The sequence below is a fragment of the Spirochaetales bacterium genome (assembly GCA_016930085.1).
In the GTDB taxonomy this organism is placed as follows: Bacteria; Spirochaetota; Spirochaetia; order SZUA-6; family JAFGRV01; genus JAFGHO01.
Map to the genome: position 1 here is coordinate 57,672 of JAFGHO010000107.1, position 57,671 is coordinate 115,342.

Sequence of the window (57,671 nt, forward strand, 5' to 3'; positions counted from 1 at the left end):
ACGGGCCCCTATTCGCTGGTAACACAGCAGCCGCTGGGAGGCAAAGCGCAATTCGGCGGTCAGCGGCTTGGAGAAATGGAGGTGTGGGCCCTTGAAGCCTACGGTGCCGCGAACACCCTTCAGGAACTTCTTACCATTAAGTCGGATGATATGACGGGGCGTGCCAGGATTTACGAGAGTATTGTCAAGGGAGAGGTTTCCTCTCCGGCCGGCATCCCGGAAAGCTTTAATGTCCTCATCCAGGAATTACGAGGACTCGCGCTGGATATCAAGATTTTCGATTCAAGGGGCAAACAGATTCCTCTCACGGAACGGGACGAGGAATTGATCAATCAGCAGGGCAGTCACTTTTAGGAGGAAAACAAAAGAATGAAAGAAATTCAGGATTTTGATACGATTATGTTAAAACTCGCCTCGCCGGAGCAGATTCGTGCCTGGTCGTACGGTGAGGTGAAAAAACCTGAAACTATCAACTACCGGACACTCAGACCCGAACGTGACGGTCTTTTCTGTGAGAAAATATTCGGCACGACGAAGGAATGGGAATGTTACTGCGGGAAGTTCAAATCCATACGGTACAAGGGTGTCATCTGCGACCGTTGCGGTGTCGAGGTGACCCATTTCAAGGTAAGGCGGGAACGAATGGGACATATCGAACTCGCATCACCGGTCTCACACATCTGGTATTACCGCTCCGTCCCCTCCCGTATGGGACTTCTGTTGGACCTTTCTCTCGCCTCATTGCGTTCGATTCTCTATTACGAGAAATATATCGTCATCGATCCGGGCGACACCGATCTGAAAAAGATGGATGTCCTGACTGAAGAAGATTACCATGAAGCGAAAGAACGGTACGGTATGGCGTTTATGGCGGGAATCGGCGCCGGCGCGATCAAAATCCTCCTTGAATCGCTGGATCTGGACGGGTTGTCCCAAGAGCTTCGCAAGGTAATGGTCGAGAAGGGACTCAAAGTCGACAAACGGCTTCTGAAAAGAATCAGTATCGTCGAGAATTTCAGGGATTCAGGCAACAGACCTGAATGGATGATTCTCGACGTCATCCCCGTTATTCCGCCGGAACTGCGGCCGATGGTACAGCTGGACGGGGGCAGGTTTGCAACGTCGGATTTAAACGATCTCTACAGACGGGTCATCAACAGGAACAACCGACTCAAGCGTCTACAGGCCCTCAACGCCCCTGATATCATAATAAGGAACGAGAAGAGGATGCTTCAGGAGGCGGTTGACGCCCTCTTCGATAATTCGAAAAAGCGTCGCGTTGTCAAAGGGGCCTCGAACAGGCCGCTTAAATCCCTCTCGGATATGCTCCGCGGAAAGCAGGGAAGATTCAGACAGAACCTTCTGGGCAAGCGCGTTGACTATTCGGGAAGGAGTGTTATCGTCGTCGGTCCGGAATTGAAACTGCATCAGTGCGGACTTCCGACAAAGATGGCCCTCGAACTCTATAAACCCTTTATCATGAAAAAACTCGTGGAAAAGGATGTTGTCTATAATATCAAGAAGGCAAAGACCTATGTCGAGCAGGAAACAGCGGAAGTTTATGCGGTACTCGACGAAGTGGTACGGGAACATCCTGTGCTGCTCAACAGGGCGCCGACACTCCACCGGCTGGGTATTCAGGCCTTCGAGCCCGTATTGATCGAAGGGAAGGCGATCAAGTTGCACCCGCTGGTCTGTCATGCATTTAATGCCGATTTTGACGGCGACCAGATGGCCGTTCACGTGCCGCTGACGCAGGCCGCGAGGATGGAGTGCTGGACGCTGATTCTTTCTTCCAGAAACCTGCTGGACCCCGCGAACGGCAATCCAATTACCGTGCCGACGCAGGATATGGTTCTTGGTATTAATTATCTGACGAAAATAAGGAATGGCGCGCAGGGTGAGGGACGGTATTATTCTTCGATCGAAGAAGTCCTCATGGCTGTCGATTCGAGGGATGTCGATTACCAGGCGCTCGTCAAGGTGCAGATAAAAGGAACATATATGGAGACGACACCGGGAAGGATTATTCTGAACGAGGAACTTCCGGAACAGGTCGGTTATATCAATGAAGAGATGAGCGAAAAACAACTTCACACACTCATTTCCGATTGTTATAAACGGTTCGGCTCATATATTACGGTCCAGATGCTCGATGTTATCAAGGAGATGGGGTTCACCTACGCGACAAAGTTCGGGGCGACGATCGGGATGGAAGACATTGTGGTTCCGGAAGCAAAAAAAGAGTTGCTGGCAAAGGCGAATGCCCAGGTGGAAGAGATCCAGCGGCAGTATCTCCAGGGGCATATAACAAATGAAGAACGGTACAACAGGGTCGTCGAGGTGTGGAGTACGACAAACGAGCTTGTCACCAACGAAATGATGGAGAAACTCAAGACGGACAAGGGCGGGTTCAATCCGGTGTATATGATGGCGCATTCGGGCGCGAGGGGGAGCAGAACGCAGATTCGCCAGCTCGCGGGTATGCGCGGTCTTATGGCGAAACCTTCAGGCGACATCATCGAGCTGCCGATCCGTTCGAACTTCAAGGAAGGGCTTTCGGTCATCGAGTTTTTCATCTCGACGAACGGCGCGCGAAAAGGTCTTGCCGATACGGCGCTTAAAACGGCCGATGCCGGATACCTGACGAGAAGACTCGTGGATATCGCACAGGATGTGGTCGTCAATGAATTCGACTGCGGGACAATTAATGGTATAGAACGCGCGGCGATCAAGGACGGTGAGGAAATCGTCGAACAGCTGCGTGACAGAATAGCGGGACGGTTCACACTCGAACGGGTAAAACATCCCATCACGGGTGAAATACTGGTCGATGTCAACCAGGAGATTACCGATGAACTTGCAGAGAAGATCGATGAGGCGGGTATCGAATCGGTGCGGATCAGAACCGGACTCACCTGCGAGGCAAAGCACGGCGTGTGCGTCAAGTGTTACGGGAGAAATCTGGCAACCAATAAAACGGTCGATATCGGTGAGGCGGTCGGTATTATCGCAGCCCAATCGATCGGACAGCCCGGTACACAGTTGACCATGAGGACTTTTCATATCGGTGGCGCCGCAACTAAAATTACCGAAGAAAACCGAGTGTATTTACGGTATCCGGTATATGTCAAACAGATAGACGGAAACAGGGTAAAACTCGAAAACGGGAATATGCTTTTCACCCGGAAAGGCCAGATTATCATCAACCGTATTTTTCAGAATATCGATTTGAAACCGAAAGACAAACTCCTTGTCGAAAACGATCAAAAAGTCATCAGGGATCAGCCGATCATCGAACGGAAAAACAAAAAGATACTTTCTTCCGATATTGCCTATGTGATCGTGAAGGGGAATCAGCTTCTTCTGATCGCACAGGATCATAAAATCGATATAAGAAACGGATCCGCGCTCGTGGTGAAAGAGGGAGATATTGTCGCACCGGAAGAGGCGCTGGCCTTTTTCGATCCGTTCAGCGAACCGATTATTTCCGAGGTCGACGGGCGCGTCAAATTCGAGGATATCATCCTGGGCACGACGCTGAAAGAGGAGATCAATGAGGAGACGGGAAAGACGGACAAAAAGGTCATGGAGTTTACGCTTGAGACCCTCCAGCCGAGGATTGTCGTCTATGACAAGTCCGGTGTCGAGGTCGCGACATATTTTCTTCCGGGCGGGGCATATCTGAATATCGAAGACGGCGATACCATAAAAGCGGGAACAATTCTGGCAAAACTGCTCAAGGAAAGCGTGAAAACACGCGATATTACCGGCGGTCTTCCGCGTGTCGGAGAGCTTTTTGAATCGAGAAGACCAAAGAATCCGGCAGTTCTGGCACGGATCAGCGGAACTGTCCATTTTAAGGGAATCGTCAAGGGTAAACGCAACGTTGTCGTCATCGATCCTTTTGAAAAGGAATACAAACACCTTATACCGATGGGAAAACATCTTCTGGTACGTGACGGTGATAAAGTGAAAGCGGGTGAACCGCTTTGTGAGGGAAATATCGATCCGCATGATATCCTTAATATACTCGGGGAAAACGCCCTTCAGAGTTATCTCGTCAATGAAATCCAGGAAGTCTACCGGCTTCAGGGTGTCAATATCAACGATAAACATATCGGTATCATAATAAGGCAGATGATGAGAAAAGTGGAGATCATCCATGTCGGGGACACGAACTTCATCTATGGACAGCAGGTTGATAAGCACATGTTTCATGAGGAGAACCGAAAGGTCATCAGGGAGGGCGGCCAGCCGGCAATTGCAAGGCCGATGATTCTTGGTATTACAAGGGCATCCCTTAACATCGACAGCTTTATTTCCGCGGCCTCGTTCCAGGAAACGACGAGGGTACTTACCAATGCGGCAATAGAGGGTTCTATCGATCATCTTCGCGGCTTGAAGGAAAACGTCATTATCGGCCACCAGATACCGGCCGGAACGGGAATGAAAATTTACAAGAATGTCAAGCTTTTCGATGAAAACATGGAAGACATCGACATCTCCGTAAATAAAATTCTTGAAGAAAAGAGCAAGGAAAAAGAATTGGGCGCGCTTTCGGAAGAAAGTACCGGATTGACGATATTATAGACCGGCCCGATTTCCTGAGGCAATCCATACACTTGTGAAAGCGTGCGGCGGATGGATCTGAAGATGTAGAGCCGGTTAACGGCGGAGAAAAGGAATCCTTCCCGTTTGAAGACATATAAAATAATCGGAGGTTACCGGTTGTTTTGCGCAGAAAATACCTGAAGGTTTGCGAAATTTAAGGCAAAAAAGGCGATTCCTGTAAAAAAAAAATAATTACCCCCTTGCCATAATATTATAAATATGTTACTTTAAGCCAATGTGATGGAGTCCAGAGGAACTGGATGATGGAAGAGAGCTTCCGTTATTAAAGGGTAGGAGAAAAAGCAAGCTATTGGCAGAAAAAAGGCAATTCTTTTCATTTTTTTGGAGGGAAAGGATTGACTTTTTTTTATGTAATTGCTAATATCATCTGCTCAAAATAGTTTGAAGGGAGAGGTATGCCAACAATAAATCAGCTTGTAAGATTGGGACGAAAAAGGGTCGGTAAAAAGACAAAGTCGCCCGCATTGATGTCCTGTCCGCAGAAACGAGGCGTATGTACAAGGGTGATGACAGTAACGCCCAAAAAACCGAACTCTGCCCTTAGAAAAGTCGCGAGAGTAAGACTCACGCATGGCATCGAAGTGACGGCATATATTCCGGGAATCGGCCATAACCTTCAGGAACACTCGGTTGTCATGATTCGAGGGGGAAGGGTTAAGGACCTGCCGGGTGTGCGGTATCATATTATCAGGGGTACCAAGGATACACTCGGTGTCGACGATCGCAAGAAAGCGCGGTCGAAATACGGAACAAAAAAGCCGAAGGCTTAAGGAGTGTAAGGAGAAAAGAATGCCGAGAAGAAGGATACCGCCGAAAAGACCGATCGCATCAGATCCCAAGTACGGAAGCGATATGATCGCCAAATTCGTCAATCGTATGATACTGAAGGGAAAAAAATCGGTCGGCTATCATATTCTCTATGATGCGCTTGAAGAGATTAGCAGCAAAGTGAATAAAAATCCGCTTGAAATTTTTACACAGGCATTGAATAATGTAAAACCGCTTATCGAGGTGAAATCACGGCGTGTCGGCGGCTCGACATATCAGGTTCCTGTCGAAATTAAAGAGGATAGACAGAATGCCCTTGCAATGAGATGGATTATTTCATATTCACGGCAGCGGCACGGTAAATCGATGAGTGAAAAATTACGTGATGAAATACTTGATGCTTTTAATAATACCGGTTCTTCAGTAAAGAAAAAAGAAGATACACATAAAATGGCGGAAGCGAACAAGGCGTTTGCTCATTACCGCTGGTAAAAGAAAGCTCAAGAAGGACCAGGGGTTCCCTGGCAGGTAAAAAAGGAAATAATAACGGTTTCCATCATGAAAGAGATGCCATAAAAGCCGTTATTTTATTTAAATTAAGGAGGATAAAATGGCAAAAGCTAAATTCGAACGGAAGAAACCCCATATAAACGTAGGGACAATCGGGCATGTCGATCATGGGAAAACGACGCTGACTGCGGCAATTACCATGTATTGTTCCGGAAAGTATGGCGATAAATTGATGAAGTTTGAAGATATAGATAATGCGCCCGAAGAGAAGGCACGGGGTATTACGATAAATACACGTCATGTCGAGTATCAGACGGAACAAAGACATTACGCCCATGTCGATTGTCCGGGACACGCAGACTATATCAAAAATATGATCACCGGTGCCGCCCAGATGGACGGTGCGATTCTCGTCGTTTCGGCACCCGATTCCGTCATGCCGCAGACGCGTGAACATGTTCTTTTGGCACGGCAGGTCGGTGTTCCGGCGATTATTGTCTTTTTGAATAAAATCGATATGGTTGACGATCCGGAACTCATCGATCTTGTTGAAGAAGAAATCAAGGATGTTCTCAATGAATACAAGTTTCCAGCGGATGAAATACCGATTATCAGGGGCTCGGCGGTCGAGGCAATGAACAATCCGGACGATCCTGAAAAAATGAAGTGCATTGAAGCATTACTCAATGCGATGGATTCATATTTTCCGCTTCCGGAACGCGCAATCGACAAGGATTTTCTCATGCAGATAGAGGATGTTTTTTCGATTTCCGGCCGCGGTACCGTTGTCACCGGAAGAATCGAGCGCGGTAAAGTCAAAGTCGGTGAAGAAGTCGAAATCGTCGGTATCAAGGATACAAGAAAAACGGTTGTGACCGGTGTCGAAATGTTCAACAAGATCCTCGATGAAGGCCAGGCCGGAGATAATGTCGGCTGTCTGCTTCGAGGTATTGAAAAGGACGAAGTACAGCGTGGACAGGTTATTGCAAAACCGGGGTCGATCACACCGCATAAAAAGATAAAGACTCAGGTGTACGTTCTGACAAAAGAAGAAGGCGGAAGGCATTCGCCGTTTTTTACCGGATACCGGCCGCAGTTTTATTTCAGAACAACGGACGTAACGGGGACGGTTTCGCTTCCTGAAGGAAAGCAAATGGTAATGCCCGGCGATAATGTCGAACTCAATGTCGAACTGATCTGTACAATCGCAATCGAAAAAGGACTTCGTTTCGCTATCCGCGAGGGTGGAAGAACGGTTGCGGCAGGAGCGGTAACGGAAATTATCGAATAAGGGGATTGATGTTTCGCCGGATTGGAGAACAGATAGCTTTTTTCCGTTCATTCAACCGGGCTGTAAAGTCGGGACGATGGTGCAGGATTGAGATAAAAAAGTCAAAAACATGCATAAGTTGAGGTCCTTATGCTGTACTTGGATGATCGGTGGTCCGGTCGCTGTGTGTCAACAAGGAACCAAACCGTGTTTGTCGGTAAACAACAGCGGATCGTAATCTTCATTCCGGTAGGATGGAGATCACGAGGTGAGATAAATGTATTATTGATTATGCATGATGAATTATATTAAGTATCATCCCGGGGGATGGCATATCTCTTTCGGGATCGATATCAGGAGGAATGATGATAAAAGAAAGGATACGCGTACGCTTGAGAGGTTTCGATGTTGAACTGATAGACCAGAGTTCCAAAGCGATCGTTGATACAGTACTGAAAGCCGGATCAAAAGTATCCGGTCCAATTCCTTTACCGACTCGAATCAATAAGTTTACTGTACTCAGATCCCCTCACGTGAACAAGAAGTCGCGTGAACAGTTCGAGATGCGGACACATAAACGCTTGATCGATATCATCGAACCTACTTCTGCGGTTATGGATGCACTTATGAAGCTCGAGCTTCCTGCAGGTGTAGATGTTGAAATTAAAATGTGAGGAAAAAAATGGTAGGGCTAATCGGAAAGAAAATCGGCATGACTCAGGTATTCGACGAAAGCGGAAACATTATTCCGGTTACCGTCGTCGCCGTACCGCAGAATGTCGTTATCGGTGAGAGGAATACCGAAAAAAACGGATATGATGCAGTGATACTCGGTGCATTCGAACAAAAAGAATCGAGGGTGATTAAGCCGGTGAAGGGGCAGTTCAAAGACGGCCTTACTCCTCAAAAGGTGATGATCGAAATTCGTGATTTTGAGAAAGAGTATGAAATCGGTAAGGCGCTGACCGTTGATGTTTTTCAGGGTATTGATTTTATCGATGTCCGGGGCGTAACAAAAGGTAAAGGATACCAGGGTGTCATGAAGCGGCATGGATTCAGCGGCGGAAGAAAAACGCATGGATCGAAATTTCACCGGGCACAGGGTTCAACGGGAAGTTCCAGTTTTCCCTCCAGAGTATTCAAGGGGTTGAAAATGGCGGGAAGAATGGGCGGTGCTGCAATGAAGGTTCAGAATCTTCGCCTGGTGAAAATCGACACTGAAAAGAACACGCTTTTGATAAAAGGTGCGATTCCGGGCCCTAAAAATGCGACGGTCGTCATTCTCAAAGCGAAAAAGAAGGGTCATATAACTGTCAAAAAAAGCAGTGAAGAAAATAATTGATGATAAGGATAGTTGAATGAAAGCACAGGTTTTTGCCGTTGACGGCAGCCAATCAAAAAAGATCGAACTTTCAGATGATATATTTAACGGTAAAGTAAGTATGGGTTCAATCTATTATGCGATCAGAAACGAGCTGGCCAACAAGAGACTCGGGACCGCCCATACGAAAACGAGAAGTGAAGTTCAGGGCGCGCACAAGAAAATGTACAGGCAGAAAGGCACGGGCCGGGCGCGTGCGGGTACGCGTCGATCTCCGCTTAGGGTCGGCGGCGGTATTGTGTTCGGCCCCCGGAAGCGAAGTTACAAGTATCATATACCAAAGAAGATAAAGCAGCTGGCAATGAGATCGATATTGAGTATGAAAAACGCCGAGAACAAATTGAGGATTATCGAGGATTTCGGAATCGAAAGCGGAAAGACTAAGGATCTGGTTCAATTATTAAGGAAGCATATCACCGAAATGAGAACGGTTTTTGTTCTGAAAGACGATGATATGATGATAAAAAGAGCCGGTTCCAATATACCGTGGCTCAGGATGCTGACCTTTAACAGGTTGAATGCCCATGATCTGTTTTACTGTAAAAATCTGATTTTTCATGAAACGGCAATACGGTCGCTCAATGATATGTACGGCAGAACTGTTACGGAAAAGAAGACTGAAAAAAAGGTTGGGGAAAAAACCGTTGGAAAGGCTACTGAAAAGGTAGAAAAAAAGGCTGAAACAACGGTAGAGAAGAAGACCGTTGAAAAGGTGACGGAAAAGACCGAAAAGAAGGCGGAAAAAACGACTCGGAAAAAGGTTGTCGAAAAGGTTGAGAAAGCGGAAAAGAAGGCAGATAAAAAGACTGATAAAGGAGTGCAGGAATAATGGAATATACGGAAGATATCATTCTGGAACCTGTCGTTACTGAAAAATCGAATGTCCGGCGGGAACAACACAAATATACCTTCAAGGTCGATGCACGGGCGAATAAAAAACAGGTGGTAAAGGCGATCGGAGAGCTTTTTAACGTGAAACCGGTGAAATGCAATATCATAAATATAAAAGGCAAACCCAAAAGGGTAAGATATAAAAGAGGATATACATCTGCATGGAAAAAAGCGATTATCACCCTGCACGAGGGAGAGAAAATCGACATATTCGAAGGTGTATAACCGATCGAGAGTAAGGAGCAAGGGATACAATGGGGATCAAGAAATATAAACCTCATACGGCCGGGATGAGATATAAGACAGGATTGACGTTCGAAGAGGTGACGACGACGCGGCCTGAAAAAAACCTCTCGAAAGGAATGGCGTTCAACGCCGGACGGGATACGAACGGCCGGATAAGCGTTCGGCGAAAAGGCGGCCGTCACAAGAGAAAATATCGGTATATCGATTTTAAACGGGATAAATATTCGGCAGATGAGGCGATGAAATCGATTCCCGGAAAGATCGTGTCAATAGAATATGATCCAAACAGAAGCGCGAATATCGCCCTGGTTCATTACGTCGATGGTGACAAACGGTATATCCTTGCACCAAAAGGTTTGAAAGTCGGTATGGTAATTCAAAGCGGAAATGACGCCCCATTGGAAATAGGGAACGCACTTCCGCTCGAAAAAATCCCGCTCGGGATGAACGTCCATAATATTGAATTACAATACGGAAAGGGCGGACAGCTTTCACGGTCCGCCGGAACAAGTGCGACGATCGCCGCAAAAGAAGGGGATTACGTGACGATCAAGTTGCCGTCGGGCGAAATGAGAATGGTTTTCAGGAAATGCTTTGCGACAATCGGAGAGGTCGGAAACGAAGATCATATGAACGTTTCGCTGGGTAAAGCGGGGAGAAGCAGATGGATGGGGAAGCGGCCGAAGGTGAGAGGTGTCGCCATGAATCCGATTGATCATCCGCATGGCGGTGGAGAAGGGAAATCGTCCGGTGGACGGCATCCGGTGACTCCCTGGGGTGTCCCGACAAAAGGATACAAGACCAGGAAGAAGCGGAAGAATTCCACCAGGTTTATAGTCAAACGAAGAAAGTAGGAGAAAGATTGTGTCAAGATCGATAAAAAAGGGACCGTTTATCGAAAAAAGTCTCTACAGGAAAGTCCTTGATATCAGGAAATCGGGAGACAAGAAAATGATAAAAACATTTTCACGGTGTTCAACGGTCATACCCGAGATGGTGGGGCTTACTATCAGCGTTTATAACGGGAAGACCTGGGTGCCTGTGTATGTGACGGAAAATCTCGTCGGACATAAGCTGGGAGAGTTTTCTCCCACGAGGATTTTTCGAGGGCACGCCGGTTCGGATAAAAAGGCAAAGAAGAAGTAGGGGTTCTGAATGGAGACAAAAAAGGGTTACAAAGCACATTTGAGGTTTATACGGATTTCTCCCTCAAAGGTAAGAAGGATAGCGAACAACATCAGAAAAAAGCCTTATACAGAGGTGTTATCGATACTCGAAAATCTGCCTCACAAGGGCGCGAAATTCCTGAGAAAGGCGATTATGTCCGCCGTCGCGAATGCATTATATCACAATGATAAACTCGATGAAGATACAATTTATATAAAGGAATTACAGGTGAATGACGGTCCGCGTATGAAACGTATCTGGGTGCGCGGACGAGGACGGGCCGACCGGTTGATAAAACGATTGTGTCATATTTCCGTCGTTATCGATGAAATAGGGGAGGTTAAAGGGAAATAGTGGGACAAAAAGTACATCCTTTCAGTATGAGACTGGGTATTATAAGAACCTGGAAATCAAAATGGTATGTGGATCCGAAAGAATATGCGGATACGTTGCATGAGGATCTGACAATACGAAAGATAATCATGGACTTTCCTGAAACAAAAACAGCCGATGTGGCCGACGTCGAGATCGTGCGACATCCGCAGAAAGTGACCATCATTATTCACACCGCCCGTCCCGGGGTTATTATCGGGGTAAAAGGTGCGAACATCGATAAACTCGGAAATGAAATCAAAAAGGTGGTAACGAAGAAAATCCAGATCAAAATCAAGGAGATCAAACGTCCGGAACTCAATGCACAGCTGGTGGCGATGAATGTCGCCAAACAACTCAAGGCGAGGGCATCCTTTAGGAAGGCGATGAAAATGGCGGTGGCCAACGCGATGAAAACCGGTATTCAGGGCATAAAAATAAAGATATCAGGGCGTCTCGGCGGTGCGGAAATGGCGAGAAGCAGTGAATATAAAGAGGGAAGGATTCCCCTTCATACATTCAGGGCGGATATTGATTACGGATTCGCGGAAGCAATCACCACCTTTGGTACCATCGGTGTGAAGGTCTGGATATGCAACGGTGAATTATACGGAAGAGAGAAAAAGGAAGACGCGGGAATATTGTTGAAAAAGACGAAATCACAAGCGGAAGCTAAGGAGTAAGAAAGCATGCTCAGTCCAAAGAGAACGAAATACAGAAAACAGCAGCGCGGCAGAATGAAAGGGAAAGCGACGAGGGGAAACAGTATTGCGTTCGGCGATTTTGCACTTGTCGCACTCGAAAGAAAATGGATTACCAATCGTCAGATTGAAGCGGCACGTATCGCGATTACCCGTCATATAAAGCGCGGCGGAAAAGTGTGGATTCGAATTTTCCCGGATGTTCCATATACAAAGAAACCGGCGGAAACGAGAATGGGAAAAGGCAAAGGGAATCCTGAATACTGGGTGGCAGTGGTCAAACAGGGAACGGTCATGTTCGAAGTCAGCGGTGTCGCGATGGAATTGGCGCAGGCGGCAATGAAACTCGCAAGCAGCAAGTTGCCGATAAAAACCAAAATAATGACGAGAAGGGATTACGTGCAATAATTATGAAAGAATCATATAACGATCTGACATTTAACGAACTCCTGACAAAACGTGAGGAGCTGAAAAAGAAATACAGAGATATACGCTTCAATATGGTGATTGGACATGTGGATAATCCTCTTCAGAAGAGGGTATTACGAAGAAGATTGGCCAGGCTGAACACATTGATAAACGAGTATCAATGCGGTATCAGAAAAGCGAACGTTGCCGGAGAAAGAGGACAGAAGGATGAACAAAGACAAAGCGAATAAAAAGATTTTCACCGGACGGGTAGTCAGTAATAAAATGAATAAGACGATTGTCGTTGCAATTGAAAGGAAAAAGCTTCATCGACTTTATAAAAAGTATGTCACGAGAACGAAGAAGATAAAGGCGCATGACGAGAAAAACGAATGCAATATCGATGATATTGTTCGGGTGATCGAATCAAGGCCTTTGAGTAAGGAAAAATCCTGGCGGTTATTAGAGATCGTTGAAAAGGCAAAATAGAGCGGAAGGCAGGAAGCAGATATGATCCAAACGATGAGCTATTTAAATGTTGCGGATAACAGTGGCGCAAAGCGTGTAGCATGTATAAAGGTACTCGGGGGAACCAGAAGAAAAGTGGCGGACGTCGGTGATATAATCGTGGTCGCCGTAAAAGACGCCTTACCGAATGCGCCGATAAAAAAGGGATCAATTGAAAAGGCAGTGGTCGTGAGAACAAACAAGGAACACAGAAGACCAGATGGAACGTATATTCGCTTCGACGATAATGCATGCGTCATTATCGATGCGAATAAAAATCCGAAGGGAAAGAGAATTTTCGGTCCGGTTGCGCGGGAACTCAGGGACAAGAATTATATGAAAATCGTTTCGCTTGCACCGGAAGTATTATAGAGGGTGATGAGGTAATAAAGGCATGAACGGTGATAAAGGAAAACTCAGGATTAGGAAGAACGATCAGGTGACGATTGTCTCGGGAAAAAGCATCGGGAATTCGGGAAGGGTATTGAAGGTCGATCGGAAAAAAGAAACCGTGATCGTCGAAGGACAGAATATGGTCAAAAAGGCGATGAGACAACGAAAGCAGAATCAGAAAGGCGGTATTGTCGAGATTGAAGCCCCTGTTCATATATCGAATGTGATGATCAATTGCAAGAAATGCGGAAAGACTAAAATCGGCGTTAAAATGGTTGACGATAAAAAGGTGCGGGTATGCAGAAAATGCGGGGAGGAATTGTAATGTCGAAGAAGAATCTGCCAACAGTAAAAAAATATTACGAAGAGACGGTGAAAAAGGAACTCGTCAAAGAGTTCGAGTATAAAACAATCATGCAGGTACCGAAGCTGCAAAAAATTGTCGTGAGCATGGGAATGGGAGACGCCATTCAAAACAAAAAACTTCTCGACTCGGCGGTCGATGAGGTGTCGCAGATTACGGGCCAGCGGGCCGTGAAAACAAAGGCGAGAAAATCAATTGCCGGATTCAAGGTAAGGGCTGGCATGGAAATCGGTGTCATGGTAACCCTTCGCGGAGATATCATGTATGAGTTTTTCGACAGACTGATTAATGTCGCTATTCCGAGAATAAAGGATTTCAGGGGAACTAATCCGAACTCGTTCGACGGACACGGTAATTATTCGATTGGTATCACGGAACAGATTATTTTCCCGGAAATCGATTATGATAAAATCGAACGGATCAATGGTTTGAATATTTCCATCGTTACATCGGCCAAATCCGACAGGGAAGCTAAAAGTCTTCTTGAAAAACTTGGAATGCCGTTCCGAAAGTAATGAAATGAGAGGATGAACATGGCGAGAAAAGCAATGATTTTAAAATCGCAAAAAAAACCCAAGTTCAAAACGAGAAAGGTGAACAGGTGTCGCCTGTGCGGAAGGGTTCGGGGATATATGAGAAAATTTCAGATGTGTCGCATCTGTTTCAGAAAACTTGCCAGCGAAGGATTAATTCCTGGTGTGACGAAATCTAGTTGGTAAGGGGAGAAAACTATGAGTCTTTCAGATCCGGTAGCAGATATGCTAACGAAAATAAGAAACGCAAATGGAGCGAAATTCGAGAAAGTCGATATCGCGACATCACGGATGAAACTCGAAATCACAAAAATACTGAAAAACGAAGGATATATAAAAACCTTCAAAAAGATAAATCAAAGCGGTAAAAACTATATCAGGATATTTCTAAAATATACGGATAAAAACAAGCCCGTGATCAATGATTTGCAGCGGTTATCGAAACCGGGAAGGCGTGTGTTTGTCGGGTATAAAAAAATGCCGCGTATATTTAACGGCTATGGAACGGTCATCATAAGCACATCTGAAGGTGTGATAACAGGTAAAAAAGCCGCGGAAAAAAAAGTCGGCGGCGAGCTTATCTGCAGCGTCTGGTAGGAAGGAGTTTGAGAGGAAACAATGTCAAGAATAGGAAGACTTCCTGTCGAGGTAAAACAGGATAATATAAAGGTGACAATCGAAAACAATACGATCACGCTGGAAAGTTCCGGAGGAAAACTCAGCCAGCGGTATGAAGAAGAAGTAGAAATTACCTATGAAAAACCGTATATCTATATTTCAAGGAAGAATGAAACAAAACGTGCGAAATCAATGCACGGTTTGTACAGAAATCTCATTAGAAATATGATGATCGGCGTCACTGAAGGATTTACACGAGTCCTGCAAATTATTGGTGTGGGATATAAGGCTGAGTTGAAAGGAAATATACTGGTGTTGAATCTCGGTTACGCGAATCCGATCGAATACACGATTCCCGACGGGATAACGTGCCGGGTTGAAGCAAACACCAAATTGGTATTACAGGGGATCGACAAGCAGAAGCTTGGAAAAGCGTGCGCGGAAATCAGGGCTTTCAGGCCGCCTGAACCGTATAAGGGGAAAGGTATCAGATATGAAAACGAATATGTCCGCAAGAAGGTCGGAAAAACAGGAGTCAAGTAGGGTAGTATCATGAAACATGTGAAAGAAAAGATCAGACGTCGGGTCAGACGTAAAATAGGGATACGAAAAAAGATAAAGGGGACCGAACAGTGTCCGAGATTGAGTATCTATAAAAGCAACAAGAACGTCTATTTGCAGGTGATCGACGATATAGCGGGAAATACGCTTGTATCTGCATCGACGTTGGAAAAGGATTTGCGGAAGATAAAGACAACGGTCAAGGAAGCCGGAAAACTTGGAGAAGTGATCGGACAGCGGATGAAAGATAAGAAAATTTCCCGGATCGTATTCGACAGAAACGGGTATAAATATCATGGTGTTGTCAAGGCAATCGCCGATGCAGCAAGAAAAACCGGGATACAGTTTTAGGAGGAAACGTGGTAGAAGAAAGGGTTGAAAAAGAGTTTATTGAGAAACTGGTAAAACTCAATCGCGTCGCGAAAGTCGTGAAAGGCGGACGGCGGTTTTCCTTTTCCGCACTCGTTGTTGTCGGTGATCAAAACGGCCATGTCGGTTATGGATTCGGGAAGGCGAATGATGTCTCTGAAGCGATAAAAAAGAGTCTCGAGAAAGCAAAGAATAGTATTATTTCGATAAACAGGCAGAAATCGACTATTCCGCACAAGGTCATCGGGAAGTTCAAGAGTGCGACTGTTTTATTGAAACCTGCTGCGCCCGGAACCGGAATCATAGCGGGAGGTGCGGTAAGGGCGATCATGGACGCTGCCGGTATCAAGGATATTCTCGCGAAATCGCTCGGTTCAGAGAATGCCATCAATATACTCAAGGCTGTTTTTAATGGTCTCGAATCACTCAAAGACGCGAAAGAAATAGCGGCGATGAGGGGAAAGACTATAAAGGAAATGTGGGGTTAGTGTCATGGCAGTAAAAAAGGGGTCGAAAGCCGGAAAAACATCACAAAGCAAAAAAGGGAAGATGGTACAAATCCGGCTAAAGAAAAGCATCATCGGAAACAAGCCGCAGCAACGAAAAACAGCGCTGGCTTTAGGACTCGGCAGAATAAACAAAGTGGTGCGGAAAGAAGCGACGCCGCAAATAATGGGAATGGTAAAGGTTATAGCTCATCTTGTTGAGGTCGAGGAGTTGTCGTAATGGAGAAGATTGTATTGAGAGCGCCGAAGGGCGCAACGAAAAAAAAGAAAATAATCGGACGAGGCACAGGAAGCGGTCACGGTTCGACGGCCGGGAGGGGTTCCAAGGGACAGAGGTCCCGTGCCGGCGGCGGCGTACGTCCAGGTTTCGAAGGCGGGCAAATGCCGCTGTTCAGAAGAATCGCGCGAAGGGGTTTTTCAAACGACAGATTTAAAAAAACCTATATCGTCATAAAATGCGGCTATCTGGAAGTCTTCGATGATGGGGCCACCGTCACCACGGAAACCTTGATACAGAAAAATATCATATCCAAAAAACAAATGCCGGTAAAACTTCTTGCGGGAGGAACGCTGACCAAAAAGCTCAGCGTCGACCTCGATAAGATAACGAAAGGCGCACGTGAACAGGTTGTCGGTGCCGGGGGTACGATTATCGAAAAAAAGGCGACGCCCGTTAAAGATCCGGCGCTGAAAAAACATAAAAAACCAAAGAAAAAGGTAGAAGAGAATGGCGAGTAATCCAATTATCGATATTTTCAGAATAAAAGATCTTCGCAACAGGATACTTTTCACGATATTTGTGCTTGTCATATTCAGGCTGGGAGCTTTTATCCCCATTCCGGGAATCGACAGGACGGCGGTATTGAATTATTTCGAGGCGGGGGCCGGCGGCTTCGGGGAAATTTTTAATTTCCTTGATTTTTTTGTCGGCGGGGCCTTCAAAAATGTTTCTATTTTCATGCTCGGCGTCATGCCGTATATTACCACATCGATTATCATGAATCTGCTGACGATCATTTTTCCGAAACTGAAGAAGATATCGGAAGAAGAGGGGGGCAAAAAGAAAATACAACGGTATACGCGTTATATAACGATACCTGTCTGTATGATACAGTCGTTTACCGCGACGCGGCTCGCGGTCGAAATCAAGGCCTTGACGATCGATCCGCTCTTTTTTACTTTTGTGGCAATGCTCACCGTCACCACCGGTACCGTTTTTCTCGTCTGGCTTGGCGAACAGATTACGCAGCGGGGGATCGGGAACGGGGTTTCGATTCTTATCTTTGCGGGAATCGTCGCTCGAATGCCGGAGGCGGTGATCACGATGTTTCAGGCGGTCAGGGATCCGAGTTCCGATTTCAATCCCGTTTTTCTCATCATCGTTCTGGCGGTGTTCACCGTGGTTGTCGCGCTTGTCATCTACGAACAGCAGGGACAGAGGAAAATACCGGTGTATTATGCGAAACGGGTCATCGGAAGAAAAATATACGGTTCACAGAACACCTATCTCCCGTTCAAAATCAATCCCTCAGGGGTTATCCCCGTTATTTTCGCGAGTGCGCTTTTGACATTTCCGATCCAGCTTATCCAGGGTCTCGGCAAGAATATTACTTTTTTACAGAACATCGTACGAGCGCTCGCATGGGACAAACTGCCCTATAATCTACTGTACGGACTCCTTATCGTATTTTTTGCATATTTCTATACGCAGGTAACACTGAATCCCTTTGAGATTTCAAAAAATATCAGGGAAAACGGGGGATCGATACCTGGAATCCGGTCTGAAAAAATGGAAGAGTACCTGACGAGAATATTGAACAGGATTATTTTACCCGGTTCACTTTTTCTCGCATTTATAGCGATCATCCCGACAATCGTCTCGATTTTCTTCAAAGTGCCCAGATCGGCGGCCATGTTGATGGGCGGGACGTCGCTTTTGATTATGGTCGGTGTCGATCTCGATACCATGTCGCAGATTGAAGGACATCTTCGTATGCATCATCACGAAGGGCTTGTTAAAAAAGGAAAATTGCGATCGAGAAATCTATAGTGAGGTAATGATATGAAAGTAAGAGCTAGTGTAAAACCGATTTGCGAGAAATGCAAAGTCATACGGCGACGAGGAGTATTGCGAATCATTTGTAAAAATCCGAAACACAAACAAAGGCAGAAATAGGAGGAGAATAACATGGCAAGAATTGCTGGCGTCGACCTGCCTAACAAACATATTGATATCGCACTTACCTATATCTATGGAATCGGCAGGTCGTCGGCGAAACTGATATGCAAGAAGACCGGTATCGATACTGAAAGACGAATCAACGATCTGCCTGCCGACGAAATAAATAACCTGAGAAAGGTTATCGAGAACGAATTCAAAGTGGAAGGCCGTCTCAGAACTGAAATCGCCCTCAATGTCAAACGATTGATCGATATCGGCTGTTACCGCGGGCAACGGCACAGAAAAGGATTACCGGTTCGCGGGCAGCGGACACGCACAAACGCGCGCACGAGAAAGGGAAAACCGAAAACCGTTGCAGGCAAGAGACGGAAATAATTTAGCGGAGGATTACGTATAATGGCAAAGAGAAAAGGCAAGAAAGAAAAAAAGAAAAATATACCTTCAGGGTGTGTCTATATTCAGGCGACATTCAACAATACAATGGTTACCATTACCGATCTGAAGGGCAATGTGATATCATGGGCCTCGGCAGGCGGACTCGGTTTTAAGGGCGCCAAAAAATCAACGCCTTTTGCCGCACAGACAACGGCGGAAAATGCCGCAAGCAAGGCGATCGATCATGGACTGCGTGAAGTGAATGTCTTTGTGAAGGGTCCTGGTGTCGGCAGAGAGTCGGCTATCAGGGCACTCGGGGCGCTCGGACTAAAGGTGAAGTCCATCAAGGATATAACCCCGATACCTCATAATGGATGCCGGCCCCAAAAAAGCAGAAGGGTGTAGCAATAATATAAAGTTATACCAGTAACATAGGTATATGAAAAAACGTAACTAATTAATTCCTGCCGGATCGGTTGAAAGATGGGGCGGGAATATGAGTATATGTGAGATAAGAAGGAGTAAGTGAATGGGAAGATATTTGGGACCTCAGTGCCGCTATTGTCGGACGGAAAAAGTGCAACTTTTTTTAAAAGGAGAACGATGTAAAGGGCCAAATTGTCCGATAACTAAAAAGAGAGGTGCACCGGGAAAGGGAATGCGGGCGCGAATTCGAAAAATATCTGATTACGGGTTACAGCTCAGAGAAAAGCAGAAATTAAAACGAATGTACGGAATGCTGGAAAAACAGTTCAAAATATTCTTTTCAAAAGCAGCCAGAATGAAGGGTGTAACGGGCGAGAATTTAATTCGCTTACTGGAGAGAAAACTGGATAATATTGTCTATCGAATGAGATTTGCTTCGTCACGAAAACAGGCGCGGCAGCTCGTTTCGCACGGCCATGTCAGCGTCAATGGAAAAAAGGTCAATATACCTTCTTTTCTTGTGCGTGAAAACGACAAGATTGAAATAAAGGAAAACAGCAAAAAGCTTGTTTCGGTGAAAGAAAGTCTCAAGGAATATTCGAGATCGGGGGTCGTGCCATGGCTCGAAGTGGACCCGGACAATATGTATGGTGTCGTGAAAAAAATACCCGCGCGCAATGATGTTATAGATCTGGCTGATATAAAAGAACAATTAATTGTCGAGCTTTACTCAAAATAAAGGAGTAACAATGCCCAGGAAAAATTTATTAAAAGGGTTTAAAAGGCCAAAGGGTATAATCTTCGATCACAAGGAAGAGGACAGTTTCTACGGCAAGTTTACCGCATATCCGTTCGAACGGGGATATGGAGTCACCATCGGAAATACCTTGCGGAGAATTCTTCTTTCATCAATTCAGGGATATGCCATCACTGCGATAAGAATCACGTATTACGATGATGACGGTAACCCGACAGTACTCTCGAATGAATTCGAATCGATTCCGGAAGTTGTCGAGGATACACCGGTTATCATCAACAATTTGAAAAAGGTGCAGCTGCAGCTTGCCAATGATCTCGAATCCGAGACGATTCTGGTTGAATTGAAAGGCAAGGGGGATTTCACTGCCGGAGATATTGAAAAAGGGGGAAATGTTAAAGTCATAAACAAGGACCTCCATATTGCCACCCTTGAAGATAAAGCAAACCTCGAGATGGAAATTCAGATAGATCTCGGCAGGGGATATGTCTCGGCGGAGCGAAACGAGAAATATATCGATGTGATCGGAACAATACCGATCGACGCGATTTTTTCACCGTTACGGAAGGTGAAATACAGTGTCGAGAACGCCAGGGTAGGTCAGAGAACCGATTACGATAAACTGATTATCGAAATCTGGACCGACGGGGCTATATCGCCCTCAGACGCACTTGCGGAAGCATCGAAAATAGCAAAAGAACACTTTACTATTTTTATCAATTTTGATGAAGATGATATTCTCAAAGAAGATGACAGGGACGACGAAGAGGAAAGAATAAAGAAATTTCTGGAGACACCGGTCGAAGAACTCGAACTGTCCGTACGCAGCAGTAATTGCCTTAAAAACGCTAATATAAGGACGATAGGAGATTTGACCAAAAAAACGGAAGAAGATCTGGTAAAGACACGTAATTTCGGAAAAAAATCACTGCAGGAGATCAAGGATAAACTGAAAGAATGGCATCTGTCACTCGGGATGATTGATTACAGTGTTCTGAAACAAATAAAGAAGCGAGAACCGGAGAAGGACGAAACATGAAACACAAAATCGGGTTTAACAGATTAGGGAGAAAATCGGCCCATAGAAAAGCACTGCACCGTAATATGGTGAGTTCACTTTTTCGATTCGAAAGGATACGGACGAGTATCACGAAGGCCAAAGCGGTACGTGTGAAAGCGGAAAAACTCATTACAAGGGCAAAAACAGACTCGGTACATAACAGACGAATCGTGGCGAAAATAATTCAGAACGAGTCTATTCTCAACAAGCTGTTCAAGGATATCGCCCCTAGGTTTAGTGAACGACCTGGCGGTTATACACGTATATTGAAACTCGGCAAACGTTCGAGTGACGCGACGGAAATGGTATTTCTGGAACTGGTTGAACGCAAGGAACGGCCGAAACGAAAAAAGAAAAAGAAAAAGGAAGAAATGCCGAAAATCGCATGAGATAGCAGGTGAACGGACGTTCAGCCGCAAAACGAACGGTACGCAATATAAAAAAAATCACGCATAACGCACTGTCTTGTGAGATAAAAGATGAATATATTGGTATACGGAGGCGGAGCCGTCGGACTCGGTATAGCAAGCTGCCTTATCAAAGCCGGCGGTAACGTGGATATTATTGCAAGAGACGAAACCGTAGCACTCCTCAAAAGGCAAGGTCTCAGTCGGGAAGGCATACTGGGGAGGTATCTCGCAACACCGGATAAATTTAATGCATATACGGTAATCGACCGGAGCAAAGCGACGCACTATGATTATATTTGTGTATGTGTAAAATCCTTCGATACTGAAGCAGCAGCTTCAACGCTATACAAAAACAAGGCGATATTAAAACATGGGGCGCGGATCGTGTTATTCCAGAACGGCTGGGGGAATTCGGAAAAATTCTTCCGATTTTTCGGGGAAGAGTGTATTTATAATGCGCGGGTGATTACCGGTTTTAAAAGATTAAGACCGAACACGGTGGCGATTACCGTTCATGCGGATGATGTTCATGTCGGCCATCTCGCGGGGGGTGAAGGCGAACGAAAGAATGTGGAACCGCTTGCCGAAGCGATTTTTTCGGGTGATCTTCCGTGCAGGACTGTTTCGGATATCGCAAAGGATCTTTGGGCAAAGATGCTGTACAATTGTCCTTTGAACCCGCTGGGGGCTGTTTTGAACGTACCGTACGGTATTCTGGGAGAATATGAAGAAACACGACATATCATGAATATGATAATCGCGGAGGTATTCCTCGTCATGCAGGCAGAAGGATACTCGACGCATTGGGACACGAAAGAAGGATTCATCGATGTATTTTATAATAGCCTTATTCCACTCACAAAAGACCACGAATCATCGACACTCCAGGACGTAAAAGCCGGAAAAAGGACAGAGATCGACGGACTTAATGGGGCATGTATAATGTTGGGAAAAAAACATGCCATACCTGTCCCCTCCAATACGATAATGTATAACATGGTCGGCGCCATCGCCGGAATCAGTAAAAAACAACGGTAAAATCTGCGCTTACTTCAACATGCGATGTGTCTTTCACTTTAGCGGCTTTCAGGGCTGAAATATAAACGCTCCCCCCGATGATTGCATTGTCCATGTCCGATTGAGGCAGCTTTCTGAAGGCGTTGAGAACAGCCTGCTGTCTGAGCGTGAAAAGTGTCGTAATCACACTGTCGCCGCCTGATGAAAGTGTTACGGGTCCGGTACCGCCGCCGGTTACCCATTCGACATCGGTTTTGCATTCCATTATGATAAAGGCGTTCCATAGCCCGCCCGCCTCCCACGTTTCTTCATGACGCACGCGGGTAAACGACAGATCCGTATCGTCCGTTTCGGATGAAAAGACAATGGTGCCGGAGGCCGTTTGCAGTGTAAAGGGATTTCCCTTCAGTTGTAACGCAATGGCAAGCCTCGCCTCGTTCTTTGCCCACATCACCGTTCCTGTTTTACTTTTACCGGATGAAAAACCGTATCCGGTCGTTTGAACTGAACGGGTTTCTGTACGGATCGGACGATGTGAATCCCGGTGGGGAGATTTATTATTGAGACAAGAGATAGTGAGGACGACAAGCAGCAAAAGAGGGGCAATAAACCGTTTTAATCGGTTTATCTTAAGCGGATACGGATGCATATGTGGGATTTGTTCAAATGGCAACTCGTTCGCCATGGATATACGCCGGGACGTTATACTCCTGTACGCCATATATAACTCCTTAAGAGAAAAAAATCGTATGCACTCTCTTATACATACTTCATATAATGTGAAATTTCAATGTTTTGGGTCGGGTTTCGATATTTTTCGTTTTTTTGCCGGTAAAAACTGATCTCCGGTCAATTGACACTCGTAGAACAATAGTGTATATTCGCGCTATCCATATTAAAAATCTAATTTATTTTTCTATCAGGAGGAAATATGAAAGTAGCAATCAACGGTTTTGGAAGAATCGGTAGAAATGTGTTTAAAATAGCAATGGAGCGTCGGGGTATCGATATCGTCGCGATCAACGATATTACAGATAACGAAACCCTCGCGCATCTTTTAAAGTATGATTCGGTGTACGGTGTATTCCCCATGAAAGTGGATGTGAAAGGGGAATCGATTGTCGTCGACGGCAAGGAGATCAAGGCATCCGCGGAGAGAGATCCGAAAAATCTTCCGTGGAAAAGTATGGGTGTCGATATCGTTATCGAATCGACGGGCGTATTCAGAAATCGCGAGAAAATAGCCTGGCATCTCGAGGCCGGTGCAAAAAAGGTGCTTTTAACCGTCCCGGCAAAGGACTCAATTGACAGAACGATTGTCCTTGGCGTCAATGATGAGGATCTCAAACCCGGCGATCTCATCGTATCGAACGCTTCATGTACGACAAACTGTCTCGCTCCCGTTGTAAAGGTTCTGCATGATAATTTTACCGTTGTTGAAGGTCTTATGACGACAATCCACGCATATACAAACGATCAGAATATACTGGATCTGCCGCACAAGGACTTGAGACGCGCCCGCGCAGCCGCCCTCAATATGATCCCGACGACCACAGGCGCCGCCAAAGCGGTCGGTCTCGTCATTCCGGAATTGAACGGCAAGCTAAACGGAAGCGCCATCAGGGTTCCCGTGCCGACCGGTTCGATCGTCGACCTCGCGGTCAGGCTGGAAAAGGCCCCGTCGGTGGAAGAACTCAACGCCGCGATCAAAAAGGCTTCGATGAGTGAACGATATAAAGGGATACTCCAGTACTGTGAGGACCCGATTGTTTCAAGCGATGTCATCCGGAATACTCATTCGAGTATTTTTGATTCACTTTCGACAATGAAACTCGGCAATAATTTTTACAAAGTATTTTCATGGTATGACAATGAATGGGGATATTCAAACAGGGTTGTCGATCTGATGGAGATGCTTGTTTAAGGAGTGCGATAATGCCGAAAAAGACTATTGAAGATATTGATCTTTCACGAAAACGTGTTCTGATGAGGGCGGATTTCAATGTGCCCATTAAAGAAGGCCGCATTACCGATGATACGAGAATCAGGGCCGCGCTGCCGACAATCAACTATATCCTGAAACAGGAGGGGTGTTCCCTGATTCTCATGAGTCATCTCGGCAGGCCGAAGGGAGAGGTAAAAGACGAACTGAGACTCAAACCGGTGGCGGACCGCCTCGCGGAATTGCTGAGTAAAAATGTCATCATGGCTCCGGATTGTACGGGTAGCGACGTTAAAAAACTTGCCGAAGCCTTAAGGCCGGGTGAAGTCATGCTGCTTGAAAATCTGCGTTTCAACAAGGGAGAAACGAAAAACGATTCCGGTCTCGTCAAAGAGCTTGCCTCACTCGGGTGCGACGTTTATGTGAACGACGCATTCGGGACCGCGCACCGCGCGCACGCTTCGACGGAAGGAATCGCCCATGTCCTGCCGGGCGTTGCCGGATTTCTTATGTCCAGAGAGATAGAATTCTTGAGTAAAATCGTCGAAAATCCGGTGAAACCGTTTGTCGCCATTATAGGCGGCGCAAAAGTATCGACAAAAATCGCGGTATTGGAATCTCTCCTTTCAAAAGTCTCGACACTCATTATCGGCGGCGGAATGGCGTATACCTTTCTGAAGGTGAAGGGGTACGGTATCGGTAAATCACTTCTGGAAGATGAGTTTTTGCACACCGCCAAAGATCTTCTCGCAAAAGCCGAAAAGATGGGGGTGGAGATACTCCTTCCCGTTGATCATTATGTGGGTGATGAGTTTTCGGAGAATGCAAAGGCCCAACTCGTCAGTGATGTGAATATTCCCGAAGGAAAAATCGGAATGGATGTCGGACCAAAAACACTTTCGACATATCGGGAAAAGCTTGCGAATGCAAAGACGATTCTCTGGAACGGACCGTTGGGGGTATTCGAGTTTGATGCGTTTGCGAAAGGAACACTCGAAGTCGCGAAAATGGTGTCGGAAAGCAGGGGGGTAAGTGTCGTCGGCGGGGGTGATTCCGTTGCCGCCGTCAATAAATTCCACCTTGCCGATAAAATCGATCATGTATCCACAGGTGGAGGCGCTTCGCTTGAATATCTGGAAGGGAAGTCACTGCCCGGAATTGCCGCATTGCAGGATAAATAACAATCGCGACCACGGCCGCTGAGATTGAAATTCTTTTTTCAATTGACGGATACGGAGGCGCGTGCGGTAAAAAAAGACCAGTGCCTCACAACGGGTGAATTATAAACGAATGTCAGGGGAACGGTCCGGTGTTCCCCTGCGATAAAAAATGAAAAGGATGGAAATGTGAGAATAACATTTATAGCTGGTAACTGGAAAATGCATAAAACAGTAGAAGAAGCTGTTTCATTGGCAAAAGCGCATGTTGAAGTGTTCAGGAATGAAAACAAGAAAATAATGATCGCTCCACCGTATACGGCGCTTTCTGATGTCGGTAACGTAGTTAAAGGAAGCAATATAAAGATGGGTGCTCAGAATATGGCACGGGAGGAAAAGGGCGCCCATACCGGTGAAATCTCTCCGCTTATGCTGAAGGATGTCGGCGTTGAAATCGTCATTCTCGGACATTCGGAACGGCGTCATGTTTACGGAGAACAGGACGAGCTTATTAATGCAAAGGTGAGACTTGCATTGCAGCACAACCTGGAGGTCATTCTCTGTGTCGGTGAAAAAATCTCGGAACGAGAGGCCGGCAATGCGGAATCGGTTGTCGAACGTCAGGTGAAAAGCGGATTGGCATCGGTTTCATCGAGTGAGATGAAGAAGATTACCATAGCGTATGAACCGGTCTGGGCGATCGGAACCGGTAAAACTGCAACGCCGCAGGATGCCGATGCTATGCATCTCGCCATACGAAAGATAATCACACAACTATACGATCGGGATATTGCGGATCGGCTCGTTATTCAATACGGCGGGTCGGTAAAGCCGGGAAATATACGGGAACTGATTGCAATGGAAAATATAGACGGTGCACTTGTCGGGGGGGCGTCCCTGACCATGGAAACATTCGCACCAATCGTGCAATATGATTCCTGAATCGTATAAAAGAATTGGAGTGGGAAAATGGATATAATATTTCTTATCTTGATTATTTTAAGTGCAATTTTACTCGTCATTATCGTCATGATGCAGGATGAACAGGGCGAGGGCCTGGGGGGGATATTCGGGGGCGGAAGCAGTACCCCATTCGGTTCCCGTTCTGGAAATGTTCTTACGAGGATTACCGCGATACTCGCCGTGGTATTTCTTCTCAGCACGCTCGGGCTGGCATTTATGAAAAGAACGCCGACCGAATCAAGGGGGGCTGTTGAGAAGAGTATCGAGGACATGTATGAAAGCAGTTCCGAAGAACTCTGGTTCGCCGATGTCGAAGAAAAAACGAAACAGGATGAAGAAAGCACACTTGAAATGCCGATGGATGATGAATCGGTATTTACTTCCGATACAACCCCGGGTGAAGGGGAAGGGGAATAATGCCAGGCAGGCGTGCAGGGTGACGGATTCACGACGTTTTATCGAATTGTACTGCAATACCGCTTTGAAAATATCGGGTTATCGATCGATTGTTTTCACGGATTAACAAAACTCTTTATATGGCCGGTTTAAAGCGAAGCAAACACGTACCGTTTTTCTCTGTCATATAAAAAGGTCGAACCTTTTTCTACTACAAAGGAGGGAACCTTATGAGATGCGCCGTTATTTTTTTCAGCAGAAAAAATCGGATAAAAATATGCGATATTGCCAAGGGACTGGTGAAAGGGATTGAATCCCAGGGGCACCAGGTGGATTTGATAGACGGTTACAAGGAACAGGAAAAAAAACTTACCATGTACCGGTATATCGCGTTGGGGACGGAAGCGATGGATTTTTTCGGAAAGATACCGGAGGTTATCCCGAAATATCTGACAAACGCCGGAATCGTCGCGGGGAAACCGGGTTTCGCCTTTATCATCAAGTCGTTCACCGGTTCACAAAAAGCGCTGATGAGGCTGATGAGGACAATGGAACACGAGGGGATGTTTCTCCGTTTTTCGGAGGTACTGGAAAGTCCGCAGCACGCAGAGGCGATCGGAGAAAAATTACACATCCAGCAATAACAACGCCTCACGCATCATTACTCCTTCCACGGAAAGATCATTCCCTTTAATGTCCGTGTTCCGACTTTCTCCCTGTCATCGATCAGGAGTTGTTCCCATGGAATTTTTTTTGCTTCAGGATTTTTCTCGAGATAATCATATTTATAGAGTCTGAGTTTTAACGCGACATTGTGAAGCAGCAGTATGAAAGCGGGACCCGGTATTATAAACAGGGTGAAAAACGAAATAATCATGATAATCGGGGTGAATATAAGCAGGATGAATGAAAAAAGAACATTATCAAAGAAAATGATAAACATCTTTTTGAGTATTTTTAAAAATCGCTTGTCGAGTCCGTAAAAAATAGGAAAGAAGTATTGTCCGGCGGTAAATAGGGTGATGAGGAGAAATACGAGAATGATTTGCGCCGAGAATTTGAAAAAGAAGTCCATATAACTATAGAGAAGGATCGAAAGAACCAATAGCACGGTTATTGCGATCATACCGAGGGCATATCCGAGACTGATTAAAACGCTTTCTTTCAGATACACGAAAAAGTCCCTGAAACCGGGACTTTTATAATCTGCGATATCACGAAGAACGCCATGAACCGCGCCGCTGTAGATAAAAAGAAGAATGATCGTTAATGATATAAATAATATACTCTGGATGGTAATCGTCATATGTGGAACCAGGCCAAGGATAAAATATAAACCGCTTGAGAGAATGATAATAAGAATGAATCCCACATTGCAAAAAAAGATGTGAAACAGATTATCCCAAAAGTTGAAAAAGGTCTTTTTTAGCATAAAGAAAAACATAATCGTTACTATATATGAAAGAAAAAGTAATGTCTATAAAACTTTTAACGGAATCGGGCATATAGAAGTGAATTTAACGTGATGTGTAACCTTTTTGCGGTATATCCCTTTATATAATTGACTTTTTGTTGTTTTATATATATAAGTCACAATGTAGGTCCATTGTGTGAAAGGATATCGATGTACAGGGATTACTATGAGATACTGGGTGTCGAAAAGGATTCCTCATCCAGGGACATTAAACGCTCGTTCAGAAGAAAGGCAAAAGAATTGCACCCCGATATAAGCGTCTCATCGAAAAGAGCGACGGAAGATGCTTTCAAGCTTCTGCTTCGGGCATATGAAGTTCTCAGTAATCCTGCAAAACGGGAGTTATACGACAGGACGCTTTCCCATATCAATGCAACATGGTTTGATTACCGGGAATTTCTTAAAAAAAAGCAAAAAGATATGAAAAGCCAGTCAAAGCTGATTTTTTACGATTTGCTGCATGATAATCCGGATGAAGCGATCGAATTGTACTGTTTCCTTTCTTCAAATCCGGCGTACCAGATGCATAAATATCTGGATTATGGTGATTATCTCGAATGTATCTTTCTGCTTGCCGAGGAGTTCGAAAAACGGGGCGAATATATCAGGGCGTATGAGTTTTTAAAAAAAATTTATACATTCGAGCAAAAGATACCTTTTTTCAAACAATATATGGTTGAAATTATGATGAGGTTAAAAACTCTTGTGTGCGTGAAAATGACGCGGTATTTGTCTCCGCTGACGGCAGTCAAATATATCAACGAATTGATTGCATTGAATTATCCAAAAAAAGAAACGGCTAAATTCTATAGAATCTGCTCGGAGCTATATCTTGCAGCAGGGGAAAAGGAGAGCGCCGAAATCGTTCTGAAAAAGGGGTTGGAACTTGATAGAAAACTAAAAGGGATCAAGAAATTGATGGATAAAATCAATACACCTGAAAATATTCGGGTTTGATGCTATATTTTTACTGGCTTCTGAATTGATTACCATTCTGTGATTGAAATAACACGGGACAGCCATGGATCGTATGATAAGGTAAGCCAATGCAAAACATATAACCACTTCGTAGTAAGGAAGGAGTATCATGAGATTGAAAACAAATATGTTCGTACTTCTGTTTATCATTATATTGTTGCAGGCGGTGCAAGTACAGGGAATCGACAAGCCCGTTGCACGAATAAAACTGATAAAGACAGAAGTGATTTATCAGACGACATTCAAGACGATTGTCGAGAGTATGGAAACCCGAATGAAACGGGAATTGACGAGTGACGAGAGGAAAGTCATTTTAGACAAGCTTATTGAAGAAAAACTTCTCGTGCAGGCAGCCAAAGAGGAAAACGTCAATGTTACCCAATCAGCGGTTGACGCAAAGGTGAAACAAATAAAACAGCTGCTTGAACTCCAGGAAGGCAGAAAATATACCGACAAAGAATTCCAGGAAAGGGTTACGCGGGAGGGAGACACGACCTGGGAAGAGTTTCTCCAGCAGATCAAGAACTCGGTTCTCCAGGAAGGATATATCCAGGCCAAGAAGGGGGCCGAGCTTTCGGATTCAAGAAAACCGACGGATGAAGAAGTCGTCGCCTATTACGAAGAGAACAGGACGATTTTTGTCGCTCCGGAAATGATCAAATTCAAACAGATATTTATCGTAACCAAGGGCCTCCCGAAGGACAAGAAGAATGCGTACTACAAGAGGGCGGAGGAAATATATTCCTCGATTATAGAAGGGAAATCGTTTGATGATTACTCCGAGGTTTATATAAAAGGGTCTACAAGTAAAATAGGAAGCATGGTAATCGAAACATGGCAGCGGGATGATGAAAGCAGAAAGGTCACCTACGGAAAAGATTTTTTTAACACGCTTTTCAAGCTAAAAGACGGAGAATTGAGCAACATTATAGAATCGAATCTCGGTTATCATATAGTTCAGGTATTGAAAAAATACCCCTTTTCAATTCTCGGGATTGACGATAAAATACCCCCGCAATATACAATGACAGTGAGGGATAAGATAATGACCGCGTTAAAACAGAAAAAGGATCTCGAAGCGTATCAGAATGCCTACAAGGAGTTGATCGAGGACATAAAAGCAAAAGCGGAAATTAAAATATACGAAGAAAACCTTACCTGGTAGCTATGGGCGTAAGGCACCAGGGAAGAATCATAGCTTTTCAAACGCTCTACCGGTACGAGTTTACCCATGAAGGGATGGAAAGCCTGCTTGATTTTTCATGGCTTGATGAGCATAAAAAGGAGACGATAAAGGCAGAGTCCTACGATTTCGCACGGCTGATTATCCGGGGGACGATGGAAAACCTCGCCGTCATCGACAGAATGATACAGGAACATCTGGAACATTGGGATTTTTCCCGGCTTTCGCGGGTGGACCTGGCCAACCTTCGTATCAGTGTCTATGGACTGATGTTTCAGCATGATATCCCCGCTTCCGTCACGATAGATGAAGCAATCGATATCGCAAAGGAGTTTGGCGCCGATGATTCATATCGGTTTGTCAACGGCGTACTCGACAGTATCAATAAAAATAAAAAACCCGGACAGGCCGGGTGATATGGTCGGGCCTCCGCCATTTACGCAGTAACATAATGGATTGATGGAAGCCGTTTCGCGGCTTTAGTCGTTCCGTTGCATACTATCGTTCAAATGGAAATTAGGAAAAGGTGGCAGGAAAAATTAAAAAACCTCTTCTCATTGGCATATCCATTATCGTTTCCCTCATCATTTCGGCCGGGGCGGTCGTTTTTATCATGTACCTTGGATCGATTGGCAGAGCGCGGGATCTGAGTGAAGCCCTTGAAAAAACGGACGGTGCCCTCTCGTACGGTTATCTGAGTAAAGCGGAACGCCATCTCAGGGAAGCCGCGGACTACGCGGACAATAAATATGACCATATGAGGGTGTTGAAGCGCGCTTACCGCATATCAGAGGGCAGACAGGATATGACGTTGCTGGCGGAACTGGCCGCATACGCGGTCAAATCGGTCGGTGCAAACGATGAACTTCTCACGATAAAAAGCTTTGCTGATTTGAGAAGCAATCGATTCGAACGTGTTCATCAGCCTTCCGATACCCGTGGCCGATCGCTCCCGCTGGCATCTCTTGCCGTCGAAGCGTTTCTTCGTTCTGGAGCGGTGAAAGAGGCGCAAGAAATAAGAAGACCTGGATTCCCGTTTACCATGCTCAAGCTTCTTCAATCCGATGATCCGGCTTTGTTTGAGGAATCCGGCATAAAAAACTCCGAAGCGAGGCTACTGCTCGACAGCGCGCTTCTCTCTGCGTACGACGGTAAAATGAAAGAAGCATTCCGAATCGTAAAAGAGAGCAATCGGGAGCCGTTTTTCTATGAGCCTTCCGTGTTTATCGCCTATGACGTCGGCGAGTTCGAATATGCGCGGGATATGAGCGGGAAAATCTTCGCGATGCACCCCGACCGGACCGATATTTTGATTTTGTCCGGTGATATGGCTTTGCTCGAAGGGGACCTCGGGACGGCAAACGATTTCTACAACCGTGCGATAACAATCGGGAAAGATTATGCGCCGCAGCCTTATCTCAATAACGCATACATCTATCAAAAGCAAGGGGATGACGGGGCCGCACTCTCTTCCCTGAGATCGGCCTATTCCCTCTTTCCCGATGATGCCGGTGTCGTTATCGAAGCTGCAAAACTGCTTTTCACGCTTTCAAAAACTTCAGAAGCCGGGGAAATCCTCTCATCGTATGTCGCGGATCATCCCGATAATCCGGACGCGGCTTTGATGCTCATCAATCTGCGGCGGCCCTCCATGCAACCGAAACAATACCGCGCTGAACTATGGGAGCTTTTCAACCGGCACCCCGCGGAAAAGAAGATATGCACGATGCTTTTGACATACCTTTTGGGAATACCTGATATTGACGGCGCGGAGAATGCACTTAACATTTACCGGATCACCTTCCGTGAAGGAAAGGAAAAGCAGCCACGGGAAGCGTGGGTTTTCCATTTCGCCGGTATTATCAACGCGCTAAAAGGGAACTATACGGCGGCGGTTTCGGACTTAAATGAGAGTATCGCGCTTGAAGAGAACGAGGTTGTCCGTTATCATCGCGCCTTCGTTCATTATATATCGGGAGATCTTGCGGAAGCGAGGGATGATTGCCGTCATGCCCTGCGCGTCGAACGATCGGAACTTTCGAAAAACAGAATATTCTATTCACGCGTCGTTACCCTCATGGGAGAAACCTTTTCCGCTTCCCGTGACGACGAACAGGCGGCGAGGCAGTTCGAGTATGCCCTCGATATTAATCCCGAAAATTATCGTGCGCAGGCGCTGTTGAAACAGCTTGAAGAAAATAATAAAAAGGAGTAAAATATAACTTATCCCGTTGTTGTTTTTGTGTTGCACGCGTAAGGAGGAGGTATGGCTAAGACACCGGAAAACACTCAATGTGTGATTGGTGAAGGGTCGGTATTCGACGGCAGGTTTTATGTGAATGGTTCCATTCTTATTGAGGGAAAGTTTCAGGGTGATATCAAAACGGACGAACAACTCATTGTCGGCCCGACAGGTAAAGTCAAAACCGATATCACTGCAAAAAAAGTGACCATTGCCGGAACTATAATCGGCAATATCACGGCAACGGAAGAAGTCAGTCTTCTTGAAAGCGGGAAAGTGTTCGGTAATATAACGACGCCAAGACTCGTTGTTGAGGCGGGCGTCATAACGGAAGGTAAAGTCGTTATTACCGCGGGAAAAAATGAAAGTCTGAAGCATATTATCGAACAGGATTTCGGCCAGAATGCGGAAGACATATTCAAAACAATAGGGCAACCCAAAAAACCGGTAAAAAAGGTGACGGAGGAATCATCGAATTCCTGAAAGCGGCCATTAGGTAAGACTGTCGAAAAGGTATGATCAAATTAAAGAGTCTGGATGAAATAGCGAGAATTCGGGAATCCGGAATTCTCCTTGCTAAAACACTCGTTAAAATCAGGGACCTCATTGCTCCGGGAATTACGACAAAGGAACTCGATGAGGTCGCCTATGAATATATTCGTTCTCACGGGGGCAAGCCGGCATTTCTCGGATATTTCGATTATCCGGCGAGTCTTTGTATTTCCATCAATGACGAAGTGATCCACGGCATACCCTCACATAGAAAACTCGAAGAAGGCGATATTGTCGGCATCGATCTGGGCGTCGACCTAAAGGGATTCTACAGCGACGCATGTTTTACCGCGGGAGTGGGGGCGATCTCGAACGACCGGAGGAGGTTGTGTGAAGTGACGAAAGAATGCCTCTACCGCGCCATCGGAGAAGCCCGGCCGGGCAACCGCCTTCACGCAATTTCACGGGCGGTCTACGATCACGCGCGTGAATACGGGTATGACGTCGTGCGTAAGTTCTGCGGCCACGGTGTCGGCTTCGAATTGCATGAAGATCCGCAGGTGTTCAATTATATCAACTCCGGCCCCAATCCGCGCTTGAAGCCGGGTATGGTCCTGGCAATAGAACCGATGGTCAACGCGGGAACCTACGATATCAATATTCTCGAAGATGGATGGACCGTCGTTACGGCCGACGGTAAGGATTCGGCGCATTTCGAACATACGATTGCGATCCACTCGGATTATACGGAGATTCTTACCGATGGATTTATTTGATCGCATCATGTGATGTACCGGCAATGCCGCAATGGTTCGAAGAACGTTCTCTACGTGCGTATTTTCCAAAGAAAACAACATGAAGCCGGATGTTCGTGTGTAACGAATTCTTGATTATGGATATTTATACTATAGCAAACGAAAAGCACAAATGATTCAGGGTACATAACACCTTGATATCGTGTAAACATCTGATCGATAAAGGAGATACCTGATATGGGATTGAAAAGTTTATTCAAATCCGAAAAAGTCATGCTCGTGAATATCGCGTTGGCATGCATTATTATCGGATTTCTCATTGGTGTGGTTTCTTTTTCCTGTTCCACGAAAGTTTCTTCCAATGGATTCGCGCAGGCACAGGACGAAAGCAGGTCGCAGGAAGGAATCGAGGCCCTCGAGAATATTCAATATTCTTTTCGCAAAGTAGCGGAAAAGGTTCTTCCTGTCGTTGTCGAAATAAATGTCGTTGATATCGTAACACAGGATATTCCGGAAGGGTGGGGGTTTCCTTTCGAATTCTTCTTCGGCCCCGAGAAGGAGGACAATGATGAACCACGGCAAAAAGAATACCGGCAGCAGGGGCTCGGTTCGGGAGTGATCGTGCGGCAGACCGGTGACAAGGTCTATGTTCTGACAAACAATCATGTCGTGGGTGAGGCGGAAGAAATAAATGTGACACTGTATGAAGGAAAAACCTATACGGCCAAACTCGTGGGAAAAGACGAACGGAAGGACATTGCCCTCGTCGTTTTTAACGAATCGAAAAAGGTTCCCGTTGCGGATATCGGTGATTCGGATTCCTGTTCGGTCGGGGACTGGGCGCTTGCGATCGGGAATCCGCTCGGATATGCCTATACGGTAACAGCCGGGATCATCAGCGCGCTGGGCAGACGGGGCGGACCGGGTGAAAATATAAGCGATTTCATCCAGACGGACGCGGCAATCAACCAGGGCAACTCCGGCGGCGCGCTTGTCAATATCAGGGGCCAGGTTATCGGTATCAATACCTGGATCGCCTCACGTACCGGGCTTTATGCGGGATATGGATTCGCGATTCCCATCAATAATGCAAAGAAAGCGATCGATGATTTCATACAATTCGGAAAAGTCGAATACGGATGGCTCGGCGTGCAGATTTCGGATACGAACGAGGAAGTGAAAAAGGCGCTCGGTCTCGGAGACACGAAAGGATCGTTCGTTTCTCAGGTATTCAGGGATTCACCCGCATATAAAGCCGGGATGCAACCCGGTGACTATGTCGTTGAGGTCGACGATACCCCGATCATCGACACGAACCATCTCCTCCGGGTGATAGCGGATATTCCGGGAGGAAGAAGTTCGAAATTCGAAATAATCAGGCTCGGGGATACCGTTTCCCTGACAATCAAGCTCGGTATACGGCCGGAAGAGAAAAAAATCGCGGGCCAGAACAAGAATCTCTGGCCCGGTATGTCGGTCATTCCGCTGACGGATGAAATAAAGGAACGCCTTGAGATTTCTTCCTCAAAGGGAGTAATTATTTCCCTTGTCCTCGATGATACGCCCGCGGATATCGCCGGATTCGAAGAGGGAGATGTCGTTAAAAAAATAAACGATAAGGAAATACGGACAATCGGGGATTTCTATACCGCACTCAATGATAAAAGCAAAAAGGATCTCATGTTTCTCTTTGAACGGAAAGGAGTTGAACTAAAGATAGGACTTGTCCGATAATATGAGAGAGGAAGCGGCGGAACGGACGATGACGAAAAATCGGGAACCGTGACTTCGTTCCGCTTTGATAGCATGTGTTTTACGTTATCGCCATTGAAAACATTAAAATCCACCCGGCCGGCCGGGTGGATTTTTAATACGGATTTCCGTCGGAAAAAATACACGTAACGTGTATCGATATTTTTTTATCGATGTAAGGCATCGTTGCCGGCGGGCCGAAACAACGACGAAGGACAGATTGGACGTGAAGAAAGAGTTTGTACCGTACGAAGTGATACGAGACAATGCCGTCAAACTGGCGTATCGGATCTATATGTCCGGTTTCATTCCCGATGTCATCTATGTCTGTCTGCGGGGCGGCGTATACATCGGGAATATATTGAGTGAATATTTTAAAATAATCAAAGGACATGATGCGCCGCTTTTTTATGCGGCGGTTGTCGCGCGCTCCTATTTTTATACGGGCGGGAAAAACGAGGTGGTTGTCGACGGATGGACATATGATCCCTCCTTTCTCAAAAAGGGAGAAAAAATACTTTTTGCCGATGATATTTTTGATTCTGGTAATACAATTAATCACCTGATACATATCATCCTCGGGCACGGCATAAAGAGGGAGGATATCAAGATCGCCGTCCACGACTATAAAGTGAGGACATATCTGGAGGATAATCCTGAAATTAAGCCTGATTTCTGGTGCCGGTACCGTGAAATAAACAATCCCCGTGACGATACATGGATTCATTATTTGAGTCACGAAATCGACGGGCTTTCGAAAGCAGAATGCCGCTGTTATTTTACCATGGGCGATGAAGAACTTGAAAAAGCCCTGGAGTTTGTCGGGGATAAGCTTTGATGCTTCGATTAGCACGCTTTGGCGTTTTTATATGTCTCTTTGGACTCCTTTTTTTTGCCTCTTACCCTTCCTTGTCACAGGCGGAACCGTACATTTCCCTATCCGCCGATTCCGGTACGTATAAAGAGGATGTGATACTCTCAATAGAAACAATCGCCGGATATGACCGGGTGTTCTACAGTTTTTCGGACAGTGAAGGGAATAACGGTCCGTGGATACCATTTGACGAGGGGCTGCCGCTTACATCGAGCGACGGTGAGGAAATGGAATACCGAATCGGGATATGGCTGTTCCGTTCCGGCGCCCTGCATGGAGAACGAAACCTACGCTTTGTCATCGACAAGAAAAAACCCTCTCCCCCGCTTCTCGCCGTACCGCCGGGTGAATACGCTAATGATGTTTCGGTCTCTTTCCGGAAACGGGACGGTGAGTCCGTCGTATATGCGATCAACAGTATTGTCGTCGAATCGGGGATTGTTTGGGACGGAAACGGTATCCGTCTGCGGGGTGATACGGGCGGGAAGACAAGGTATGTCATTCAAGCCTACTCGAAAGACGGAGCGGGAAACAAAAGCAGCGTTACTACCGGCCGGTATGTGATCGACAAAAAAAGAAAACCCGACGACGTTGCTGTTGTCGAAATTAAAAGCCCGGTTGCGGGAACTTTCGGCAACAAACAGCTTCTCTATATTACATCGAAGAACACGGGCGCGATATACTACACAACAGACGGAGGCGACCCGGCGACGGGCGGTATACCGTACACCGGACCGGTCATACTCGATGCTGAAGGAAGCGTTCTTCTTCGTGTCGCAGCGGAAAACCGGTGGCGGGACGCCGGTACGGTCTCAGCGCGGGTATCGTACCGCGTCCGCCCGGCTGATGTCAATCCGGTGTTACCGGATGAAGCGGGCGGAAATTTGTTCGGCGACGCAGTCGTCACCCTGAAAGGAGGAGGAGCGAGCCGTTATCGATTCACCCTCTCGGAAAAATCTCCCGCCGGAGGGGACAGCCTTACCGACGGCCGCTTGACGCTTGCAGGCAAACCCGGTGAATCGGTTTACCTGCCGCTCCGGGTGAAACCCGTGTATCAGGACGATTCCACGGGACCCGAATACCGTTTTTTTTATTGCATTAACAGAAAAAAAACGGCAATTAAGGGTATATTCGTCGAGGGCGGCGGGCCGGAATCCGGTCCCGCCCGTGTCACTATTGGAGGGACGGGGGACTCATCGATCTTTTACACCCTGGACGGGACGATTCCGGATGAGGAAGCCCTCCCATATGACGGCCCGTTCGTTCTGCCGATGCGGTGTATGGACGAGTATGGCGCCGTGTGGATAACTGCGGCAGCCTTTGATGGCGCAAGCGGCATGGGCGAAGTGGTACGGCGGCACTTCGTCATCATCCGGCGAAAACCAAAACCGCCGGAAATCCGTGTCCTGGCGCAACCCAGAAAAAGGGATTATGTCAAAATAGGATTCGACGAAAAAACGATCGTTTTCTGCGAAATCACTTCCGACGGCACGAAGCCCGGGATCCCGGGAAGTGATTCGCATAAGGTGGGCGCCGATCTGGCTTTTACCGTACCCTTCGGGATGGAAAAAACGGTACGCTGCGCGTTTTCCTCATACGATACCATTACGGGCGGAATGAGCGACCCCGTTTACTCGGAATATTTTCTGGACAGAAAACCGCCGGCCAATCCGGAAATCGGCAGTCTGGCTGAAGGAAGGTATTCCCGGAATCCGGTTGTGGTTTTTATCAGGGAGGACGTTGAGGAGGACGCGGATAGTTCGGTCTCCTACGCCATTACCGATGACGGAGAGGAACCGGTACTGAAAGAAGACGGGGGAATCAGGTATACAGGCCCGTTTGAACTCAGGTCAAAAGACCAGACGGAGACGACATACAGGATAACCGCCCGTGCCGTCGACCGGTACGGCAATGTCTCGTATTCCGTTGAGGATTTTTATTGTAAAATCGACAGGAAGCCGCCGCCCCCGCCGCCCGCCCCGTTTATCACGCCGTCGGGAGAAGCGATGGAACGGCGCTATTCGATCCGGTGGGAGAAGGCGGCCGATGAAGAAATACTGTACCGGTTGTATATCGAAGGGGAGCCGCCCGGGGACTTTATACTGTACCGTTCACCGATTCCCTATGACGCGTCCCAATATCCGAGGGGGATTATGCTCGAGAGTTATTACAGGGATATGGCGGGAAACGTCGGGGAACCGTTCATTTTCAGACTCAAAGGCGATCCGAAAGATTTTATCGATGTGCTTTATGTGACGGGAATAACGGACGGGAGTCATTACAACAGACCGGTAAGCTTCGAAATAAAGGCAAAGGAGGCGGGGATCATCCGGTATGAATTGACCGATGACGGAAGCCTCCCGCCGGGTGTCGGTATCACCTCGCCGGTGTATGCAGGAAAGATGAGCCTCGATGTTCCCGACGGGGCTTCCCGTCGATACGCGGTCCGCGCGCGGATTATGGAGCGTGATATCTGCGATCTGTCGCGGGGCGAACTCCTTCTCTCATTCGCCGTCGATAAGGAACCGCCTCCGCCGCCCGAAGTGGAAGGGATCGAGGAGGGGGGATACTACTTCGATGCGAGGGAGTTGACCTTCACCTCGGATAACGCCTCCGTTTATTATGCCGTCAGGACAGAGTATGAAGATACGGCAAAACGGTACCCTAAAACGTTTGCCAGATATTCGGAACGTGTCGTCCTCGATGTCCCCGAAGGTCGAACCGAACATTTTATCGTTTCGGCGTATACCATGGATAAAGCCGGCAACCTGAGCAGGGAAGTGCGGCAGTGGGGGATTCATATCGATAAAAACTCCATATATGTGTCTTCCGGGGGTGACGACAGCCATGAAGGCACGCGGGACCGTCCGTTACGGACATTGCGTGGGGCATTGCGGTATTCCGATGAAACGGGCAGAAGGCAGCTGGTATTCTCATGCGGGTCGTATTCGCTGGATAAGCCGATTGAAATAAACAGCGATATTGAAATCCGGGGCGGATTACGGGCAGGCGACTGGGAGCGATGCGGTCCGGTCCAGGCCACGATTATCGAAACGGGAAACCATTTTCAGGCGGAAGGATCGCTTTTACACATAACGGGCGGAACGGTGAAACTCCACGGCGTAACATTGCGTGACGAGTACGGTCTCTGTTCATCGCTTGTCGATCTCGGGGGGGGCAGGCTTTCAGTCAGCCGTTCGACATTGCGGTTCAATCGGAAGGCCTGGGGAAGCTGTATCGGTGCCGGCGGCGGAATATTGACGATCGACAGGTGTTATTTTGACGGCGGTGAGACCGGGAACGGCGCATTTATCGACGGAAGCGGAGTGGAGCTTACGATAGACGATTCGGAGTTTATCGGGCCCGAGAACGGCTATGATTTTGTCTGTCTCCGGTTGAAAGCATGCGGCGGAGTCCTGGTGAACAATTCCGGCTTTTTCCCCGGTGAGGGCGGTATCACCCGTGGCATCGAATGCTCGGATTCGACCGTCGATTTTAACAATACCCGGATCGATTCGGGAAGCGGTGTGCGAAACGCAATCGGGATGAGCGTCAGGGATTCATCGATACGAATCAAAGATAGTATCGTGAACGGCAACAGGGCATCGTCCTACGTTATCGGGATCACCTGCGCGAATACCGCGTTGACACTCGATCATTGTACCGTGAACGTGAACGCACGCAGCGGTGCGCAGGGAATTCGGGTAAGGGGAGGAACGGTCGAGGTAATGAGAAGCACGATAAAAAGCGGCGGAACGGGAGAGTTCCTTTCGCTGTTCGACTGCGACGGAGAACGGGGAAGCTATTGCAATAATCTGGTTTTATCCGGCGCATCCCCGGACACAGTCTGTGTCACGATACACGACTCGGAATCCTTCTGGATTAATAATACCATTGTCGTCGGCAGGGAGTGCGAAAAACCGGCGGGGTTTGTTTTCAGGTCGCAATCATCATGCCGCCTATTGAACAATATCATCATACACGAAGGGACCCCTGCGGGAAGCGCGATCCGGTTTGTCGGGATTATGCCGGATGCGGCCGTTATTTCCTGCAACAATCTGAGCGGATGGGAACATCTTCTCGCGATCGATCATAGCGGAAGGTTGTCGCAGTATTCCGGCGACGGAGGCGGGGCGGGTATATATAAAAGCGACATAGAAGCATTCAATGCATCAGACGGAGATAACGGCGGAGGGAGCCTGCACGGCAATATAAGCGAACAATTTCGCGACACATTCGGGGGCACCCCGGATGCGTTATTTCACCTTTCTGCGTCTTCGCGATGCATCGATGCGGGCCTTGATGTGGGGTCTTTCGGCGGGGAAGGGGTGAAGCGCGATATCGACGGGGAAACCAGGCCTTCCGCCGGTAACGGAAGCAGACGTTTATACGACATCGGTTCCGACGAGGTGCACAGGAAGTAAATAAATTCTTGACATTGACAGCGGTGTTGACTAAATTTAGTTTAGCGAGGAGGCAATCTGGCAGGCAAACGTCGAATAGCATTCCTATTGGTAAATATTTATGATATTTATCATTCGAACACATGGCCCGGCGCGGCTCAGGCGGCGGAAGATCTGGGGTACGACATATTCTTTTTCCCCGGAAACGAACCGAATATCCGCAATCTCGACGAACGCCAGCATAATATCGTCTATCAGATGTTACATGAGTTTCCCGTCGACGGGTTCATTATCGCCTCGAACGATTTCGGGGCCAGCAATACGCGGCGGGACCTCGAGGACTTCATACGCCCTTTCGCACATGTCCCCCATGTCTGTATAGGCACACAGCTCAGTGAGGCGCCGACAATCGTCGTCGACGACAGGGCGGGATTCGAACATATCCTCGAACACATGATCAACGTTCACAAGATCAAGACATTCGCCTGTCTGCGCGGTCCGTCCGGACATCCGGAAGCGGATATCCGTTATAAAACATTCATAGAAACGCTGGCAAAGTACAATATACCTTTCGATGAATCGTTGCTTTACACGGGCAATTTCCTCCCAGAATCCGGACACAGGGCGATCGAGGAGTGGATCGACCGGAAACATAAACGCTTCGAGGCCGTGATCGTTTCGAGTGATTTGATGGCGCTCGCCGCGATTGAAGCCCTCGAAGCAAGGGGGATTTCTGTGCCCGATGACGTGGCGGTAACGGGATTCGACGATATCAGTGAATGCCGGTTCATCAAGGCGCCCCTTACAACGGTCGCACAGCCGCTTTCAAGGATCACCTACGAGGCTGTCATGAAGCTTGACAGGATGCTCCGTCACGAAGAGGTAAGGGAACGGCATGTTTTCCCGACAGAGGCGGTCATCCGGCGTTCGTGCGGTTGTTTCAGTTCGATGATAGAAAATATCGGAAAGATATCTATCGGATTATCGTTCGAGGAAGCCCATGATTACCGTCTGCTCGCACGAACCATCGCGAAGAAATACTCGAAATCCGGGACCGAACTGGAAAACGACATCGAAACGATTATCAGGGTCATCGTCGATTCGTCCGGGGAAGGAATTTTCAGCCAACGCCTCATCAAGGTTCTCGACGGGATCATGTCACGCGAATTGAAGAACGCCATGGATATACATATGTGGCACGATATTTTCAACAATATATTCGGCTACCTTTCCGATCATCTCAAACACATCTCCCCGGAAGATATATCGACGGGGATGCAGAAAATAAGGGTCTATATCGGAGAAATGCTCGAACGGAGCCAGGCCATTTTCAGGATACAATCCGTCGACGAGTACCGCCGGCTTTACGAGGTGCTTGAACATATCAGCAACGCCCTGGAAAAGGAGAAGATAGCCTCCATCATCAATGATCGGTTACACGACAACAAAATACCTGCCTTTTTACTCATCCTCTACAACCGGCAGTCTCTCTACCGTGAAGGGGAGAAATGGGACGTTCCCGAACAGAGTCATTTGTTCGCCGGGTACATCGATGAAAACAAAACGGTTCTTACCGATACCGAACCGTTCCCCACGAAAGAGGTGATGAGGCCCGAATGGTTCGAACATGAGACGCCGGGGACATATGTGATTCAGCCGCTTTTTTTCGAATACACACATATGGGATATATGATCGCAAAGATGGGACCGAAAAACGGATTGGTCTACGAATCACTGAGGGCGCATCTTTCGAGCGTGTTGTCCTCGTCGATTATGTTCGAAGAGAACAAGAAAAAGGAGATTACCGCGGTTCAAAAACGGGAGCAGATCCAGTCGGTGATACTCCCGATGTTCGATTCGATCATGCAGGTTTCGACAATCGCCACGAATAAAGTCGAAGCGATCTCGACACTTGTGAAACAGGCCGAGCAGAGCAGCGGCAAGCTCCAGACCGCGAAGGAAAGCGTTCAGCGTATTTCCGCCCACATCAAGGGCATGATCGATCTGATCAACCTCATCGACGATATAGCGACGAAAATCAACCTGCTTTCCATCAACGCTGCGATTCAATCAGCGCGCGCGGGCGAACATGGAAGGGGATTCGCGATCATCGCCTCTGAAATACGGAAACTCGCCGATTCGACGGCGGTAAACGCGAAAAAGGCCGCTGAAACCCTCACCAACGTCATTGAAAACATACATCAATCCCAGACGACGAATGAAGACAGTATTTCATCGTTCCAGAATTTGAAGAAAGAGATTATCGCCGTTTCGGGATCACTCTCGGAAATATCCGGAAGAATGGAATCCCTCTCGGATAACAGTCGAGAAATATACGAAATGATCAAAGAGGAAGAATAAACCCGGAGATCCATCCTGCAAAGAACGGCGCTTCCCGCATTATTGTTGCTTTTTTTCCGCGGTTTTATTACTATATGTATGTAACAAACGATGAAGAGACATAAAAGGATTACAATCGGTTTTTTTATCGACTGGATAGAGAATCCATATCAGTGCAGTCTTTATTCCGGTATCAAGGAGAAGGCACTGGAAAAGGATGTCAATCTCCTCACCTTTATCGGGGGTGCGATCGAATCACCCAGAAAGCATGAACATCTGAAGAACTCCATTTACCGTGTCGTGAATAAAGATAATGTCGACGGATTGGTCGTTTCATCGGGTTCGGTAAGCCATTTCGTCAACCCCGAAGAGTTTTCCGGATTTATGCATGAATACATCGATATCCCGACCGTCAGCATATGCCAGCGCGTCGAAGGAATTCATTCGATTCTCATCGATAATCTCTCCGGCCTTTACCGGATGATTGTCCATCTCGTCGAAGACCACGGATACCGGGATATCGCCTTTATCAGCGGACTGAAAGGGAATTATGACGCGGATATCAGGTTCAACATATACCGCAAGGCGCTTACCGATTTCAATATACCGTTCAGGCCGGAACTGGTTCTGCCCGGTGATTTTACCCCGCAGGCCGGTGTCAAGGCGGTCCGGCATATACTCGATGAATTGAAAACAAAACCGCAAGCGATAATCGCGGCCAATGACGATATGGCGTTCGGCGCGATAGAAGAACTTCAGCGCCAGAATGTTGTCATTCCGAGGGATATCGCGGTTACCGGTTTTGACGACCAGGTTTCAAGTGAAATCATGAACCCGCCTTTGAGTACCGTCCGACAGCCGACATATCAAATGGGAACGAAAGCCCTGGAAATCGTCCTTGATATCATCGATCGCAGGGAAGTACCGCTTGAAATCTATCTGCCAACCGTTCCGGTCATCCGTGAATCATGCGGGTGTTACGGGGAATCCATTTCACAAAAAACGATCGGACTTAATCTGTCCGCGCCGATTGAAAGCGGCGTCGCAACCGGTGAAAATACAGGCAGCCCGGCGGATCATCTCGAAACCATTGTTCGGACTATCCCGGATCAAATGGAGGGAAAGTATGCTGCCGGGACGCAAAGCCTGAAACCGGAACATATCAGGGAGATCGTGCAATCATTGTTTCATGCCATGGAGGAGGATGACTTCAACATATTTACCACGACACTGAAAGCGTATCTCTATATGACCGCTTCATTCGACCGTGAAAAGGAAGTGATGTGGCAAGTATTTGTTTCCGCATTGAGAAAAGCGGTGCTGCCCTTTTTCCCGTATCACGAACATCATGTTATCGAACATATTTTTCACAAAACGCGGCTTTTAATCGACGATTATGCCGAACGCGTTTATTTACACAAGGCGATCAAGGAAGAACAGGCATACCAGATTTTCAGGGATATCGGCGAACACATTATTTCACTCGAATCGATGGAAGACGTGCTCGAAATCCTCGCGCTGCATTTTCCGGAATTGGGGATTCAGTCGTGCTACCTTTCACTATATGAGGGAAAAGGGAATAAGGGAAAACACTTTCGGGATTCGAGACTGCTTTTCGCACTCAACCCGCGGGGGCGCATTACAATCGGGAAGGAGGGAATCACCTTTCCGACCAGGAAACTCCTCCCGGACGGCGTGATACCGGACGAAAAACCGTATTCCCTCCTGGTCGAATCGATATTTTTCGGTAAAAATCAGCTTGGTATCGTGCTGTACGAACCGGGAAGCCAGAAAAGTTTTACATCGGAAATCATGAGGCGGCTGCTCCTTAACAGCGCGTTGAAAGGGGCCGCTTTCATTCAGCAGATACAGAACCAGGCGAAGCATCTCGAAGCGGCGAACATGGAACTGCATAAAACCCTGCATACCCTTAAAAACACCCAACAGAGGCTGGTCGAATCGAAGAAGATGGCGGCGCTGGGCGGGCTGGTTGCGGGGGTCGCCCATGAGATCAATACGCCGATCGGAATCGGTGTTACCGCCGCATCGCATCTCGCGAAAAAAACGGAGGAACTGCTTCTTAAAATCAACTCGAATGAATTGAGTAAATCCGAATTGGCCGATTATATCGAGATCGCCAATGAATCGACATCCATGATTCTTTCAAATCTGAAGCGCTCCCACGAACTTATAAAAAGTTTCAAGGGCATCGCCGTCGATCAATCGAGTGAGGAGAAACGGTCGTTTCATCTCAAGGAATATATTCAGGACATCCTGTTGAGTCTGAGGCCTCGATTGAAAAAGATAAATCATGAAATCGTCATCAATTGCCCCGATGACGTCAAGATATTCAGTTATCCGGGCGCGTTTTCCCAGATTATCACGAATTTGATTCTCAATTCGCTTTTCCATGCCTTTGAGGACATCGAACACGGAAGAATGGAGATCGATATCAAAACGGTCGACGATGAAATGATTTTCACCTATTCGGATAACGGCAAAGGGATAGAGGAGAAAAACATGCAGAAAATTTTCGATCCCTTTTTTACCACAAAACGGGCCCAGGGCGGTACCGGCCTTGGCCTGCACCTCATTTACAATATCATCACCCAAACCCTCGGCGGCACGATAAAGTGCAAAAGCAAACAGGGAAAGGGAACCAGGTTTATCATGAGGCTTCCGCTGGACAACAAAAAAAAATCGGCGGCCCAAACGGCGATGTAATTATAAAAAACGTCGGCGGCCTTGTCGCGCGGTTTTTGGACGGGAATGTTTCCGTGGAATATCAGGTGCGGCGCAGGTAGAATTAAAAACCGTCGATCAGTCCCACGTAGTATTGGGCGATACGCAGCGCGTCGACAATGTTGATCGTTCCGTCGCCGTTGACATCGGCTGCGCCCGGAATGAACCCGTCCGGATCGAGACCGACGTAATACTGGGCGGTAATAAGCGCATCGACGATGTCGACCGTGCCGTTCCCGTTCGCGTCGCCCGGCAGTGACGGGGGGGCGGTGGATGAGGGTGGCTGCGTCGGTGCCGCGGTCGCGACGCTGCCTGAGGGTTCGATGCCGAAGATCAACGCCCCTTCATGATAGGCGGTTATTTTCGTGTTAACGGTGAAATCGTTCGGCGAACTTGAATTAAAGGAATAATCGTTGCTCTGATCGTATTCGGCCCAATCCGGTTTCGTGATTCTGATCTGCATTTCTCCCGTATCCGTCCCGATCTTGAGAACGGGCGCCGAATCGAGGAATCCGATTTCGAGGAACCCGTCGTAGACGTTTCCCGTAATATGTTCCCGGCCCATCGAAGCCCAATCCACGAAAAACTCGTCCGGTCCGTTTCCTTCCGTGGTGAACCAGTAACGGATCGTAATCCCGCTCAGGGTAATGGGGACCGGTCCCGGGTTTTTCACCTTCATAAAAGGCTTGATCTGGTTCGATGCGGAGTTGGCCTCGGCCGGGCGGTAGAGAATTTCGAGCGTCGGGTGTTCCGGAGGGACGGGAGAAGGTGCGGGTTCACCGCCCGATTCGAAATATATCATCCCGGCCATGCCCAAAAGGTACGAGGCATTGTAGTCGATCGCGACTTCGTTCATCGTATAGTCGTTCACGTCGTCGGTATACCCGTCGCTTTCGTTCGGTCCGCCGACAAGGGCGCCGACCATACCGTTCGTCGACGATGAGTTTTTGTCCGGCTGGTTCGCCCTGTGGTGCGGGTGGCGCGGAGGATTGTTGAGGTAGTTGGTGATGTAGGAGCCGTTTCTCGGGTTGCTTCCGAGAATGTAGTCCATTGTTTTTTCCCCTGTTTCGTTATACAGGTTGATACCGACGAGTTTGCTTGCGAGAAAACCCAATCCGGCTTCGGCGGACGCGTACCGGAGAACGCCCCATGAATCGAGCCATGGGAGTCCGCCCGGTGTTTTATTGAGATCGCGGCTGTACCATGTAAGGTTATTCTCGACACCGATCATATATTTGAAGTTTTCAGTCAGTTGGGCCATTTTCAGCATGGCAAAGAGGGCAACATCGTCCCATGCGGGGGCCCATTCCTTCGCGTAATTGTCGTCCCCGTAATTGTTTCGTTCGTCCAGGTAGCCGTCGACCGGTTCGAGGTAACTCTCGTCCCCGGTCGCGACGGCGAGCCAGACCGCGGCCCAGGCAAGGTCGTCATAGTGGGACGACGATTTGTAAAAGTCGCAGGTGGTCTGCCCGAGATAATTCCTTCCGAGATCGTAGAGTTCCTTCGCCCCCTGAAGGCACATGGCCGCGTACGACGAATCGGTGTTGCGATAATTGAGGTACATCAGGGAGAGGGCAGCCGACGCTTCGCCGCAGACATCCGTGCCGGGATTGGACGCATTGATTATTTTAACCGGGCGGTCGTCCGTCTGTGTTTCCGGGGGGCCCCAGTAAGCGTGATCGGAATGACCGTCACCGACTTCCCAGTAAAGGACATGAGCCGAGGGATGGCTTTTCAAAATGAAATCGGTAAATCGCTTGATCACCGACATGAGCTTCGGGGTAAATCCGTTTCTGTCAAGGGTCGATTTGTATTCATAGAGGATCCACCCCAACACACCGGCCGTCCAGAATTGCGGAAGCCCGAATTTGACATGGTCGCCGGCGTCGTGATATCCGCCGGTCAGGTCGATCGAACCGTCGCCGTCTCCGGTATGACAGTTTCCCCGCCATGAAAAAACATTGTCCTGCCTCACATCGGTGCCGCATTTATTGGCGTCGAAAAACCGGACCCCCTTTTCAAAGGCATCGGCATAATCGTACGCCCACGCGAGAGAACCGATAAAAAGAAAAAGGAAAGTCAATAGAAAAAAATATTTTTTCATTTCACACCCCCCTGCATAAATTTGTTTTCATTGTTCGCTGTGAATCATGCGGACGTCTTTTTGTGTTCATTTTCTGTATTCGAAAAAATGATGAGACCTTTTCATCTATTAAAATTCCTTATTGGCCTCTTTTACTGAAAATCATTATACCATTTGTCCGGCCCCATGTCAAATGACTTCGATTATTCGAAGAAGACAGAGGGTCCAGTCATACCCGGCAGGTCGGCGGATTGTTAAAAAAAAGGAGATAATCGTGCAAAATAGTTATACATAGAGGAGTCCTTCATATGGAAAACAAAGCTTTTTTCTTTCAACTTTTTTCTCTTGTCCTCGCTTTCATGATTCTGCCGTTATTCCCATTACAGTCGGAGATCGTATCGGATCAATATTATCGACGCCCTGCTTGTGGCACGGTACTATGTCAGCCTTATCGGGCCCGATAGCGTCAATGTCGATACGGCGGACGTGAACTGTGACAATAAGGTCGATATTATCGACGGTTTGCTCATCGCCAGATTCTACGTGGGTCTCGTCTCGCAGTTTTGTTGAAACCTTAACGGGCGCTTCGGAACATCATGCCTGGCAGAAGCGGTCGATCAAGCCCACGTAATACTGTGCAACTAATAGGGCATCGACGATATCGATATTACCGTTACAGTTCGCGTCCGCACGACTCCGGTTGAATCCCTGTGGATCGAGACCGACATAGTACTGGGCCACGAGAAGGGCGTCCACGATATTGATCGCCCCGTCATCGTTCACATCACCGATAGCGCCGGTCGATCCGGGAGGATAATTTGAGAGCGTGAGGATTTCGGAGCCGCCGAGCTGCCTGTTGTAAATCAGGAAATCGTCGACGCTGCCGTTCAGATAGGGATCGCCGGCATACTGCGACCGGCCGATATAATTGCAGAGCGTGCCGCCCAGATCAACGGGGCTGAGGGTCATCGAAGTGTTCCTCCCCGCTTCGCTTCCGTTCACGTAGAGGATTCCCGTGTTTCCGCTTTTGGTCACGGCTACATGCTGCCACGAGCCCGTCGGAAACGATGAACCGTCGATGCGCTGTTCGTCCGAGTTGCCGGCGACGGTAATGGCAAACCGGATCGTCCCGGAATCGCATGAAGGGGTGAGAAACATGTTGCATGTCGTATCGGAGCCGAAATCGAAAATTCTCGACCAGGTGCCCGCCGAAACGAGATTGACCCAGGCGGCGATGGTAAAATCGTAGAGTTCCATCGTGATGTTGTCCGGTACATCGATATAATCGTCCGTTCCGTCCAGCGTATACGGCCCGCCGCTCCAGACGGGATTCTGTGATGCAGGCGGCGGCGTCGGTGCGGCTGTCGGAACAGCGGTCGGTTCGTCGATGCCCCCGCCATTGTTGTCTGTGTAGACGATTCTTTCTATTGTGGTTCCATTGACGTACATTTTGTCCACGCACACCGACCTGCTGTAAGGGTTGTCGTTCGATAATTCCTCCGTATGGTAGGCGTACCACCACTGACCCTTGTAATATGCGGCGCCTTCGTGATTGGTTCCCGAACCGGTCGGGGTACCGATGACCCCCCGGTACTGCCACGGGCCCGTGATACCCGAACTTGTCGCGTAGCGGATTTCGGACGGCCACGGGGAGTCGGCATACATGAGGAAATAGGTACCGTTTTCCTTGATGACAAAGGGGGCTTCGAGATAGGAGGTGAGTCCGGGGACATCCATGACACTGCCCGCGAGTGAGGTCATGTTACTTTCAAGCCGCGCGTAGCGGCAGTTGCCGTCGCCGCCCCAGAACAGATAGGCCTGTCCGTCGTCGTCGATAAAACACATGGGATCGATATCCCGTGCCGCGTGGCCCGGTGTATTACCGTCGATAATCGGCCCGCCGTTTATGTCTTCATAAGGACCGGTGACCGATGTACTCCTCAAGACCCCGATCTGCCGGTCGTTACTCGCGTAAAAATAAAAATAACCGTTTCGATAGACGATGGACGACGCCCACGCGCGGTTGTCCGGCATCCAGTTTATCTGGTCAGGCCGCAGAATCTGGCCGTGATCGGTCCAGTCCCTCATGTTTGTCGACGACAGCAGCCTCCACGCGTACATATTGAAGCCGTCCGTGTTGACCTCGTCCTGACCGCAGACAATGTAAAATCTGTCGTTATAGACAAACGGATTAGGATCTGCCGTACGTACGTTTGTCACGAGCGGATTTCCGGCATACCCCGCCGATATGACGATAAAAAGCAGCATGAGCGAGATACAGACCGTCATTGCTTTTTTTTTCATGGGTTCCTCCTTTTTTCGTGAAAGGCATGTCGTGTTAACGTAAACGCCGGCGACAAAAAACACACTTTTTTAGTTTTATGTTCGACATTATTATATCCTGTTTGCGGATAATGTCAAGGAAAAAGCGTGGTTTAAGGGTTTCGGTACATCCGGGCTTACCGATTCCTCTTTTCAAGCCCGCGGTTTATCGCTTCGATTATTTTCACGGCCACCTCCGTCTTCGATGAAGGCCCCACATGAAGGACGTTCCTTTTATGATCGACGATAAACACCTCGTTCGTGTCTCCTTCGAATCCCGATCCTTTTCTCGCCACGTCGTTTGCGACAATGAGGTCGGCATCCGCCTTTTGAAGCCGGACGAATGCGTCCGCAATTATTTGTTCGTCCTCGAGCCCGGTCACGGCCCGGAAACAGACGAGAAAAACCTCAGGACTCTTTTTCCTGATTCCGTCGATGATCTTTGGCGTGGGAACAAGGTCGAGTGAGAGTGTCTTCCGTCCGGAGGTGGCGATTTTTGTATCTGATGATTTTTTCACGGTCCAGTCGCCGACAGCCGCGGCCGCGATCACGATATCGACCCCTTTCGATTCGAGCCGTCGAGAGACCTCTTCCTGCATCTGTGCGGCCGTCTCGACGCGCACCACGCGGACGCCGTACGGCAACGGCGCGGTCCCCCTACCATAGACGACCGTCACATCCGCACCGGCCAGATGAGACGCGGCTGCCAGCGCCATCCCCATTTTTCCGGAACTTCTGTTCGTGATGATTCTCACCGGATCGATATATTCGATCGTTGCCCCCGCCGTAATAAGGACACGCAAGGATTCGAGGCGTCCTGCGGAAGAAAACCGGGTAATAACATGTTGAATGATTGCATCCGTGTCCGGGATTTTTGCCTTTCCCTCTTCGACAAGAGGATCGAGGACATCGATGCCCATTTGTCTGAGACGAAGAATATTTTCCCTGAGAATGGGGTGATTGTACATGGATTCATGCATCGCCGGGACGATCACCAACGGTATTCCTTCACCGATGGCAGTCGTCGCCACCGTCGTTACCGGTGTGTCGTCGATGCCCGATGAGATCTTGCCGATGGTATTTGCCGTCGACGGGGCAATGAGAATGAGGTCCGCCTTTCCCGCGACATTCCCTGCGAGACGCACATGTTCCAGCGCGCCGGTCAGTTCCGTTACCGCGGGATTCCCTGTCGCCCAATGCATGAGATCGGGATGTATGATACGGCACCCCGCGGCCGTCATGACCGGATATACCTCGTAGCCGCGCCGCATGAGACCCCGCGCGATATCGGGTGATCTGACCGCGGCGACGCTTCCCGTTATGCAAAGAACGATCTTTTTGCCTTTACCGGATTCTTCGATCGAACCGGTAATATCCTTTGACGGGTGACAGTTTTTCACGATACCCCCCTCAGTTTGGCGCATATGTCGCTGAGATCGTCGATAAACTTGTCGATATGCTCGCGATAGACGTGGGGCATGAGGACAATACGGATGTGGTTCGGAAAAAGCGAGATCGCCCATCCCTTTTTTCTCAATCGTTCCGCGATCGAGCCGACCGGATGAACCTTCGAGGTAATACCGGCGATATTGATCACCGGCTTTATCATCATTTCGACATCCTCGATGCCGGCGATTTTTTCAGCGAGGTAGACGGTCGAATCCATACACCTCCTGATGATCGTCCGGTACCCCTGACGCCCCAGGTGGTTGAGGAGCGACCAGACGGAGAGAACCGACGCCCCCGACCTCGTTCCGACGATCGTCGCCCGAGCGTTTTCTCCGCCCGACAGGTAAGGAACGGGAATGCGCACCGTCTCAGAGAGTTCTTTCGTCCTGTAGAGAATACCACCCGCCGGAATGACGGCCATGCCCATCTTGTGAGGATCGATGGTCATGGAAGACACCCCCTTGAGTCTGAAGTTGAACGGGGGCTGTTCGTAGCCGAGTTCTTTGAGAAACGGAAGCACATATCCCCCGAAAGCGGCGTCGACGTGAAGGTGGATGTCCGCTTCGAGGGCGATCGCGGACAATTCATCGATCCGGTCGACGACACCCAGCCCCGTCGTCCCAGCGGCACCGACGATGGCGATGGTGTTGGGCGAAAGAGCCCTTTTTACCTTTTCGATATCGATGCGGAATTGTCCGGTCACTTTGATTTTTTTGAGTTTCAGACCGATGAGTTCGGCTGCCTTGTCAAAGGAAAAATGCGCGTCTTCGGAGAGAATGACTTCGGGCGTTCTCACCTTTTTTTTCATTCTTTTTTTTGCCGTCCACATGGCAAGGATATTGGCCTCAGTCCCCCCGGTAACGATGTGTCCTGCGGCTTTTCTCAATCCGACCAGGTTCCCGAGCAACGCTATCGCCTCTTTCTCTATTTCTTCCGTCGCGTTGACAAGGCCGGGGTCGCCGATATTTTTTTCGATGTACCGCATGAATATCTCTTCCGCAAAGGGGTGGGGCCTGGTGCACATCGAGCCGAGTATTTTCCCGGAATTGAAGGTGAGGTCCTTCATGAGACGGTTTTTCAATTCCGCCGATATAATGTCCTGATCTTTCCCTTTATCTTCCATAATTAATTACTTTATACACAATATATTCATGGGATATCCGTCCCGCCTCCGGCGAGCAGAAGCAGCCTGTCGCAGATCGCCCGCAACGCTTCCCCGGTGTTTTTTTTGTTGTCGTAGCTTTCGACGATCCGCTTGAGGGCGGGACGCGGTGTTGTTTTCAATTCCTTCACCTTTTCAATAAGTGCGGGAAGGGTACGGGTGATATTATCGACAATCGTGATATGCGCCGTCCGGGAGGTACGGGACAGGGGATTGAGATCGACGGTAATCACCGTTTTACCGCAGCGGACCAGCGCTTTCGTCCTGTCGCCGTCTTCGAGCGGAACGAGAACGACATCCGCTTTCAGTATGCCGTCCGGATCGACACGCCTTCTTTCACTTTGAAGTTCGTCGATGACCTCCGACGCCGCTTCGCCAACGCCGTAAATATGCCGGCCACCGGCATCCAGAAGCGCCTTGCGGACGGCCTCTTCACGTTCGCGCGTCCGGTAGAAAAGGTTGACTTCAAGCCGGGCGCCCGTGATCTCGGAAAGCCCGACCAGTTCACGGGGCACGAGAACCGCCGTATTGCCGTTGACCGAAATCACCGGTGCGGCGGCATTAAGAAGTGAAGCGGCGGCGGCTTCTATCGCCCGCTGTGCCTGGGGGATCGTTTTTTCACCGATGAGATAATCGAACGCCTCCCCTCTGCCGTGTGCGATAAGTCCGGCATACGCCACGACATTGTCTTCCACACCACGGATGAGTGCCTCACGTATTTTGAGTGAGGCCGCCCTTGGATGTGATTCCGGTATGTTAATTCCCATCCAGTACCCTTGCTCCCTGATAATCGATATCACAGACTATACTATTTTTACTTCCTGTACAAGTAAAAAGAAGATGCCGCACTTTCTCTGCCGCATCCTCCCCGACGATGGTGAACACACCCCGGCCGAACATCGGCATACCCGCCGTAATTCCTTCATCGTCGAGAACGCGAAGGATGTGATGAGTCGTCGCATCCGCGAGGCCCGTTTTTTCCGTAAAATGGCGGGAAAGACGCAAAAAAGCGGGGACGGTCGGGTCTTTGACAAGCTGTTTGATGAGTTTTTTGCCGTACCTGTTCACCGCGCGCCTGGTCTTTTTTTGCCGGAGCAGTTCCTTTGTTTCGAGACCGCCGAGAATGAGGGCGACGGCCTTGTACCGGCGGTCGGGCGGAATCTGAAGCATCCTCCCGGTTCCCGGCGCGCCCGGCGCGATACGTATCTCGATACCCCCGAATGTTTCTCCGATAACGGTCCCGAGGCCCGTTTTCATTTCAACCTCGGCCCGATGGGCGAGTCCGGCCGCCTCGATACGTGAAAGTCCGGTCCCAAAAGCCTCATCGAGCGATAAGGCGAGACTCAGGGCCCCGGCCCCGCTCGTCCCGCATCCCGCTCCGATTGGAAGGTCGATTGTGTGATCCACCTTGATGCGGCAGGAATCGTCCGTTCCGGTAAGATCGAAAAAAAGATCGATAACCCGTTCGGATACGGCCGCGTTTCCGGCCGGTATTCCATTGATGATGATATCGATTGTCCTTTCGGGAGCCGTTTCGACGGTAAGCATGGTGGTGACGCCTTTTTCAAGAGAAAATCCGGCACCCAGCGAACCGGAGTGAAGCGGTGAGCGTCCGGTATCGTGAATATAAAAAAATCCCGTTATATGGCCGGGGGAAAAGGCCGTTACCGTTTTCATATAGCCTCTGTTCTTTCTTTCTATAATCGATTGTACAGCGTAGCTTATTTTTCGCAATGTTACAATATCCGTGATGTCACCGATGCAACAGGTTCGAAATGCGGACACAGGTGTTTCTAAAATATTGATATGAGTATGATGTAATGAAAAAGGATCGCCCTCTTGAGGATTTGCCGTTTTTAGTACACGTTGATAAAAGCAAAGCGATAGGATACACTGTCCGCCTGAGTAATAATGATGAAAACCGCGAATATGCCGCACGCATTGCTTATATTTCCCCCCGTATATGATTTCGCCCTTTTTGATCTTTTCATAAAACCGTTTCCCCTTCTTACGATAGGGAAAAGCCTCGAACGGGCAGGCTACCGCGTATCGCTTTTGAACTGCCTTGACTACACCGATGAAACCTCATGCCGTTTTCTCTCTGCTCCCCGCCGTCATGAAAACGGCACGGGAAAATTCTTCAAGCAGCATATCGAAAAGCCCGTGGCGCTTAAAAACATCAAGCGGTATTATTCCCGCTATGGAATCATTACGGAAGAAATCGAACGGCGTGTCTCAGGCATCCGGCCCGATATCGTGTTGGTGACGACGGGGATGACGTACTGGTATCCGGGTGTCCGGGAAGCGGTCCGGATCGTAAGAAAATACCATCCGCGGGTTAAGGTTATTGCCGGCGGTACCTACGCGACATTATGCTCTTCTCATTGCATCGAGGTAACCGGCGCGGACGAGGTCATAAGCGGTCCGGCCTCGCCCCGTCTCGGTGAAGTGTGCGGCTCACTCGGTCTTCCCGTTCCCGATGCCCCGCACGACAGTGACCTGCTCATCCTCTCGGATATTTATTCGGATGCGGCCGTCTTGAAAATTCACAGCGGGTGTCCTTTCAGGTGCAGGTATTGCGCGTCCTCACTGCTATCGGGAGACTTTCATAACGGCGATCCCGCTTCCGCCTTTGCCCTGCTGCGGGAAACTCACGGCAGGCTCGGAACTCGTGTCTTTGCCTTTTATGACGATGCCCTTCTCGCAGACAGGGAACGGGGGATCATTCCATTTCTTCACATGGTATGTGATTCGGGTCTCAATGTGAATTTTTACCTCCCCAACGGCATTCACCTCCGGTATCTCGATACGGAGCTGGCGGTATTAATGAAAAAGGCCGGATTCCGTGAAATAAGGATCGGGATAGAGAGTATGCGTCCGGACTTTCACCGCAGCTATGACAACAAGGTGTCCGTCGGTGCGTTGGGTGACGCCGTCGATCTGCTTAAAAAGGCCGGTTTCGGGGGGCATGAGATCGGGTGCTATATTCTCGCCGGACTTCCGGGACAATACAGTGAAGACGTCGAGGAATCCGTAAGGACGCTCTCCCGTTACGGGGTGAGAATATACATCGCGGAGTTCTCGCCGGTGCCGGGAACGCCGATATGGAAGGAATGCGTTCGAACATCGGTGTATCCCCTCGAGGAAGAACCCCTCTTTCATAACAACAGCATTTTCCCCTTTGCATGGAAACATTTCAGGAGAACGGACCTGGAATCGATCAAGCGGTTGGCACGTTCGCTTTCCGTCAAAGAATAGACGGCCATATTCCCGTTTTTTTGCTTTCCAACGTCCCGAATCCCGTACCCCGGGTTATTCCTTTAAGGATCCGCTCGACTTCCTGCATGGGTTTGACCTGACAGTCCAGAATCCTGTACACACCAGTCGATATCGGCAGCTTGAGTTTCCGTTCCCTGACAAGGTCATGGACGCGCTGTGCGGCCAGAATGCCTTCGGGGAAATAACCGAACGAATTGATATCATCGATCACTTCCTCGATATTTTTGTAACTCGAAAGCCTTCTCTGGAAAATAATCTCCCTTCCCAGCCTCCTGTTTCGTCCGTAAATGCTTCTGCAGGTGACATCGAGATCGCCGACACCGGCGATCGACGTGAATGTTTCCTGGTGCGTGGCGCCCATCGCTTGACCGAGGATCTGTATCTCATTGAGCCCGGCAGCGAGAAGCAGACTTTCGGTGTTGTCCCCGAAGTCCTGTGAAAGCTCCTTGAGGGCGTCGAGGACGCCGAACGCGATCGCGATGACGTTTTTCAGCCCCGCGCTTACCTGGACGCCGATCACGTCGAAAGAAGAAAAGACGATGAGTTTGCCGCCGGAAAGCAGTTCCCTGAACTTGATCGAATTCACCCCGTTCGACGACGCGCTTATCAGGCCGGTGATCTTTCCACGCGCCACCTCTTCCGCGTGAGACGGGCCGGATATATAGGTGAGGTTTCCCTTGTAGAAGCCGGGAAGATAATTTTCGAGCGCTTCGGTGATGAGGAGGGTTCCGGCGTGTGTTTTTATGAAGCCTTTCGTGAGAATACCGATCTGCATCCTGCCTTCGATGATATCCGGAATCTGGAGGATTCGTTTTGTTATTTCGACGATATAGAGAGAGGGGACGGCGAAGAGGAGGTACTCCTTGCCTGTCACCGCCTTTTGAATGTCCGTGGTGGCCCGTATGTTGGGGGGAAGCTGCACGCCCATGAGGTACCGGCTGTTGACCTTCTCCCTGTTGATCTGTTCAGCCACTTCCTTTTCAAAACACCATATTTCAACGGGAAAGCCCTTTTCCGCGATGACTTTAGCCATCGCCGTTCCCCAGGCCCCCGCCCCAAGAATACAGATTTTTCTTTGTTTTTCGGGACCCATAACCGTATCCTCTGTTACATTAATATCGTTATCCCGATTATATTCCAAATTATCCGCTTTGCCTATAACCGTATGGGATCAATATGAAAAAAGAAATTTTCGCTTTCTTTTTTTTGACATTTTACTTGAAATCAATTAGATTGTAAGGGTTGAGTCTATCGGA

The 57,671-nt window shown here is 48.2% G+C and carries 61 protein-coding genes (1 of these 61 only partly in view); 52 read left to right on the forward strand and 9 right to left on the reverse strand.

Translation table 11 applies throughout. The annotated features are described in order from the left end of the window. From rpoB to JW881_18570, 34 genes are all read left to right on the forward strand, one after another. On the forward strand, positions 1–354 hold the final stretch of the coding sequence (gene rpoB / locus JW881_18405) for a DNA-directed RNA polymerase subunit beta (GenBank protein MBN1699497.1). 3,150 nt of this gene lie to the left of the window's left edge; the window shows 354 of its 3,504 coding nt (coding positions 3,151–3,504); its start codon lies off the left edge, out of view; the stop codon is at positions 352–354. A 15-nt stretch (positions 355–369) separates the two neighbouring features. Then, positions 370–4,593: a DNA-directed RNA polymerase subunit beta' gene (gene rpoC / locus JW881_18410; protein MBN1699498.1), complete on the forward strand. Its 4,224-nt coding sequence runs from the start codon at positions 370–372 to the stop codon at positions 4,591–4,593. 437 nt (positions 4,594–5,030) lie between these two features. After that, positions 5,031–5,405, forward strand: a complete 375-nt coding sequence (locus JW881_18415) for a 30S ribosomal protein S12 (GenBank protein ID MBN1699499.1) — start codon at positions 5,031–5,033, stop codon at positions 5,403–5,405. 19 nt (positions 5,406–5,424) lie between these two features. Next, the gene (gene rpsG / locus JW881_18420; protein ID MBN1699500.1) at positions 5,425–5,895 is read left to right on the forward strand and encodes a 30S ribosomal protein S7; all 471 of its coding nucleotides are present in this window, start codon (positions 5,425–5,427) and stop codon (positions 5,893–5,895) included. A gap of 118 nt (positions 5,896–6,013) precedes the next feature. Beyond that, on the forward strand, positions 6,014–7,204 hold the full coding sequence (gene tuf / locus JW881_18425; GenBank protein MBN1699501.1) for an elongation factor Tu: 1,191 nt from the start codon (positions 6,014–6,016) through the stop codon (positions 7,202–7,204). A 344-nt stretch (positions 7,205–7,548) separates the two neighbouring features. After that, entirely contained in the window at positions 7,549–7,857 is a 309-nt protein-coding gene (rpsJ, locus tag JW881_18430; protein MBN1699502.1) for a 30S ribosomal protein S10, read from the forward strand. An 8-nt stretch (positions 7,858–7,865) separates the two neighbouring features. Then, entirely contained in the window at positions 7,866–8,525 is a 660-nt protein-coding gene (gene rplC, locus JW881_18435) for a 50S ribosomal protein L3 (protein MBN1699503.1), read from the forward strand. A gap of 16 nt (positions 8,526–8,541) precedes the next feature. After that, positions 8,542–9,393: a 50S ribosomal protein L4 gene (gene rplD, locus JW881_18440; GenBank protein MBN1699504.1), complete on the forward strand. Its 852-nt coding sequence runs from the start codon at positions 8,542–8,544 to the stop codon at positions 9,391–9,393. Beyond that, a complete protein-coding gene (gene rplW / locus JW881_18445; GenBank protein ID MBN1699505.1) occupies positions 9,393–9,680 on the forward strand; it encodes a 50S ribosomal protein L23 in 288 nt (95 codons plus the stop codon). Before rplD ends, rplW begins: the two co-directional genes overlap by 1 nt. Before the next feature lie 29 nt (positions 9,681–9,709). Then, positions 9,710–10,555: a 50S ribosomal protein L2 gene (rplB, locus tag JW881_18450; GenBank protein ID MBN1699506.1), complete on the forward strand. Its 846-nt coding sequence runs from the start codon at positions 9,710–9,712 to the stop codon at positions 10,553–10,555. A 10-nt stretch (positions 10,556–10,565) separates the two neighbouring features. Then, positions 10,566–10,847: a 30S ribosomal protein S19 gene (rpsS, locus tag JW881_18455; protein MBN1699507.1), complete on the forward strand. Its 282-nt coding sequence runs from the start codon at positions 10,566–10,568 to the stop codon at positions 10,845–10,847. 9 nt (positions 10,848–10,856) lie between these two features. After that, positions 10,857–11,222, forward strand: a complete 366-nt coding sequence (gene rplV / locus JW881_18460; GenBank protein ID MBN1699508.1) for a 50S ribosomal protein L22 — start codon at positions 10,857–10,859, stop codon at positions 11,220–11,222. After that, positions 11,222–11,923, forward strand: a complete 702-nt coding sequence (gene rpsC / locus JW881_18465; GenBank protein MBN1699509.1) for a 30S ribosomal protein S3 — start codon at positions 11,222–11,224, stop codon at positions 11,921–11,923. Before rplV ends, rpsC begins: the two co-directional genes overlap by 1 nt. Before the next feature lie 6 nt (positions 11,924–11,929). Beyond that, entirely contained in the window at positions 11,930–12,349 is a 420-nt protein-coding gene (gene rplP / locus JW881_18470; GenBank protein ID MBN1699510.1) for a 50S ribosomal protein L16, read from the forward strand. A gap of 2 nt (positions 12,350–12,351) precedes the next feature. Beyond that, positions 12,352–12,600 carry a 50S ribosomal protein L29 gene (locus JW881_18475; GenBank protein MBN1699511.1) on the forward strand — a complete coding sequence of 83 codons (249 nt, stop codon included), beginning with the start codon at positions 12,352–12,354 and terminating at the stop codon, positions 12,598–12,600. Then, a complete protein-coding gene (gene rpsQ, locus JW881_18480; GenBank protein MBN1699512.1) occupies positions 12,578–12,838 on the forward strand; it encodes a 30S ribosomal protein S17 in 261 nt (86 codons plus the stop codon). The genes JW881_18475 and rpsQ overlap by 23 nt, the downstream gene beginning before the upstream one ends. Before the next feature lie 21 nt (positions 12,839–12,859). Then, positions 12,860–13,228 carry a 50S ribosomal protein L14 gene (gene rplN, locus JW881_18485; GenBank protein ID MBN1699513.1) on the forward strand — a complete coding sequence of 123 codons (369 nt, stop codon included), beginning with the start codon at positions 12,860–12,862 and terminating at the stop codon, positions 13,226–13,228. Positions 13,229–13,250: 22 nt separating this feature from the next. Then, positions 13,251–13,574: a 50S ribosomal protein L24 gene (locus JW881_18490; GenBank protein MBN1699514.1), complete on the forward strand. Its 324-nt coding sequence runs from the start codon at positions 13,251–13,253 to the stop codon at positions 13,572–13,574. Then, positions 13,574–14,128, forward strand: coding sequence for a 50S ribosomal protein L5 (rplE, locus tag JW881_18495; GenBank protein ID MBN1699515.1), 555 nt, complete (start codon positions 13,574–13,576; stop codon positions 14,126–14,128). The genes JW881_18490 and rplE overlap by 1 nt, the downstream gene beginning before the upstream one ends. 18 nt (positions 14,129–14,146) lie before the next feature. Then, positions 14,147–14,332 (forward strand): type Z 30S ribosomal protein S14, encoded by a 186-nt coding sequence (locus JW881_18500; protein MBN1699516.1) that lies wholly within the window; start codon positions 14,147–14,149, stop codon positions 14,330–14,332. Between the two features lie 12 nt (positions 14,333–14,344). Beyond that, positions 14,345–14,743, forward strand: coding sequence for a 30S ribosomal protein S8 (gene rpsH, locus JW881_18505; protein MBN1699517.1), 399 nt, complete (start codon positions 14,345–14,347; stop codon positions 14,741–14,743). Positions 14,744–14,764: 21 nt separating this feature from the next. Continuing rightward, complete coding sequence (rplF, locus tag JW881_18510; GenBank protein ID MBN1699518.1) at positions 14,765–15,307, forward strand: 50S ribosomal protein L6; 543 nt, start codon at positions 14,765–14,767, stop codon at positions 15,305–15,307. A 9-nt stretch (positions 15,308–15,316) separates the two neighbouring features. Further along, positions 15,317–15,676: a 50S ribosomal protein L18 gene (locus JW881_18515; protein ID MBN1699519.1), complete on the forward strand. Its 360-nt coding sequence runs from the start codon at positions 15,317–15,319 to the stop codon at positions 15,674–15,676. Positions 15,677–15,684: 8 nt separating this feature from the next. Next, on the forward strand, positions 15,685–16,182 hold the full coding sequence (rpsE, locus tag JW881_18520) for a 30S ribosomal protein S5 (GenBank protein MBN1699520.1): 498 nt from the start codon (positions 15,685–15,687) through the stop codon (positions 16,180–16,182). Between the two features lie 61 nt (positions 16,183–16,243). Beyond that, the gene (gene rpmD, locus JW881_18525; GenBank protein ID MBN1699521.1) at positions 16,244–16,420 is read left to right on the forward strand and encodes a 50S ribosomal protein L30; all 177 of its coding nucleotides are present in this window, start codon (positions 16,244–16,246) and stop codon (positions 16,418–16,420) included. Then, a complete protein-coding gene (gene rplO / locus JW881_18530; GenBank protein MBN1699522.1) occupies positions 16,420–16,938 on the forward strand; it encodes a 50S ribosomal protein L15 in 519 nt (172 codons plus the stop codon). Before rpmD ends, rplO begins: the two co-directional genes overlap by 1 nt. Next, complete coding sequence (gene secY / locus JW881_18535) at positions 16,928–18,250, forward strand: preprotein translocase subunit SecY (protein ID MBN1699523.1); 1,323 nt, start codon at positions 16,928–16,930, stop codon at positions 18,248–18,250. Before rplO ends, secY begins: the two co-directional genes overlap by 11 nt. Positions 18,251–18,262: 12 nt before the next feature. Continuing rightward, on the forward strand, positions 18,263–18,376 hold the full coding sequence (gene rpmJ, locus JW881_18540) for a 50S ribosomal protein L36 (GenBank protein ID MBN1699524.1): 114 nt from the start codon (positions 18,263–18,265) through the stop codon (positions 18,374–18,376). 12 nt (positions 18,377–18,388) lie between these two features. Continuing rightward, positions 18,389–18,757 (forward strand): 30S ribosomal protein S13, encoded by a 369-nt coding sequence (rpsM, locus tag JW881_18545; GenBank protein MBN1699525.1) that lies wholly within the window; start codon positions 18,389–18,391, stop codon positions 18,755–18,757. 21 nt (positions 18,758–18,778) lie between these two features. Then, positions 18,779–19,162, forward strand: coding sequence for a 30S ribosomal protein S11 (gene rpsK, locus JW881_18550; GenBank protein MBN1699526.1), 384 nt, complete (start codon positions 18,779–18,781; stop codon positions 19,160–19,162). A gap of 124 nt (positions 19,163–19,286) precedes the next feature. Further along, complete coding sequence (gene rpsD, locus JW881_18555; protein MBN1699527.1) at positions 19,287–19,922, forward strand: 30S ribosomal protein S4; 636 nt, start codon at positions 19,287–19,289, stop codon at positions 19,920–19,922. A 10-nt stretch (positions 19,923–19,932) separates the two neighbouring features. Beyond that, positions 19,933–20,979 carry a DNA-directed RNA polymerase subunit alpha gene (locus JW881_18560; protein ID MBN1699528.1) on the forward strand — a complete coding sequence of 349 codons (1,047 nt, stop codon included), beginning with the start codon at positions 19,933–19,935 and terminating at the stop codon, positions 20,977–20,979. Between the two features lie 8 nt (positions 20,980–20,987). Further along, positions 20,988–21,389: a 50S ribosomal protein L17 gene (gene rplQ, locus JW881_18565; protein MBN1699529.1), complete on the forward strand. Its 402-nt coding sequence runs from the start codon at positions 20,988–20,990 to the stop codon at positions 21,387–21,389. Positions 21,390–21,479: 90 nt separating this feature from the next. Further along, positions 21,480–22,448, forward strand: coding sequence for a 2-dehydropantoate 2-reductase (locus tag JW881_18570; GenBank protein ID MBN1699530.1), 969 nt, complete (start codon positions 21,480–21,482; stop codon positions 22,446–22,448). On the opposite strand, the gene JW881_18575 is transcribed toward JW881_18570, so the two are convergent. After that, the gene (locus JW881_18575; protein MBN1699531.1) at positions 22,429–23,148 is read right to left on the reverse strand and encodes a hypothetical protein; all 720 of its coding nucleotides are present in this window, start codon (positions 23,146–23,148) and stop codon (positions 22,429–22,431) included. The two genes, JW881_18570 and JW881_18575, sit on opposite strands and share 20 nt — an antisense overlap. Positions 23,149–23,358: 210 nt before the next feature. On the opposite strand from JW881_18575, the gene gap reads away from it, so the two are divergent. From gap to JW881_18600, 5 genes are all read left to right on the forward strand, one after another. Continuing rightward, on the forward strand, positions 23,359–24,351 hold the full coding sequence (gene gap / locus JW881_18580) for a type I glyceraldehyde-3-phosphate dehydrogenase (protein ID MBN1699532.1): 993 nt from the start codon (positions 23,359–23,361) through the stop codon (positions 24,349–24,351). A gap of 11 nt (positions 24,352–24,362) precedes the next feature. Further along, a complete protein-coding gene (locus tag JW881_18585) occupies positions 24,363–25,550 on the forward strand; it encodes a phosphoglycerate kinase (protein MBN1699533.1) in 1,188 nt (395 codons plus the stop codon). 165 nt (positions 25,551–25,715) lie between these two features. Continuing rightward, positions 25,716–26,468 (forward strand): triose-phosphate isomerase, encoded by a 753-nt coding sequence (locus JW881_18590; GenBank protein MBN1699534.1) that lies wholly within the window; start codon positions 25,716–25,718, stop codon positions 26,466–26,468. A 27-nt stretch (positions 26,469–26,495) separates the two neighbouring features. Further along, on the forward strand, positions 26,496–26,906 hold the full coding sequence (gene secG / locus JW881_18595; GenBank protein MBN1699535.1) for a preprotein translocase subunit SecG: 411 nt from the start codon (positions 26,496–26,498) through the stop codon (positions 26,904–26,906). Positions 26,907–27,115: 209 nt separating this feature from the next. Next, on the forward strand, positions 27,116–27,529 hold the full coding sequence (locus JW881_18600) for a hypothetical protein (protein ID MBN1699536.1): 414 nt from the start codon (positions 27,116–27,118) through the stop codon (positions 27,527–27,529). 17 nt (positions 27,530–27,546) lie between these two features. Here the strand turns inward: JW881_18600 and JW881_18605 are convergent, their stop codons facing one another. After that, positions 27,547–28,317, reverse strand: a complete 771-nt coding sequence (locus JW881_18605; GenBank protein ID MBN1699537.1) for a hypothetical protein — start codon at positions 28,315–28,317, stop codon at positions 27,547–27,549. A 192-nt stretch (positions 28,318–28,509) separates the two neighbouring features. Between JW881_18605 and JW881_18610 the strand changes: the two genes are divergently transcribed. From JW881_18610 to JW881_18660, 11 genes are all read left to right on the forward strand, one after another. Further along, positions 28,510–29,316 (forward strand): DnaJ domain-containing protein, encoded by an 807-nt coding sequence (locus tag JW881_18610; protein MBN1699538.1) that lies wholly within the window; start codon positions 28,510–28,512, stop codon positions 29,314–29,316. 130 nt (positions 29,317–29,446) lie between these two features. Continuing rightward, positions 29,447–30,502 (forward strand): peptidyl-prolyl cis-trans isomerase, encoded by a 1,056-nt coding sequence (locus JW881_18615; GenBank protein MBN1699539.1) that lies wholly within the window; start codon positions 29,447–29,449, stop codon positions 30,500–30,502. A gap of 2 nt (positions 30,503–30,504) precedes the next feature. Next, positions 30,505–30,936: a transcription antitermination factor NusB gene (nusB, locus tag JW881_18620; protein MBN1699540.1), complete on the forward strand. Its 432-nt coding sequence runs from the start codon at positions 30,505–30,507 to the stop codon at positions 30,934–30,936. Positions 30,937–31,046: 110 nt separating this feature from the next. Next, positions 31,047–32,735, forward strand: a complete 1,689-nt coding sequence (locus tag JW881_18625) for a tetratricopeptide repeat protein (protein MBN1699541.1) — start codon at positions 31,047–31,049, stop codon at positions 32,733–32,735. A 51-nt stretch (positions 32,736–32,786) separates the two neighbouring features. Beyond that, positions 32,787–33,245, forward strand: a complete 459-nt coding sequence (locus JW881_18630; GenBank protein MBN1699542.1) for a polymer-forming cytoskeletal protein — start codon at positions 32,787–32,789, stop codon at positions 33,243–33,245. Positions 33,246–33,277: 32 nt separating this feature from the next. Further along, positions 33,278–34,030, forward strand: a complete 753-nt coding sequence (map, locus tag JW881_18635; protein ID MBN1699543.1) for a type I methionyl aminopeptidase — start codon at positions 33,278–33,280, stop codon at positions 34,028–34,030. Between the two features lie 216 nt (positions 34,031–34,246). Next, the gene (locus tag JW881_18640; protein ID MBN1699544.1) at positions 34,247–35,743 is read left to right on the forward strand and encodes a Do family serine endopeptidase; all 1,497 of its coding nucleotides are present in this window, start codon (positions 34,247–34,249) and stop codon (positions 35,741–35,743) included. A 244-nt stretch (positions 35,744–35,987) separates the two neighbouring features. Further along, on the forward strand, positions 35,988–36,599 hold the full coding sequence (locus JW881_18645; protein ID MBN1699545.1) for a phosphoribosyltransferase: 612 nt from the start codon (positions 35,988–35,990) through the stop codon (positions 36,597–36,599). Further along, positions 36,599–41,059, forward strand: a complete 4,461-nt coding sequence (locus tag JW881_18650; protein MBN1699546.1) for a chitobiase/beta-hexosaminidase C-terminal domain-containing protein — start codon at positions 36,599–36,601, stop codon at positions 41,057–41,059. Before JW881_18645 ends, JW881_18650 begins: the two co-directional genes overlap by 1 nt. A gap of 87 nt (positions 41,060–41,146) precedes the next feature. Beyond that, positions 41,147–43,399: a substrate-binding domain-containing protein gene (locus tag JW881_18655; GenBank protein ID MBN1699547.1), complete on the forward strand. Its 2,253-nt coding sequence runs from the start codon at positions 41,147–41,149 to the stop codon at positions 43,397–43,399. 90 nt (positions 43,400–43,489) lie between these two features. Beyond that, positions 43,490–46,102 (forward strand): substrate-binding domain-containing protein, encoded by a 2,613-nt coding sequence (locus JW881_18660; protein MBN1699548.1) that lies wholly within the window; start codon positions 43,490–43,492, stop codon positions 46,100–46,102. Positions 46,103–46,184: 82 nt separating this feature from the next. On the opposite strand, the gene JW881_18665 is transcribed toward JW881_18660, so the two are convergent. Beyond that, positions 46,185–48,224, reverse strand: a complete 2,040-nt coding sequence (locus JW881_18665; protein MBN1699549.1) for a glycoside hydrolase family 9 protein — start codon at positions 48,222–48,224, stop codon at positions 46,185–46,187. A 405-nt stretch (positions 48,225–48,629) separates the two neighbouring features. Here JW881_18665 and JW881_18670 point away from each other — a divergent pair, with 405 nt between their 5' ends. Beyond that, positions 48,630–48,773 (forward strand): hypothetical protein, encoded by a 144-nt coding sequence (locus JW881_18670; protein ID MBN1699550.1) that lies wholly within the window; start codon positions 48,630–48,632, stop codon positions 48,771–48,773. Between the two features lie 24 nt (positions 48,774–48,797). Here the strand turns inward: JW881_18670 and JW881_18675 are convergent, their stop codons facing one another. The 5 genes from JW881_18675 to JW881_18695 form a co-directional block, all read right to left on the reverse strand. Beyond that, positions 48,798–50,507 (reverse strand): family 43 glycosylhydrolase, encoded by a 1,710-nt coding sequence (locus tag JW881_18675; protein ID MBN1699551.1) that lies wholly within the window; start codon positions 50,505–50,507, stop codon positions 48,798–48,800. 155 nt (positions 50,508–50,662) lie between these two features. Further along, positions 50,663–51,925, reverse strand: a complete 1,263-nt coding sequence (gene coaBC / locus JW881_18680; protein MBN1699552.1) for a bifunctional phosphopantothenoylcysteine decarboxylase/phosphopantothenate--cysteine ligase CoaBC — start codon at positions 51,923–51,925, stop codon at positions 50,663–50,665. After that, the gene (gene mfnA, locus JW881_18685) at positions 51,922–53,097 is read right to left on the reverse strand and encodes a tyrosine decarboxylase MfnA (GenBank protein ID MBN1699553.1); all 1,176 of its coding nucleotides are present in this window, start codon (positions 53,095–53,097) and stop codon (positions 51,922–51,924) included. The genes coaBC and mfnA overlap by 4 nt, the downstream gene beginning before the upstream one ends. A gap of 26 nt (positions 53,098–53,123) precedes the next feature. Beyond that, entirely contained in the window at positions 53,124–53,903 is a 780-nt protein-coding gene (locus JW881_18690) for a phosphopantothenate/pantothenate synthetase (protein ID MBN1699554.1), read from the reverse strand. Further along, complete coding sequence (locus tag JW881_18695) at positions 53,893–54,813, reverse strand: GHMP kinase (GenBank protein ID MBN1699555.1); 921 nt, start codon at positions 54,811–54,813, stop codon at positions 53,893–53,895. The genes JW881_18690 and JW881_18695 overlap by 11 nt, the downstream gene beginning before the upstream one ends. Before the next feature lie 234 nt (positions 54,814–55,047). Here JW881_18695 and JW881_18700 point away from each other — a divergent pair, with 234 nt between their 5' ends. After that, positions 55,048–56,394 (forward strand): radical SAM protein, encoded by a 1,347-nt coding sequence (locus JW881_18700; GenBank protein ID MBN1699556.1) that lies wholly within the window; start codon positions 55,048–55,050, stop codon positions 56,392–56,394. Here JW881_18700 and JW881_18705 read toward each other — a convergent pair. Further along, the gene (locus JW881_18705; GenBank protein MBN1699557.1) at positions 56,384–57,508 is read right to left on the reverse strand and encodes an NAD(P)-dependent glycerol-3-phosphate dehydrogenase; all 1,125 of its coding nucleotides are present in this window, start codon (positions 57,506–57,508) and stop codon (positions 56,384–56,386) included. The two genes, JW881_18700 and JW881_18705, sit on opposite strands and share 11 nt — an antisense overlap. Between the last annotated feature and the right edge of the window lie 163 nt (positions 57,509–57,671).

Excerpts from the sequence above, each read along its gene's own strand:
- rpoC (MBN1699498.1), top strand. The coding sequence starts at position 370 with ATGAAAGAAATTCAGGATTTTGATACGATTATGTTAAAACTCGCCTCG.
- JW881_18415 (MBN1699499.1), top strand. The coding sequence starts at position 5,031 with ATGCCAACAATAAATCAGCTTGTAAGATTGGGACGAAAAAGGGTCGGT.
- rpsG (MBN1699500.1), top strand. The coding sequence starts at position 5,425 with ATGCCGAGAAGAAGGATACCGCCGAAAAGACCGATCGCATCAGATCCC.
- tuf (MBN1699501.1), top strand. The coding sequence starts at position 6,014 with ATGGCAAAAGCTAAATTCGAACGGAAGAAACCCCATATAAACGTAGGG.
- rpsJ (MBN1699502.1), top strand. The coding sequence starts at position 7,549 with ATGATAAAAGAAAGGATACGCGTACGCTTGAGAGGTTTCGATGTTGAA.
- rplC (MBN1699503.1), top strand. The coding sequence starts at position 7,866 with ATGGTAGGGCTAATCGGAAAGAAAATCGGCATGACTCAGGTATTCGAC.
- rplD (MBN1699504.1), top strand. The coding sequence starts at position 8,542 with ATGAAAGCACAGGTTTTTGCCGTTGACGGCAGCCAATCAAAAAAGATC.
- rplW (MBN1699505.1), top strand. The coding sequence starts at position 9,393 with ATGGAATATACGGAAGATATCATTCTGGAACCTGTCGTTACTGAAAAA.
- rplB (MBN1699506.1), top strand. The coding sequence starts at position 9,710 with ATGGGGATCAAGAAATATAAACCTCATACGGCCGGGATGAGATATAAG.
- rplV (MBN1699508.1), top strand. The coding sequence starts at position 10,857 with ATGGAGACAAAAAAGGGTTACAAAGCACATTTGAGGTTTATACGGATT.
- rplP (MBN1699510.1), top strand. The coding sequence starts at position 11,930 with ATGCTCAGTCCAAAGAGAACGAAATACAGAAAACAGCAGCGCGGCAGA.
- JW881_18475 (MBN1699511.1), top strand. The coding sequence starts at position 12,352 with ATGAAAGAATCATATAACGATCTGACATTTAACGAACTCCTGACAAAA.
- rpsQ (MBN1699512.1), top strand. The coding sequence starts at position 12,578 with ATGAACAAAGACAAAGCGAATAAAAAGATTTTCACCGGACGGGTAGTC.
- rplN (MBN1699513.1), top strand. The coding sequence starts at position 12,860 with ATGATCCAAACGATGAGCTATTTAAATGTTGCGGATAACAGTGGCGCA.
- JW881_18490 (MBN1699514.1), top strand. The coding sequence starts at position 13,251 with ATGAACGGTGATAAAGGAAAACTCAGGATTAGGAAGAACGATCAGGTG.
- rplE (MBN1699515.1), top strand. The coding sequence starts at position 13,574 with ATGTCGAAGAAGAATCTGCCAACAGTAAAAAAATATTACGAAGAGACG.
- JW881_18500 (MBN1699516.1), top strand. The coding sequence starts at position 14,147 with ATGGCGAGAAAAGCAATGATTTTAAAATCGCAAAAAAAACCCAAGTTC.
- rpsH (MBN1699517.1), top strand. The coding sequence starts at position 14,345 with ATGAGTCTTTCAGATCCGGTAGCAGATATGCTAACGAAAATAAGAAAC.
- rplF (MBN1699518.1), top strand. The coding sequence starts at position 14,765 with ATGTCAAGAATAGGAAGACTTCCTGTCGAGGTAAAACAGGATAATATA.
- JW881_18515 (MBN1699519.1), top strand. The coding sequence starts at position 15,317 with ATGAAACATGTGAAAGAAAAGATCAGACGTCGGGTCAGACGTAAAATA.
- rpmD (MBN1699521.1), top strand. The coding sequence starts at position 16,244 with ATGGTACAAATCCGGCTAAAGAAAAGCATCATCGGAAACAAGCCGCAG.
- rplO (MBN1699522.1), top strand. The coding sequence starts at position 16,420 with ATGGAGAAGATTGTATTGAGAGCGCCGAAGGGCGCAACGAAAAAAAAG.
- secY (MBN1699523.1), top strand. The coding sequence starts at position 16,928 with ATGGCGAGTAATCCAATTATCGATATTTTCAGAATAAAAGATCTTCGC.
- rpmJ (MBN1699524.1), top strand. The coding sequence starts at position 18,263 with ATGAAAGTAAGAGCTAGTGTAAAACCGATTTGCGAGAAATGCAAAGTC.
- rpsM (MBN1699525.1), top strand. The coding sequence starts at position 18,389 with ATGGCAAGAATTGCTGGCGTCGACCTGCCTAACAAACATATTGATATC.
- rpsK (MBN1699526.1), top strand. The coding sequence starts at position 18,779 with ATGGCAAAGAGAAAAGGCAAGAAAGAAAAAAAGAAAAATATACCTTCA.
- rpsD (MBN1699527.1), top strand. The coding sequence starts at position 19,287 with ATGGGAAGATATTTGGGACCTCAGTGCCGCTATTGTCGGACGGAAAAA.
- JW881_18560 (MBN1699528.1), top strand. The coding sequence starts at position 19,933 with ATGCCCAGGAAAAATTTATTAAAAGGGTTTAAAAGGCCAAAGGGTATA.
- JW881_18570 (MBN1699530.1), top strand. The coding sequence starts at position 21,480 with ATGAATATATTGGTATACGGAGGCGGAGCCGTCGGACTCGGTATAGCA.
- JW881_18575 (MBN1699531.1), bottom strand. The coding sequence starts at position 23,148 with ATGGCGTACAGGAGTATAACGTCCCGGCGTATATCCATGGCGAACGAG.
- gap (MBN1699532.1), top strand. The coding sequence starts at position 23,359 with ATGAAAGTAGCAATCAACGGTTTTGGAAGAATCGGTAGAAATGTGTTT.
- JW881_18585 (MBN1699533.1), top strand. The coding sequence starts at position 24,363 with ATGCCGAAAAAGACTATTGAAGATATTGATCTTTCACGAAAACGTGTT.
- secG (MBN1699535.1), top strand. The coding sequence starts at position 26,496 with ATGGATATAATATTTCTTATCTTGATTATTTTAAGTGCAATTTTACTC.
- JW881_18600 (MBN1699536.1), top strand. The coding sequence starts at position 27,116 with ATGAGATGCGCCGTTATTTTTTTCAGCAGAAAAAATCGGATAAAAATA.
- JW881_18605 (MBN1699537.1), bottom strand. The coding sequence starts at position 28,317 with ATGCTAAAAAAGACCTTTTTCAACTTTTGGGATAATCTGTTTCACATC.
- JW881_18610 (MBN1699538.1), top strand. The coding sequence starts at position 28,510 with ATGTACAGGGATTACTATGAGATACTGGGTGTCGAAAAGGATTCCTCA.
- JW881_18615 (MBN1699539.1), top strand. The coding sequence starts at position 29,447 with ATGAGATTGAAAACAAATATGTTCGTACTTCTGTTTATCATTATATTG.
- nusB (MBN1699540.1), top strand. The coding sequence starts at position 30,505 with ATGGGCGTAAGGCACCAGGGAAGAATCATAGCTTTTCAAACGCTCTAC.
- JW881_18630 (MBN1699542.1), top strand. The coding sequence starts at position 32,787 with ATGGCTAAGACACCGGAAAACACTCAATGTGTGATTGGTGAAGGGTCG.
- map (MBN1699543.1), top strand. The coding sequence starts at position 33,278 with ATGATCAAATTAAAGAGTCTGGATGAAATAGCGAGAATTCGGGAATCC.
- JW881_18640 (MBN1699544.1), top strand. The coding sequence starts at position 34,247 with ATGGGATTGAAAAGTTTATTCAAATCCGAAAAAGTCATGCTCGTGAAT.
- JW881_18650 (MBN1699546.1), top strand. The coding sequence starts at position 36,599 with ATGCTTCGATTAGCACGCTTTGGCGTTTTTATATGTCTCTTTGGACTC.
- JW881_18660 (MBN1699548.1), top strand. The coding sequence starts at position 43,490 with ATGAAGAGACATAAAAGGATTACAATCGGTTTTTTTATCGACTGGATA.
- JW881_18665 (MBN1699549.1), bottom strand. The coding sequence starts at position 48,224 with ATGAAAAAATATTTTTTTCTATTGACTTTCCTTTTTCTTTTTATCGGT.
- JW881_18675 (MBN1699551.1), bottom strand. The coding sequence starts at position 50,507 with ATGAAAAAAAAAGCAATGACGGTCTGTATCTCGCTCATGCTGCTTTTT.
- mfnA (MBN1699553.1), bottom strand. The coding sequence starts at position 53,097 with ATGGAAGATAAAGGGAAAGATCAGGACATTATATCGGCGGAATTGAAA.
- JW881_18690 (MBN1699554.1), bottom strand. The coding sequence starts at position 53,903 with ATGGGAATTAACATACCGGAATCACATCCAAGGGCGGCCTCACTCAAA.
- JW881_18695 (MBN1699555.1), bottom strand. The coding sequence starts at position 54,813 with ATGAAAACGGTAACGGCCTTTTCCCCCGGCCATATAACGGGATTTTTT.
- JW881_18700 (MBN1699556.1), top strand. The coding sequence starts at position 55,048 with ATGATGAAAACCGCGAATATGCCGCACGCATTGCTTATATTTCCCCCC.
- JW881_18705 (MBN1699557.1), bottom strand. The coding sequence starts at position 57,508 with ATGGGTCCCGAAAAACAAAGAAAAATCTGTATTCTTGGGGCGGGGGCC.